This window comes from Phytohalomonas tamaricis (assembly GCF_003012345.1).
Lineage (GTDB): Bacteria > Pseudomonadota > Gammaproteobacteria > Pseudomonadales > Halomonadaceae > Phytohalomonas > Phytohalomonas tamaricis.
Genome location: NZ_PVRV01000019.1, coordinates 1 through 56,249 on the forward strand (window position 1 = coordinate 1; position 56,249 = coordinate 56,249).

The 56,249-nt window shown below is 58.4% G+C and carries 57 protein-coding genes and 1 tRNA gene (1 of these 58 running past the window's edge); 34 read left to right on the forward strand and 24 right to left on the reverse strand.

Going from position 1 to position 56,249, the window contains the following annotated elements; translation table 11 throughout:
* Positions 1 to 201 precede the first annotated feature (201 nt).
* Positions 202 to 408, forward strand: coding sequence for a hypothetical protein (locus C3Z11_RS01965; RefSeq protein WP_106475855.1), 207 nt, complete (start codon positions 202 to 204; stop codon positions 406 to 408).
* 181 nt (positions 409 to 589) lie between these two features.
* On the opposite strand, the gene C3Z11_RS01970 is transcribed toward C3Z11_RS01965, so the two are convergent.
* Positions 590 to 676: transfer RNA gene (locus tag C3Z11_RS01970), tRNA-Leu, on the reverse strand.
* Between the two features lie 111 nt (positions 677 to 787).
* Between C3Z11_RS01970 and queA the strand changes: the two genes are divergently transcribed.
* The 5 genes from queA to secF all read left to right on the forward strand — a co-directional run bounded on the left by queA (position 788) and on the right by secF (position 6,287).
* Positions 788 to 1,819 carry a tRNA preQ1(34) S-adenosylmethionine ribosyltransferase-isomerase QueA gene (gene queA / locus C3Z11_RS01975; RefSeq protein ID WP_106475856.1) on the forward strand — a complete coding sequence of 344 codons (1,032 nt, stop codon included), beginning with the start codon at positions 788 to 790 and terminating at the stop codon, positions 1,817 to 1,819.
* Positions 1,820 to 1,898: 79 nt separating this feature from the next.
* Positions 1,899 to 3,017 carry a tRNA guanosine(34) transglycosylase Tgt gene (gene tgt, locus C3Z11_RS01980; protein WP_262927250.1) on the forward strand — a complete coding sequence of 373 codons (1,119 nt, stop codon included), beginning with the start codon at positions 1,899 to 1,901 and terminating at the stop codon, positions 3,015 to 3,017.
* A gap of 98 nt (positions 3,018 to 3,115) precedes the next feature.
* The gene (yajC, locus tag C3Z11_RS01985) at positions 3,116 to 3,454 is read left to right on the forward strand and encodes a preprotein translocase subunit YajC (RefSeq protein ID WP_106475858.1); all 339 of its coding nucleotides are present in this window, start codon (positions 3,116 to 3,118) and stop codon (positions 3,452 to 3,454) included.
* A 69-nt stretch (positions 3,455 to 3,523) separates the two neighbouring features.
* Entirely contained in the window at positions 3,524 to 5,374 is a 1,851-nt protein-coding gene (gene secD, locus C3Z11_RS01990) for a protein translocase subunit SecD (protein WP_106475859.1), read from the forward strand.
* 7 nt (positions 5,375 to 5,381) lie between these two features.
* The gene (gene secF / locus C3Z11_RS01995) at positions 5,382 to 6,287 is read left to right on the forward strand and encodes a protein translocase subunit SecF (RefSeq protein WP_106475860.1); all 906 of its coding nucleotides are present in this window, start codon (positions 5,382 to 5,384) and stop codon (positions 6,285 to 6,287) included.
* A gap of 93 nt (positions 6,288 to 6,380) precedes the next feature.
* On the opposite strand, the gene C3Z11_RS02000 is transcribed toward secF, so the two are convergent.
* Positions 6,381 to 7,169 carry an inositol monophosphatase family protein gene (locus C3Z11_RS02000; protein ID WP_106475861.1) on the reverse strand — a complete coding sequence of 263 codons (789 nt, stop codon included), beginning with the start codon at positions 7,167 to 7,169 and terminating at the stop codon, positions 6,381 to 6,383.
* A gap of 299 nt (positions 7,170 to 7,468) precedes the next feature.
* Between C3Z11_RS02000 and C3Z11_RS02005 the strand changes: the two genes are divergently transcribed.
* From C3Z11_RS02005 to C3Z11_RS02075, 15 genes are all read left to right on the forward strand, one after another.
* Positions 7,469 to 8,263 carry an RNA methyltransferase gene (locus tag C3Z11_RS02005; protein WP_106476909.1) on the forward strand — a complete coding sequence of 265 codons (795 nt, stop codon included), beginning with the start codon at positions 7,469 to 7,471 and terminating at the stop codon, positions 8,261 to 8,263.
* Positions 8,264 to 8,482: 219 nt separating this feature from the next.
* Positions 8,483 to 9,457: a serine O-acetyltransferase gene (gene cysE, locus C3Z11_RS02010; protein ID WP_106475862.1), complete on the forward strand. Its 975-nt coding sequence runs from the start codon at positions 8,483 to 8,485 to the stop codon at positions 9,455 to 9,457.
* Positions 9,458 to 9,526: 69 nt separating this feature from the next.
* Positions 9,527 to 9,994, forward strand: a complete 468-nt coding sequence (iscR, locus tag C3Z11_RS02015; protein WP_106476910.1) for a Fe-S cluster assembly transcriptional regulator IscR — start codon at positions 9,527 to 9,529, stop codon at positions 9,992 to 9,994.
* A gap of 30 nt (positions 9,995 to 10,024) precedes the next feature.
* Positions 10,025 to 11,170: a cysteine desulfurase family protein gene (locus tag C3Z11_RS02020; protein ID WP_106475863.1), complete on the forward strand. Its 1,146-nt coding sequence runs from the start codon at positions 10,025 to 10,027 to the stop codon at positions 11,168 to 11,170.
* Positions 11,171 to 11,207: 37 nt separating this feature from the next.
* Positions 11,208 to 11,534, forward strand: coding sequence for a HesB/IscA family protein (locus C3Z11_RS02025; RefSeq protein WP_106475864.1), 327 nt, complete (start codon positions 11,208 to 11,210; stop codon positions 11,532 to 11,534).
* A 173-nt stretch (positions 11,535 to 11,707) separates the two neighbouring features.
* Positions 11,708 to 12,136 (forward strand): nucleoside-diphosphate kinase, encoded by a 429-nt coding sequence (gene ndk, locus C3Z11_RS02030; RefSeq protein ID WP_106475865.1) that lies wholly within the window; start codon positions 11,708 to 11,710, stop codon positions 12,134 to 12,136.
* 76 nt (positions 12,137 to 12,212) lie between these two features.
* The gene (rlmN, locus tag C3Z11_RS02035) at positions 12,213 to 13,340 is read left to right on the forward strand and encodes a 23S rRNA (adenine(2503)-C(2))-methyltransferase RlmN (RefSeq protein WP_106476911.1); all 1,128 of its coding nucleotides are present in this window, start codon (positions 12,213 to 12,215) and stop codon (positions 13,338 to 13,340) included.
* Positions 13,341 to 13,553: 213 nt separating this feature from the next.
* Positions 13,554 to 14,309: a type IV pilus biogenesis/stability protein PilW gene (gene pilW / locus C3Z11_RS02040; protein WP_106475866.1), complete on the forward strand. Its 756-nt coding sequence runs from the start codon at positions 13,554 to 13,556 to the stop codon at positions 14,307 to 14,309.
* A gap of 15 nt (positions 14,310 to 14,324) precedes the next feature.
* Entirely contained in the window at positions 14,325 to 15,320 is a 996-nt protein-coding gene (locus tag C3Z11_RS02045) for a RodZ domain-containing protein (RefSeq protein WP_106475867.1), read from the forward strand.
* A 9-nt stretch (positions 15,321 to 15,329) separates the two neighbouring features.
* Positions 15,330 to 16,445 (forward strand): flavodoxin-dependent (E)-4-hydroxy-3-methylbut-2-enyl-diphosphate synthase, encoded by a 1,116-nt coding sequence (gene ispG / locus C3Z11_RS02050; RefSeq protein WP_106475868.1) that lies wholly within the window; start codon positions 15,330 to 15,332, stop codon positions 16,443 to 16,445.
* A 116-nt stretch (positions 16,446 to 16,561) separates the two neighbouring features.
* Complete coding sequence (gene hisS, locus C3Z11_RS02055; protein ID WP_106476912.1) at positions 16,562 to 17,821, forward strand: histidine--tRNA ligase; 1,260 nt, start codon at positions 16,562 to 16,564, stop codon at positions 17,819 to 17,821.
* A gap of 45 nt (positions 17,822 to 17,866) precedes the next feature.
* A complete protein-coding gene (locus C3Z11_RS02060; protein ID WP_106475869.1) occupies positions 17,867 to 18,526 on the forward strand; it encodes a YfgM family protein in 660 nt (219 codons plus the stop codon).
* A complete protein-coding gene (bamB, locus tag C3Z11_RS02065) occupies positions 18,523 to 19,677 on the forward strand; it encodes an outer membrane protein assembly factor BamB (protein ID WP_106475870.1) in 1,155 nt (384 codons plus the stop codon). The genes C3Z11_RS02060 and bamB overlap by 4 nt, the downstream gene beginning before the upstream one ends.
* 154 nt (positions 19,678 to 19,831) lie before the next feature.
* Positions 19,832 to 21,238, forward strand: a complete 1,407-nt coding sequence (der, locus tag C3Z11_RS02070; protein ID WP_106475871.1) for a ribosome biogenesis GTPase Der — start codon at positions 19,832 to 19,834, stop codon at positions 21,236 to 21,238.
* A 315-nt stretch (positions 21,239 to 21,553) separates the two neighbouring features.
* Positions 21,554 to 22,321 (forward strand): outer membrane protein OmpK, encoded by a 768-nt coding sequence (locus tag C3Z11_RS02075; protein WP_106475872.1) that lies wholly within the window; start codon positions 21,554 to 21,556, stop codon positions 22,319 to 22,321.
* A 63-nt stretch (positions 22,322 to 22,384) separates the two neighbouring features.
* Here C3Z11_RS02075 and C3Z11_RS02080 read toward each other — a convergent pair whose 3' ends face one another.
* Positions 22,385 to 23,239: an ATP-binding protein gene (locus tag C3Z11_RS02080; RefSeq protein ID WP_106475873.1), complete on the reverse strand. Its 855-nt coding sequence runs from the start codon at positions 23,237 to 23,239 to the stop codon at positions 22,385 to 22,387.
* 108 nt (positions 23,240 to 23,347) lie between these two features.
* On the opposite strand from C3Z11_RS02080, the gene C3Z11_RS02085 reads away from it, so the two are divergent.
* Entirely contained in the window at positions 23,348 to 24,163 is an 816-nt protein-coding gene (locus C3Z11_RS02085) for a M48 family metallopeptidase (RefSeq protein WP_106475874.1), read from the forward strand.
* Between the two features lie 10 nt (positions 24,164 to 24,173).
* On the opposite strand, the gene aroE is transcribed toward C3Z11_RS02085, so the two are convergent.
* Positions 24,174 to 25,007: a shikimate dehydrogenase gene (aroE, locus tag C3Z11_RS02090; RefSeq protein WP_106475875.1), complete on the reverse strand. Its 834-nt coding sequence runs from the start codon at positions 25,005 to 25,007 to the stop codon at positions 24,174 to 24,176.
* A gap of 111 nt (positions 25,008 to 25,118) precedes the next feature.
* Here aroE and C3Z11_RS02095 point away from each other — a divergent pair, with 111 nt between their 5' ends.
* Positions 25,119 to 25,613, forward strand: coding sequence for a DinB family protein (locus tag C3Z11_RS02095; protein WP_106475876.1), 495 nt, complete (start codon positions 25,119 to 25,121; stop codon positions 25,611 to 25,613).
* 81 nt (positions 25,614 to 25,694) lie between these two features.
* Here the strand turns inward: C3Z11_RS02095 and hemF are convergent, their stop codons facing one another.
* The 4 genes from hemF to C3Z11_RS02115 all read right to left on the reverse strand — a co-directional run bounded on the left by hemF (position 25,695) and on the right by C3Z11_RS02115 (position 29,648).
* Positions 25,695 to 26,618 carry an oxygen-dependent coproporphyrinogen oxidase gene (hemF, locus tag C3Z11_RS02100; RefSeq protein WP_106475877.1) on the reverse strand — a complete coding sequence of 308 codons (924 nt, stop codon included), beginning with the start codon at positions 26,616 to 26,618 and terminating at the stop codon, positions 25,695 to 25,697.
* 123 nt (positions 26,619 to 26,741) lie between these two features.
* Positions 26,742 to 27,293, reverse strand: coding sequence for a Sua5/YciO/YrdC/YwlC family protein (locus C3Z11_RS02105; RefSeq protein ID WP_106475878.1), 552 nt, complete (start codon positions 27,291 to 27,293; stop codon positions 26,742 to 26,744).
* A gap of 80 nt (positions 27,294 to 27,373) precedes the next feature.
* Entirely contained in the window at positions 27,374 to 28,564 is a 1,191-nt protein-coding gene (dprA, locus tag C3Z11_RS02110; protein WP_262927181.1) for a DNA-processing protein DprA, read from the reverse strand.
* A gap of 25 nt (positions 28,565 to 28,589) precedes the next feature.
* Positions 28,590 to 29,648, reverse strand: coding sequence for a LysM peptidoglycan-binding domain-containing protein (locus tag C3Z11_RS02115; protein ID WP_158700896.1), 1,059 nt, complete (start codon positions 29,646 to 29,648; stop codon positions 28,590 to 28,592).
* A 373-nt stretch (positions 29,649 to 30,021) separates the two neighbouring features.
* Between C3Z11_RS02115 and def the strand changes: the two genes are divergently transcribed.
* The 7 genes from def to C3Z11_RS02150 all read left to right on the forward strand — a co-directional run bounded on the left by def (position 30,022) and on the right by C3Z11_RS02150 (position 36,167).
* Positions 30,022 to 30,528, forward strand: a complete 507-nt coding sequence (gene def, locus C3Z11_RS02120; RefSeq protein ID WP_106475880.1) for a peptide deformylase — start codon at positions 30,022 to 30,024, stop codon at positions 30,526 to 30,528.
* Positions 30,529 to 30,622: 94 nt separating this feature from the next.
* Positions 30,623 to 31,585, forward strand: coding sequence for a methionyl-tRNA formyltransferase (gene fmt, locus C3Z11_RS02125; RefSeq protein WP_106475881.1), 963 nt, complete (start codon positions 30,623 to 30,625; stop codon positions 31,583 to 31,585).
* On the forward strand, positions 31,582 to 32,877 hold the full coding sequence (rsmB, locus tag C3Z11_RS02130; RefSeq protein WP_106475882.1) for a 16S rRNA (cytosine(967)-C(5))-methyltransferase RsmB: 1,296 nt from the start codon (positions 31,582 to 31,584) through the stop codon (positions 32,875 to 32,877). Before fmt ends, rsmB begins: the two co-directional genes overlap by 4 nt.
* A gap of 101 nt (positions 32,878 to 32,978) precedes the next feature.
* A complete protein-coding gene (gene pncA, locus C3Z11_RS02135; RefSeq protein WP_262927182.1) occupies positions 32,979 to 33,686 on the forward strand; it encodes a bifunctional nicotinamidase/pyrazinamidase in 708 nt (235 codons plus the stop codon).
* A gap of 46 nt (positions 33,687 to 33,732) precedes the next feature.
* Positions 33,733 to 33,939: a dodecin gene (locus tag C3Z11_RS02140; RefSeq protein ID WP_106475883.1), complete on the forward strand. Its 207-nt coding sequence runs from the start codon at positions 33,733 to 33,735 to the stop codon at positions 33,937 to 33,939.
* Between the two features lie 115 nt (positions 33,940 to 34,054).
* Entirely contained in the window at positions 34,055 to 35,428 is a 1,374-nt protein-coding gene (gene trkA / locus C3Z11_RS02145) for a Trk system potassium transporter TrkA (RefSeq protein WP_106475884.1), read from the forward strand.
* 226 nt (positions 35,429 to 35,654) lie between these two features.
* Positions 35,655 to 36,167: a ferritin-like domain-containing protein gene (locus tag C3Z11_RS02150; RefSeq protein ID WP_106475885.1), complete on the forward strand. Its 513-nt coding sequence runs from the start codon at positions 35,655 to 35,657 to the stop codon at positions 36,165 to 36,167.
* A 71-nt stretch (positions 36,168 to 36,238) separates the two neighbouring features.
* Here C3Z11_RS02150 and C3Z11_RS02155 read toward each other — a convergent pair whose 3' ends face one another.
* The 14 genes from C3Z11_RS02155 to C3Z11_RS02220 form a co-directional block, all read right to left on the reverse strand.
* The gene (locus C3Z11_RS02155) at positions 36,239 to 36,529 is read right to left on the reverse strand and encodes a putative quinol monooxygenase (protein ID WP_106475886.1); all 291 of its coding nucleotides are present in this window, start codon (positions 36,527 to 36,529) and stop codon (positions 36,239 to 36,241) included.
* Positions 36,530 to 36,751: 222 nt separating this feature from the next.
* Positions 36,752 to 37,465, reverse strand: coding sequence for a tRNA-uridine aminocarboxypropyltransferase (locus C3Z11_RS02160; RefSeq protein ID WP_106475887.1), 714 nt, complete (start codon positions 37,463 to 37,465; stop codon positions 36,752 to 36,754).
* A gap of 14 nt (positions 37,466 to 37,479) precedes the next feature.
* Positions 37,480 to 38,418, reverse strand: a complete 939-nt coding sequence (locus C3Z11_RS02165; protein WP_106475888.1) for a bile acid:sodium symporter family protein — start codon at positions 38,416 to 38,418, stop codon at positions 37,480 to 37,482.
* A gap of 703 nt (positions 38,419 to 39,121) precedes the next feature.
* Positions 39,122 to 39,787, reverse strand: a complete 666-nt coding sequence (locus tag C3Z11_RS02170) for an isochorismatase family protein (protein WP_106475889.1) — start codon at positions 39,785 to 39,787, stop codon at positions 39,122 to 39,124.
* A gap of 58 nt (positions 39,788 to 39,845) precedes the next feature.
* The gene (locus tag C3Z11_RS02175; protein ID WP_106475890.1) at positions 39,846 to 40,877 is read right to left on the reverse strand and encodes a M29 family metallopeptidase; all 1,032 of its coding nucleotides are present in this window, start codon (positions 40,875 to 40,877) and stop codon (positions 39,846 to 39,848) included.
* Positions 40,878 to 40,953: 76 nt separating this feature from the next.
* On the reverse strand, positions 40,954 to 41,709 hold the full coding sequence (locus C3Z11_RS02180) for a maleate cis-trans isomerase family protein (RefSeq protein ID WP_106475891.1): 756 nt from the start codon (positions 41,707 to 41,709) through the stop codon (positions 40,954 to 40,956).
* A 12-nt stretch (positions 41,710 to 41,721) separates the two neighbouring features.
* Complete coding sequence (locus C3Z11_RS02185) at positions 41,722 to 42,540, reverse strand: alpha/beta fold hydrolase (RefSeq protein ID WP_106475892.1); 819 nt, start codon at positions 42,538 to 42,540, stop codon at positions 41,722 to 41,724.
* Positions 42,537 to 43,217, reverse strand: a complete 681-nt coding sequence (locus C3Z11_RS02190; protein WP_106475893.1) for a hypothetical protein — start codon at positions 43,215 to 43,217, stop codon at positions 42,537 to 42,539. The genes C3Z11_RS02185 and C3Z11_RS02190 overlap by 4 nt, the downstream gene beginning before the upstream one ends.
* Positions 43,214 to 45,634 carry a xanthine dehydrogenase family protein molybdopterin-binding subunit gene (locus tag C3Z11_RS02195; RefSeq protein ID WP_106475894.1) on the reverse strand — a complete coding sequence of 807 codons (2,421 nt, stop codon included), beginning with the start codon at positions 45,632 to 45,634 and terminating at the stop codon, positions 43,214 to 43,216. The genes C3Z11_RS02190 and C3Z11_RS02195 overlap by 4 nt, the downstream gene beginning before the upstream one ends.
* Complete coding sequence (locus C3Z11_RS02200) at positions 45,631 to 46,140, reverse strand: (2Fe-2S)-binding protein (protein WP_106475895.1); 510 nt, start codon at positions 46,138 to 46,140, stop codon at positions 45,631 to 45,633. The genes C3Z11_RS02195 and C3Z11_RS02200 overlap by 4 nt, the downstream gene beginning before the upstream one ends.
* Positions 46,141 to 46,151: 11 nt before the next feature.
* On the reverse strand, positions 46,152 to 46,793 hold the full coding sequence (locus C3Z11_RS02205) for a CoxG family protein (protein ID WP_106475896.1): 642 nt from the start codon (positions 46,791 to 46,793) through the stop codon (positions 46,152 to 46,154).
* Positions 46,790 to 47,698, reverse strand: coding sequence for an FAD binding domain-containing protein (locus tag C3Z11_RS02210; RefSeq protein ID WP_106475897.1), 909 nt, complete (start codon positions 47,696 to 47,698; stop codon positions 46,790 to 46,792). The genes C3Z11_RS02205 and C3Z11_RS02210 overlap by 4 nt, the downstream gene beginning before the upstream one ends.
* A complete protein-coding gene (locus C3Z11_RS02215; protein ID WP_106475898.1) occupies positions 47,695 to 48,792 on the reverse strand; it encodes a PEP/pyruvate-binding domain-containing protein in 1,098 nt (365 codons plus the stop codon). Before C3Z11_RS02215 ends, C3Z11_RS02210 begins: the two co-directional genes overlap by 4 nt.
* The gene (locus C3Z11_RS02220; protein WP_106475899.1) at positions 48,789 to 50,663 is read right to left on the reverse strand and encodes a PEP-utilizing enzyme; all 1,875 of its coding nucleotides are present in this window, start codon (positions 50,661 to 50,663) and stop codon (positions 48,789 to 48,791) included. The genes C3Z11_RS02215 and C3Z11_RS02220 overlap by 4 nt, the downstream gene beginning before the upstream one ends.
* Positions 50,664 to 51,073: 410 nt before the next feature.
* On the opposite strand from C3Z11_RS02220, the gene C3Z11_RS02225 reads away from it, so the two are divergent.
* Together C3Z11_RS02225 and C3Z11_RS02230 are read left to right on the forward strand one after the other, a co-directional pair.
* Entirely contained in the window at positions 51,074 to 52,507 is a 1,434-nt protein-coding gene (locus tag C3Z11_RS02225; RefSeq protein WP_262927183.1) for an ammonium transporter, read from the forward strand.
* A gap of 138 nt (positions 52,508 to 52,645) precedes the next feature.
* Positions 52,646 to 53,428, forward strand: coding sequence for a GntR family transcriptional regulator (locus C3Z11_RS02230; protein WP_106475900.1), 783 nt, complete (start codon positions 52,646 to 52,648; stop codon positions 53,426 to 53,428).
* A gap of 71 nt (positions 53,429 to 53,499) precedes the next feature.
* On the opposite strand, the gene C3Z11_RS02235 is transcribed toward C3Z11_RS02230, so the two are convergent.
* Positions 53,500 to 54,219 carry an SIR2 family NAD-dependent protein deacylase gene (locus C3Z11_RS02235; RefSeq protein WP_262927184.1) on the reverse strand — a complete coding sequence of 240 codons (720 nt, stop codon included), beginning with the start codon at positions 54,217 to 54,219 and terminating at the stop codon, positions 53,500 to 53,502.
* Positions 54,220 to 54,409: 190 nt separating this feature from the next.
* Positions 54,410 to 55,306, reverse strand: coding sequence for a hypothetical protein (locus C3Z11_RS02240; protein ID WP_106475901.1), 897 nt, complete (start codon positions 55,304 to 55,306; stop codon positions 54,410 to 54,412).
* An 88-nt stretch (positions 55,307 to 55,394) separates the two neighbouring features.
* Here C3Z11_RS02240 and C3Z11_RS02245 point away from each other — a divergent pair, with 88 nt between their 5' ends.
* A complete protein-coding gene (locus tag C3Z11_RS02245) occupies positions 55,395 to 56,234 on the forward strand; it encodes a pseudouridine synthase (protein WP_106475902.1) in 840 nt (279 codons plus the stop codon).
* On the forward strand, positions 56,231 to 56,249 hold the beginning of the coding sequence (gene tcdA / locus C3Z11_RS02250; protein ID WP_106475903.1) for a tRNA cyclic N6-threonylcarbamoyladenosine(37) synthase TcdA. 929 nt of this gene lie beyond the right edge of the window; 19 of the gene's 948 nt are visible here — the first part of the coding sequence; the start codon lies at positions 56,231 to 56,233; its stop codon lies off the right edge, out of view. Before C3Z11_RS02245 ends, tcdA begins: the two co-directional genes overlap by 4 nt.

Genomic DNA, 56,249 nt, shown 5'->3' on the forward strand with positions numbered 1-56,249 from the left:
GGGGGGGGGGGGGGGGGGGGGGGGGGGGGGGGGGGGGGGGGGGGGGGGGGGGGGCGGGAGGCGGGAAGCATATAAAAACAGTACCAACGTATAAATGAGTACGATCGAGGTTCGCAGGATATGAACGGTTACCATCATTTACAGGTTAATTTCGGCAGTCGATGCTAACTTGAAGAGATCATGATCTAAAGGAGTAATCTCATGTCTAACATTGGAAAGAATATTAACAAGGGCCCGGACGAGACGAAGCTCAAGCAAAAAGAAGCTAAAGATTCCGGCGGTAACCACACTCACGAGACGACAGGTAACGGGCCAACACCCGATAAAGGCAATGGTTACAGTCACGACAAGGAAATGAAAGAGGCACCGCAGCAGGCAAAAGACCACGTAAGTCCTGAGAAGAAGTAAAGCTTTACCGCTTGCATCTTATCAACCCGCACTTTATCAACCCATTCTGGCTTGCAGAGTGGGTTTTATTTTGGCGCCAGATGAAATAAATAACCCGTATAACGCTTTAGCGTTACAGGATTTGCCAAGAAGAGATAAAAACAGAAAAACCAGGAAGGATGCGCCAACTGCTTGATTCAAATGGTACCGGTGGTCGGACTCGAACCGACACGCTATCGCTAGCGGCGGATTTTGAATCCGCTGCGTCTACCAATTCCGCCACACCGGCCTTGAGCGCACGGCGTATTATACGGTTCCATCGACGAGCGTCAATGACTTCTTTTATCGGCTTCGCTATTATATCGGGCTTTTGACACTGTCCATCCAGGCCCGAGTCCCGATGCAGCGCGCCGATTTCCATTTTGATCTACCCGACGAGCTAATTGCCCGCTACCCCAGCGAGCAACGCAGCGATTGCCGTCTGCTCTGCCTTGATGGCAACAGCGGCACCATTGAGCATGCCCGTTTTCCCAGCTTGCTTGAGCGCCTTTCGCCAGGAGATGTGATTGTTTTCAATGACACCCGTGTCATTCCGGCACGATTGTTCGGTCATAAACGCTCCGGCGGGAGAGTGGAGATGCTGCTCGAACGGCCGCTCGACGCCCACCGAGGTCTAGCACACCTTCGCTCCAGCAAATCACCCAAGCCTGGCACTGAGCTCGACTTCGAAGGCGGAATAACCGCCGTGGTTGAAGGTCGCCGCGATGCACTGTTTGAGCTGCGTTTTCTCGGCGAGACACCGTTGATTGAGCTGCTTGAGCAGTATGGTCATATGCCCCTGCCGCCCTATATCGAACGTGAAGATGAACTCGACGATCGTGAACGCTATCAGACCGTCTATGCTCGTCGTGACGGTGCTGTCGCTGCACCCACCGCCGGGCTGCACTTTGACGAGACCATGATGACTGCCCTCGCCCAGCGCGGTATCGAAAGCGCCTTCGTAACGCTTCATGTCGGCGCAGGCACTTTTCAGCCTGTACGCGTTGACAACATCCTCGAACATCACATGCACAGCGAGTGGGTTGAGGTCACATCAGAAGCCTGCGCACAGATCAAGGCCGCCAAGGCGCGCGGTAATCGCGTAGTGGCCGTTGGCACCACCAGCGTACGTTGTTTGGAAACAGCCTCTAAAGATGGCGAGATCACCCCGTACACGGGTGACACTGACATTTTTATTTATCCCGGCTATGAATGGCGCTGTGTCGATGCCCTGGTTACCAATTTCCATTTACCTGAATCGACGTTGCTGATGCTGGTGTCATCCTTTGCTGGTTATGACCATGTCATGCACGCCTACCATGAAGCGGTAGCCGAGCGTTACAGCTTCTTCAGCTATGGCGATGCGATGTATTTGACCCGCCAGCAACGCTAAACACGCTTGCATCGCAACTACAACACCTAACGTCATATCATAATGATATCAGAGATATTCCATGCGAGATGAATGCTTCATGCGCTTTGAGCGCCTCGGTCAGGATGGCCGTGCCCGCCGTGGCCGCCTGACATTTCCCCGCGGCACGGTCGAGACTCCTGCCTTCATGCCAGTGGGCACCTACGGTACGGTCAAAGGCATGACGCCCAAGGATGTCGAGGCGATTGGTGCCGAAATTATTCTTGGCAACACCTTTCACCTCTGGCTGCGTCCGGGCACGGACGTAATCGAAGCCCATGGTGACCTGCATGACTTTTCCCAGTGGCATAAGCCGATCCTGACCGATTCCGGCGGCTTCCAGGTCTTTTCACTGGGTGAAATGCGCAAGATCACCGAAGCCGGGGTTCACTTCCGCTCGCCGGTCGATGGTGCCAAAGTATTCATGGGACCCGAAGAGTCGATGGCTGTACAGCGCTCGCTCGGCTCCGATATTGTCATGATCTTTGACGAGTGCACGCCCTACCCAGCCACGCTGGACGAAGCACAGAAATCGATGGAGCTGTCGCTGCGCTGGGCCAAACGCTCACGCGTCGCCCACGGCGAATCTCCATCAGCGTTATTCGGTATTATTCAGGGCGGCATGTATCGTGAATTGCGCGAGCGCTCTTTGGCCGGACTGCTCGATATCGGCTTCGATGGCTTGGCGATCGGCGGGCTGTCGGTAGGCGAGCCAAAAGAAGAGATGATGAAGGTGCTCGATTATCTACCTACCTTGATGCCCGATGAAAAACCACGCTATCTGATGGGTGTTGGCAAGCCGGAAGATCTAGTCGAGGGCGTGCGTCGCGGTGTGGACATGTTTGACTGCGTAATGCCTACCCGCAACGCGCGCAACGGCCATCTGTTCACCTTCGACGGTGTGGTCAAGATCCGCAATGCTGCGCATCGCCATGACACGCGCCCGCTTGAAGACGACTGTGACTGCTATACCTGCCAGCATTTTTCGCGCGGCTATCTGCACCATCTGGATCGCTGCGGTGAGATGCTCGGTGCACAGCTCAACACGATCCATAATTTACGTCATTATCAACGTCTGATGGCCGGTTTGCGGAGTGCTATCGAAGCGGGTACATTGGCGAACTTCGTAACGCAGTTTTACGCTCGGCGAGGCATGGAAGTGCCGACGTTGGCAGGCTAATGACTGATGACATGCATGCTTATGTCATGCATGCAGCATCAGACACGGCATATTCATACCAACCTAAGACTCATAACAAATCCTGAAGAGGAACGTTCATGCTCGAATTCTTGATTCCAGCCGCCCAGGCTCAAGCTGAGACAGGTGCCGCTGGCGGCGCTGGCGCTATCGGCCAGATCGTGATGTTGGTCGGCTTCGTACTGATTTTTTATTTTCTGCTGTGGCGCCCGCAGGCCAAGCGTGCCAAGCAGCATAAAAAGCTGATGTCCGAACTTTCCAAGGGCGACGAGGTCGTTATTGGCGGAGGTCTGGTGGGCCGAATCAGCAAGGTCGGCGATGAGTTCCTCTCGCTTGAGATTTCCGAGGGTACTGAGGTCAACGTTCAGAAGAGCGCCGTTGCTGCTGTTCTGCCCAAGGGCACCCTCAAGTCCATCTGATCTCTCCGGATCGCCGACTCAACGTCGGCGGTCGCATTTTGATCCGTCAGCAACCAGGACAGGGCCCCGATGCTCAACCGTTATCCGCTGTGGAAGTATCTGCTGATACTTCTCGTGCTCGTTGTGGGCGTTATCTACGCCCTGCCAAATCTTTATCCGGAAGATTCGGCTATTCAAATCAGCGGCGATCGCGGCACCAGAATCGAACAGTCTGCTCTAGACCGTGCCGCACAAGCACTCGAAGCTGCCGATATCGCCATCAAGCGCACCGAACTCGAAGAGAACGGCAGCGGCTTGATCAGGCTGCAGGACGCCAACGATCAGCTTCATGCTCGTGATGTCATTGCTTCTACGCTGGGGCAGGACTACGTCGTAGCCCTCAACCTCGCCGAAGCGACGCCCTCATGGCTCGCCTCGATTGGCGCCGCGCCGATGAAGCTCGGTCTCGACCTTCGCGGCGGCGTGCATTTCCTTCTGGAAGTCGACATGGATGCAGCCGTCAAGCAGCGCCTGGAAAGTAACGCCAGCGCCATGCGTCAGACACTGCGTGATGAGCGTATCCGTTACCGTAACAACGAGGTGAAAGATCATTCGATCCGCTTCGCCTTCGCCAGTGAAGAGGATCTGAACCAGGCCCGCTCGCTGCTGCAGACGCAATACAACGTCTTCACCTTTACTACCGAAGACGAAGGGCGCGGCGCCGTACTGGTCATGACCATTACCGATCAGGCCATACAGGAACTGCAGGACTATGCGGTCAATCAGAACCTGACCACGATCCGCAACCGTGTCAATGAGCTCGGCGTTTCCGAGCCGCTGGTTCAGCGTCAGGGGCCTAGCCGTATCATTGTTGAACTACCGGGTATACAGGATACCGCTGCAGCCAAGCGCATCGTCGGTGCAACCGCGAATCTTGAGTTCCGCCTTGAAGCTGCTCCCGACACACCGGAATCGGAAATTGAAACACTCCCCTTCCGCAACGATCCTGATCGCAAGGCAGCGCTGCTCAAGGATATCATCATCACGGGTGACCGCGTTTCAAGCGCCAGCCGCTCGTTTGATCAGAACGGTCGTCCGCAGGTCAACATCAACCTCGACGGTGCCGGCGGCTCACAGATGAACAGCGCCACGCGATCCAATATCGGTCGCAACATGGCGGTCATCTTCATCGAGCACAAGTCGCGCACCCGCACGGTGATGGAAGATGGCAAGCAGGTCGAAGAGCGCGTGCCTTATACTGAACGTGGCATTATCAGCTTAGCGACTATCCAGAGTGCGCTAGGCAGCCAGTTCCGTATTACCGGGCTCGACTCGCCAACCGAGTCGCAAGAGCTTGCCTTGTTGCTACGCTCCGGCTCGCTCGCCGCGCCGATCTACTTCGCTCAGGAGCGTACTATCGGGCCTAGCCTGGGCCAGCAGAATATCGATCGCGGCATCATGTCAGTGATCGTTGGCCTGGTGATGCTGGTGATATTCATGCTGGTGCGCTACAAGGCGTTCGGCCTGATTGCCAACGCCGCCCTGACAGTCAATCTGGTCTTGCTGATCGCTGCGATGTCGCTACTGGGCGCAACCCTTACCCTGCCCGGCATTGCCGGTATCGTCCTCACCTTGGGGATGGCGGTCGACGGCAACGTATTGATCTTCGAGCGCATCCGTGAAGAACTGCGTGCCAAGAAAACCGTACAGCAGGCCATTCATACCGGTTATGAGCGCGCCCTCACGTCAATCATTGATGCCAACGTCACGACACTTCTAGTGGCGATCATTCTGTTCTCGATCGGTACCGGCCCTGTCAAAGGCTTTGCAGTGACATTATCGCTGGGCATCGTGACATCGGTCTTCACGTCCGTGATGGTCAGCCGCGCAATCACGAACCTTTCCGTCGGCGGTAAAACGCTGAAGAAACTGTGGATCTGAGGCTACGATGACAACCATAGACTTCATGGGTAAACGCCGTATTGCGTTCATCGTATCGATCGTACTGGCGGCGATCGCGATCGGTTCCCTGGCTATCCAGCATCTTAATCTGGGACTTGATTTTACCGGGGGCACGCAAGTCGAGGTGCACTACGACACAGCGCCAAATCTTGATGAAGTACGCGATGCGCTCGGTGCGGCAGGTTATGACAACTACTCGGTGCAGACCTTCGGTTCCGACCGTGAGATTCTGGTTCGGCTGCAACAGACCTACAGCGAAAGCGTCGGTTCCGATGTCGTTAGCGCACTGGCCATTCAGGGCGAATCACCCAATCTGATCCGGGCTGAATATGTCGGTGCCCAAGTGGGCGATCAGCTGCGCGACCAGAGTGGACTCGGCATGCTGCTGGCGCTGGCTGTCGTCGCGATCTACGTGGCATTTCGCTTTCAGTACAAGTTTGCTCTTGGCGCGCTGATCTCGCTGGGTCATGACGTGCTGATCCTGCTCGGCATTTTCTCGCTGTTCAAGATTGAGTTCGACTTGACCGTATTGGCGGCAGTACTGGCCGTGATCGGCTACTCATTGAACGATACGATCATTGTCTATGACCGTATCCGCGAGAATATCCGCCGCTCACGCACCAATGACCTGCCGGCGATCTTCAACGACGCCATCAACCAGACGCTGGCAAGGACGCTATCGACTTCGGGCACCACGCTGCTGGTCCTGTTCGCGCTGTTCTTCCTCGGCGGCGATATGATTCACAATTTTGCGCTGGCCCTGATCATCGGTGTAGTCCTTGGTACCTTCTCATCGGTCTATGTCGCCGCAGCACTACTGCTGGTGATCAAGCTGCAGCGCGAGGATCTGATCCCAGCGAAGAAGGAAAACGTGGAGGACGGTATGCCCTGATCGTGCTGTCAAAGGGCATGCCATTGCTGCATAAAAAAGCCTCGGGCAAATAAATGCCCGGGGCTTTTTTGTGGCTAGCGCCTGATAAATAACTTACAGGTGCGGCTTGAGCACCTGTACGAGATTTTTATAAAGGCGTGGTCCTGCCGCCATCAGCACGCCTTCGGGCTCAACCTGGGGCGAACCATCGGCACCGCCGATCAAGGCGCCAGCTTCCTTAAGCATCAAGGTAGCCACGTCCAGATCATGCTCATCGATGCCCAGCACGAAAGCCGAATCAACACGGCCACACGCCAGTTCAGCCAGATCAAGCAATGGGCAGCCAGACGTACGCAGCACATCGACTTGAGAGCCAAGCTGTTGGGTAATGGTGAGATAAGCAGGCAGATGACGACTGCGCATCCAGGATTCAGGCAGGCCGAGCGCAACACGCGATCCACTTAAGCCGTTACGCGCCGGTACACGGATACGCTTGCCGTTGAGCTGAGCACCACGACCACGACTGATCAGATACTCTTCATCGGTGAACGGGCTGATGATCACGGCATTTTCGGCGCGTCCCTTGTAGAAACTAGTCAAGGAAATCGCCCAACCTGGCGTATTGGCAGCAAGGTTGGCATAGCCATGAAAGAGTTCGATCTTCCACTGATAATCACGGTCAGCGCCTTCACGATACGGCGTGTAACGGCCGGAAATACCATGCTGGGGATAACCACGCGCAAACTGGCGGACGATAGACGCCTCAGCCTGACGTGCCGTTTCTTCCAGCAGCGTATCGAGAACGCGGTCTTCACGCGCATCGTCGATGCGGTCACGGACACGGATGAATTGCTCGGAGGCGCCACGCAATGCGCGCAACGCAAACTGGACCATCGGATGCATGATCGGGCCTTGAATACTGGATGATGTTAAAGAACGGGTAACGAGCCTGTAGCCAACTGCCTGCCCTAGTACGGGGCTGGCAAGCGTCATGATAATGACAAGTGGATAAAGTAGGGCTGGCGGAGGTCTCGGTGAACGGCGGCGATGCTAACAGACCCGGAGCCGAGGAGCCAGCGCTACGATACATCTTCCTGGGTAGAGCCTCTGCTATGCTCTCTGCCCTCATGCTAGACTAAGCACTCTAGTTTTCCAGCTTACCCCGTTCACGTTCCTCTACTCAGGCAAACAGTTTGGCGCTCATGCTCGACCGAATCCGTATTGTATTGATTGGCACCAGCCACCCCGGCAATGTTGGTGCTGCTGCCCGTGCCATGAAAACCATGGGTCTTGGCGATCTCGCCCTCGTCTCACCGCGATGCGAGCCCAACGCTCAAGAGGCTATCTCGCGTGCGTCCGGGGCCGACGACATTCTTGACGCGATGCATCGCTTCGAAGATCTAGAAACAGCTCTGGCCGATTGTACATGGGTGGTTGGCTGCAGTGCTCGCTCACGCACCCTGCCCTGGCCCATGCAAAAGCCGCGTGAATTTTCCGCTAACCTTCCCGCACAGCTCAGCCATGACAACGCACGCGTTGCGATTGTCTTCGGCCGTGAAGACGCCGGGCTAAACAACGCCGAGTTGCAGCGTTGCCATGCCCATGTACACATACCCACCAATGAAGCGTATAGCTCATTGAATCTGGCTGCTGCCGTCCAGGTAATGGCGTATGAGTGCCGTCAGGCGTGGCTTGAGTATGGTGATAACGCTGCCTCGGCAACGTCACAACATGCCGAGCCGTTCGGTGTCGAGTGGGATAACCCGCTAGCGACGCATGATGACCTTGAGCGCTTTTTCGCCCATCTTGAACGCACGTTGATTGCGATTGACTTTCATGACCCCAACAACCCCAGACAGTTGATGGCCCGAATGCGTCGGCTATTTTTGCGGGCACACGTCGACCACATGGAAATAAACATGCTGCGCGGCATCCTTAGTGCCGTCGACAAGAGCGCCACTATAGCACCCTCGAAACCTGCACAAGACCGTGAATAATCCATAGACCAGAATGACTAGCCAGGGCGGTGATCCAGCATAGTGGGTCAAATAACTAGTGGCTCATGGCAAACTAGCGAACAGGCAAATATGACAGGCACTTGTCAGTGTATGCTGGTTGATATGCCTTGTAGTGAATAAGAAAGCTGTCAGCGACAGCCCGAGTACCTAGTATGCAAATGAAGGATCACCGTGACGCGCCCAATGAGGAGTGACAGCATGTTTGCTCGCCTGCGAGAGGACATCAATAGCGTATTCGCCCGCGACCCGGCGGCACGGAATTTCTTTGAAGTGCTGACCAACTATCCCGGGCTACATGCCCTGCTCGCCCATCGCATCAATCATTGGTTGTGGTGTCATGACATCAAGTGGCTGGCCCGCACGGGCTCCACGCTGTCGCGTTGGTTGACAGGGATTGAGATACACCCCGGTGCGACCATTGGCAGGCGATTTTTCATCGATCACGGCATGGGCGTTGTGATCGGTGAGACCGCCGAGGTAGGCAACGATGTGACCCTCTATCACGGCGTGACTCTGGGTGGCACAAGCTGGAAGGAAGGCAAGCGCCACCCTACGCTGGAAGATGGCGTGATTGTCGGTGCTGGCGCCAAGATCCTTGGCCCCTTCACTGTCGGCGCCGGTGCCAAGGTCGGCTCCAACGCCGTGGTGACCAAGGCAGTGCCACCAGGCGCAACCGTCGTCGGAATTCCAGGCAAGGTGATCACACGAGAACCCAAGAAGGACCGCGATCGCAGGCGGGCCAGCATTGATCCCGAGCGCCGCCGCGCGATGGAAGACAAGTTCGGCTTTGATGCTTATGGCATGAGTGAAGAAATGCCCGATCCGATGGCACGTTCGATGCAGGCAATGCTCGATCACGTTCACGCTGTCGATGAACGACTCGATCAGATGTGCAAGGTGCTGTGCCGGCTCGATGCCAGCTATCGTACCGGCGACTTCCCGACATTGGATCGTAACGACTTCACCGCTGTGCTCGACGATCTCGAATATCCCTGCTCCGGCCCTGAGGCATCTTTTCAAGCGTCCGCTCAGCCCGAAGAGGAGAAACCAGCCGTTTCTAGCCAGAAAGCCAAGCATGATGAAGACGTTGCGGTTTCCAAACACCCTGTCGGACCGCAGCCAGAGGACTGTTCCGACTCTCGCTCCCAGGAGGACATTTCGTCGCAGCGCTAATGGTTGACCAAAATAGTCAGATTTGCGCATAATGCCATACATCATTTATGGTTTTTTGAGACTCATTTCATGCGCCTGACTACCAAGGGTCGTTACGCCGTTACTGCAATGCTTGATCTGGCCCTGAACGCCGAACGAGGCCCGATTAGTCTTGCCGACATCTCCAAGCGCCAAGAGATTTCGTTATCTTACCTGGAACAGCTGTTTGCGAAACTGCGCAGAAGCGGCTTGGTAAAAAGTGTCCGCGGCCCGGGAGGCGGCTATTTGCTTGGTCAGGCACCTGAGGCCATTTCAGTGGCCAAGGTTATCGATGCCGTCAGCGAATCGATCGATGCGACCCGCTGTCAGGGCGTAGGTGATTGTCAGCACGGCGATATCTGCCTGACACACCATCTATGGTGTGATCTGTCCAGCGCAATCCACAGCTTTCTTGATGACATCACCCTTGGAGAGCTGCTCAATCGCCGCGAGGTTCAGGGTATTGCCGAGCGTCAGCGTGTCAACGTCAGCAGCAATCAAATACCCGTATCGCAATAATCTTTATCCACGTCCAACCGGGACACGAGCATGAGTCAACAGTCCGTCTATCTCGATTATGCGGCTACGACACCGGTCGACCCGCGTGTCGCTGAATTGATGGCACGTCATCTGACGCTGGAGGGCACTTTTGCCAATCCGGCGTCGCGCAGTCATATGTCGGGCTGGCTTGCAGAACAGGCGGTCGAGATGGGCCGCCGCCAGGTTGCTGATCTGATTGGCGCCGACCCGCGTGAAATCGTCTGGACTTCAGGCGCGACCGAGGCTGACAACTTGGCCTTGACTGGTTATTTGCGCGCTAACCGCGAGCGCGGCCGCCATCTTGTCACCTCGACCATCGAGCACAAAGCCATTGTCGATACAGCCAAGGCACTCGAGGCCGAAGGGTTCGATGTGACATGGCTTACTCCCGATCCGGATGGTCGTATTTCAGGAGAAACGCTGCAGGCAGCGCTACGCAGCGATACCGTACTGGTATCACTCATGGCGGTAAACAATGAGCTTGGCACCATTAACGATATTGCCACGCTCGGGGCGATTGCCCAGCAGCACGGAGCAGCGTTTCATGTCGATGCCGCTCAAGCAGCTGGCAAGATAGCGCTCGATGTTTCAACACTGCCTGTCGATATGATGTCATTTTCCGCCCACAAGCTTTACGGCCCGAAAGGCATCGGCGCCCTGTTCGTGCGCCGTGGCACACGTGTCGAGGCATTGATACACGGTGGCGGTCATGAACGCGGTATGCGCTCGGGCACGCTGCCCACCCATCAGATTGTTGGTATGGGGCAGGCTTTTGCCTTGGCGCTGGATGAGCGTGAACAGGATACAGGGCATATTACGGCGTTACGTGAGCGTTTCTTGGCTGGCCTTGATGGCCTGCCCGGCGTTCACATCAATGGCGCTGCTGCCAAAAGTGTCCCTAATATCGTCAACCTGGGATTCGACGGCATTGACGGCGAATCCTTGCTGATGGCACTGCGCAAGCTTGCGGTCTCGACCGGTTCGGCCTGTAATTCAGCAAGCGTTGATCCTTCGTACGTACTACTTGATATTGGTGTACCGCGTGAACGCGCCTTGGCCTCGATACGCTTCAGCTTTGGCCGCTTCACCACCGAAGACGACATTGATACTGCTGTCAGCGAGCTGCGTCAGGCGCTGACGGCCCTAAGATACTGATCGATTTTGCACATTCTTTTACCGGGAGGAGGATGACATGGCCCGGATTGCCATTACCGAAGCCGCTGCCAATCAGATTCGTAACGTCCTTCACGAGCGAGGCAATGGCCTTGGCTTACGCGTTGCGGTCAAACCGAGCGGCTGTTCCGGCTACAGCTACGTGCTCGATTTTGCTGACCAGTTAAACGACACTGACGAGGTTTTCGAAGATTACGGGGTCAAGGTCATTGTCGATCCCGAGGCACTCGCCATACTCAACGGCACAGAAGTCGATTACGTTTCAGAGGGACTGAACCGTTTTTTCCGTTTCAACAATCCAAACGTCAAAGATGAGTGCGGCTGTGGCGAGAGCTTCAGCGTCTGACCAATCGTGAGAAGAGCAGTAGGCTTCCCTTTCTATCCTTACTGCTCTATCGGTATAATGCCGCACCTCAGCTGTTTCGATTCACGAAACGATAGAATTTTGTTTGGCGCGCCGCGCATGCGGCGCGCTTTTCATCTATCCATAACTCATCAATCCATTTAGGGAGAGACACCATGGCGGTAGAACGCACATTGTCCATCATCAAGCCGGACGCCGTAGCCAAGAATGTTATCGGTGAAATTTACACTCGCTTCGAGAAAGCCAGCCTGAACATCATCGCGGCCAAGATGGTAAATCTTTCCCGCGAACAGGCGGAAGGTTTCTATGCCGAGCACAAGGAACGTCCGTTTTTCAATGATCTGGTCGCCTTCATGACCTCAGGTCCGGTCATGATTCAGGTACTCGAAGGTGAAAACGCCATCACCAAGAACCGTGAACTGATGGGCGCCACCGATCCGAAGAAAGCTGAAGCCGGCACTATCCGCGCTGACTTCGCTGAATCAGTCGATGCCAATGCCGCTCACGGCTCCGATTCACCCGAATCGGCCAAGCGTGAAGTGAGCTATTTCTTCTCGAACGAAGAAATCTGCGCACGCAGCTGATTCAGGCGGCTCGATGGGCGGCGGGTTTCCCGCCGCCTTAATTGCAACCTGTTCAACACGACCGACATTGCCCGCCATGACAGCTGAAACCAGTACTTCCCGCACCAACCTGCTAGGTCTCTCCCGCGAACAGATGGAAGCATTCTTCGTCTCGCTGGGTGAAAAGAAGTTTCGCGCCACCCAAGTGATGAAGTGGATTCATCACGAAGGCTGCGATGACTTTGAAGCCATGACCAATCTTTCCAAGGGACTGCGCGAAAAGCTCCAACGTCTCGCCGAGATCCGCGGGCCGAGTGTGGCCTATGAAGGCGAATCAGCCGACGGTACGCGTAAGTGGGTGCTTGAGGTCGGTGATGGCAGTCTGGTCGAGACCGTTCTCATCCCATCAGATAACGGCAATCGCCGTACATTATGCGTCTCTTCTCAGGTGGGCTGTTCGCTGGACTGCAGCTTCTGTTCAACCGGCAAGCAGGGCTTTCAACGCAACCTGACCGCGGCCGAGATTATTGGACAAGTCTGGGTTGCCAGCAAAAGCGCCAATGGTTCCCGCGACTCGAGCCAGCGTGCCGTGACCAATGTGGTAATGATGGGCATGGGTGAACCGCTGCTAAATTACGACAATGTCGTGCCAGCGATGAAACTGATGCTCGACGATAATGGCTATGGCCTTTCAAAACGTCGCGTGACGCTTTCAACCTCCGGCGTCGTTCCCATGATCGACAGACTCGGTGATGATATCGACGTTTCTTTGGCAATTTCTTTGCATGCGGCTAACGATGCTCTGCGTAACACGCTGGTCCCGCTTAATCGCAAATACAATATCCGCATGCTGCTTGACGCTTGTCACCGTTATCTCGACAAGTGCGCTGATGCACGTATGGTAACGATCGAGTATACCCTGATTCATGATGTCAACGACCAGCACGAACACGCTGAACAGCTGGCCGAGGTACTGCGCGATTTGCCCTGCAAGATCAATTTGATTCCGTTCAACCCATTCCCCAATGCCGGCTACGAGAAGCCTTCTCGCAACCAGGTCATGCGCTTCCAGAAGTGGTTATTTGAACTTGGCTATGTCGCGCCTGTACGCATGACACGCGGCGATGACATTGATGCTGCCTGTGGCCAGCTTGTGGGTCGAGTCAAGGATCGTACCAAGCGTAGCCAACGCTACATTCAGGCCGTTTCAATCGATGCCGACTAAGCCGCTGCTCGGTTAAAGAAGAATTGAGCGAAGATCGAACGGAACGTGGCATCATCTTCTCTCGCGCAGGATATGCTTATATGAGTGCGCCTAAATCTTGAAGACGCATGATCATGCCTACTTGACTTCGCAGGGGCGTAGCGATTTGATGGACAGCGTTTTACGCTTGCCGAGCGTGAGCCGTCCCAAGCCATTCATGCCAAAGAGGAGCGCATGATCTTTCGTCATCACCATACGTCGATACTATGCAGTGCCTTGGTCAGTGTCTGTCTGCTGACCGGTTGCACGACGCAAGTGACGAACGATAAGTCATCCTCAACTTCCGGCGAAGCGGCCAGCGCCTATACCCAACTTGGCCTGGCCTATCTGCGCCGCGACGATCTTGAACGCGCTCACCAGGCGCTTGATCACGCCCTTGAGCTATCAGATACCGATAGTGAAGCACTGCATGGCCTAGCACTACTTTATCAACGTCAGGGAGAAGATGCGCTCGCCGAGCGTTATTACCAGCGTGCGCTTGCCAGCGCTCCGGACTTTACCCAGGCGCGTAACAACTATGCCGCGTTTCTTTATGCCCATGACCGCTTCGAAGCAGCCTGCACTCAATTGGAGAAGGCGACTGACGATTTGAGTTATCCTAGGCGTGCCCAGTTGTACGCCAATCTGGGCCAGTGTCAGATCAAGGCAGGCAAACTATCTGATGCATTAATGAACCTTTCCCGTGCCCAGGCTATCGCCCCTAACTATGCGCGCACCTATTACCTCATGGCCGACCTGCTGCATCAGCTCGGCCAGCAGGACAACGCCTGGGCAAAATTACAAGATTATTTTCGACTCGCAGGCCAGGACGGCAATAGCATGACGTTGGCACATGACATCGCGCTTTCCCGCGGTGACATCCGTACCGCCGAGCTTTTCAAACGGCAATTGAACGCCACCTCGGCAGCCGCCCCGGATATAACAGATTAATAAGGACGCTTGCCCATGAGCGAATATCAAGAGCACTCATCGACACCGCAAACCGATCGCAGCCCTGGTGAAATGCTGCGCGCCGAGCGGGAGTATCAAGGATTGTCTACCGATGAGGTCGCCGAACAACTCAATCTGCGTCCATCGCTTGTTACCGACCTTGAAGCCAGCCGATTCGATCAGATACCGGTCCCCGCCTATCAGCGTGGCTATCTGCGCTCGTATGCTCGCCTGCTCGGCATGGATGAACGCATGGTCGTTCATGCTTATGATCGCGTCCATGGCCGTGATGATATTGATGAACGCCGCATCACACCGATCCAAACCGTCAGGCCGCCTAGCCGTCTGGGCAAGATAATTTTCCGCCTTGTGACGGTGTTGATCATTCTCGGCCTGATCGGCCTTACCTTGCTGTGGTGGCAAAGCCGGCAGGGAACGCCAAGCTTCAGCGAGGGAAATAACGAACCAAGCGTGACCCAGCAGGACGGCCCCAGCACTAGTAGCCTGCCCCCGCTGCCGGAAAGCTCCGTTGAAACGAGAGGCCCGACAGTTGCCGAATCTCCGGCGACGCCTGCCGCCACCAGCCTGAACCAGAGTGCTGACGTCGATGTTGCTGTCGCCTCGCAAGTTTCAGAGCAAGCTGGCACCACCGGCGATACGCCATCAAACGAAGGTAAACTGCAGGTACCTGCTGTCGAAGGCCAAAATGGTTCAGCAGGCCGGGCCGTTGCTGAAAGTCAGGCCGAACAGAGTACGCAGAACAACGATCCCAACGTGTTGCAGTTCACTTTCAATCAGGAATCCTGGACAGAAGTCCGCGATGCCTCAGGGCAGCGCGTATTCAGCGGGCTGCAAAAGGCCGGCACCCAGGCCGAAGTTCACGGGCGCCCTCCGTTTCGCATGACGGTGGGCAACGCCAGCGGCGTCGTATTGCACTATCGCGGTGAGACCGTCGATCTGCAGAAAAACGCGCGCAGCAGTAATGTCGCCAAATTCACACTAGGAGAATGACGCCACGCCATGCATAGCCAATCTCCGATAAATCGCCGCAAATCACGGCAAATCCATGTTGGCTCGGTTGCGATTGGTGGGGATGCCCCCATCAGCGTACAGAGCATGACCAATACCAACACACTCGATGTCGAGGCTACAGTGGCCCAGATCGAGCGTATCGCCGCTGCCGGTGGCGATATTGTGCGCGTATCGGTACCCGACATGGACTGCGCGGAAGCGTTCGGCAAGATCAAGAAACGCGTGTCCGTACCGCTCGTCGCCGATATCCATTTCGACTATCGCATCGCCCTGCGGGTTGCCGAACTCGGCGTCGATTGCCTGCGTATCAACCCGGGTAATATTGGTCGCGAAGATCGCGTTCAAGCGGTGGTCTCGTCCGCTCGCGATCACGGCATACCGATACGCATCGGCGTCAATGCCGGTTCGCTCGAGAAGGATCTGCAGAAGAAATACGGTGAGCCGACGCCCGCCGCGCTGGTTGAATCAGCGATGCGCCACATCGATCATCTTGATCGCCTCGACTTTCAGGAATTCAAGGTCTCGCTCAAGGCCAGCGATGTATTCATGGCGGTTGAGGCCTACCGACAGATTGCCGGCCAGATTGAGCAGCCGCTCCATCTAGGCATCACCGAAGCCGGTGGGCTACGTTCAGGCACGGTAAAATCATCTGTTGGCCTCGGCATGCTGTTGATGGACGGTATTGGCGATACCTTGCGTATTTCGCTGGCGGCTGACCCCGTCGAAGAAATCAAGGTCGGTTACGACATCCTCAAGAGCCTGCGTCTGCGTAGCCGTGGCATCAACTTCATTGCCTGCCCGAGCTGCTCACGCCAGAACTTTGATGTCATTAGCACCATGAATGCGTTGGAAGAGCGTCTTGAAGACATCATGACGCCGATTGACGTCGCGGTCATCGGCTGCGTGGTCAACGGTCCGGGCGAAGCCAAGGAAGTCGATGTCGGCCTGACCGGTGGTAGCCCCAACAATCTGGTGTACATCGATGGCAAGCCTGCCCAGAAGCTGCGCAACGATAATCTGGTCGATGATCTCGAAACGCTGATTCGTGAAAGGGTCGCGCAGAAACAAGCGCAGGAAAAGAACCTCATTACCCGGGAAGGGTAAGTTCTCTTCTAATCACCAGCCGCGCAAGGCGTGAAAGAACAAGGACGGTCCCATGAGGGGCCGATCTCAAGCGTCGTCAGGAGTCGACAGTGAGTAAGATACAGGCCATACGTGGCATGAACGATCTGCTGCCGGACCAGTCCCCGGTCTGGCAGTATTTCGAGCGTCAGGTACGGGCATTGATGGGCCGCTACGGATATCTCGAAATTCGCACCCCTATCCTTGAACAGACAGCGCTGTTCAAGCGCTCGATCGGTGAAGTGACCGATATTGTCGAGAAAGAGATGTACACCTTCGAGGACCGTAATGGCGACAGTCTGACGCTTCGTCCCGAAGGGACAGCTGCCGTTGTCCGTGCCGCAATGGAAAACGGTCTGCTGCACAATCAGACCCAGCGATTATGGTACACCGGGCCGATGTTCCGCCATGAGCGTCCGCAGAAAGGCCGCTATCGTCAATTTCATCAAGTCGGCGTCGAAACCTTTGGCATGGATGGCCCTGACATTGATGTCGAGACTATTCTGCTCTCCGCTCGCCTGTGGCAACAGCTCGGGTTGATGGAGCATGTCACTCTCGAGCTCAATTCGCTGGGCTCCAACGAGGCGCGGGCGGCCTACCGCGAAAAGCTCGTGGCCTACTTCGAGCAGTATGCCGACACGCTCGACGAGGATGCCAAGCGCCGTCTGCATAGCAATCCACTGCGTATTCTAGACAGCAAGAACCCCGACATGGCAGATGTTATTGCCGCCGCGCCGCAGCTACTCGATCATCTTGACAATGAATCGCGTGAGCACTTTGACAAACTCAAGGCGCTGCTTGATGCTGCGGGTATCGATTACGTCGTCAATCCGCGTCTGGTGCGCGGCCTCGACTATTACAATCGCACCGTATTTGAGTGGACCACCACCGCGCTGGGTAGCCAAGGCACGGTCTGTGCCGGCGGCCGCTACGATGGCCTGGTCGAGCAGCTAGGAGGCAAACCCACCACGGCTGTCGGCTTTGCAATGGGCGTCGAACGCCTTGTATTGCTGCTTGAAACGCTCGAGCTCGTCCCGGCCGATGTCAATCACACGCTTGACGCTTATATCATGGCCTTTGGCGATGCCGCCGAGCGCGAAGCCCTGCTCCTTGGTGAACAACTACGCAGCGCATTACCCCAACTGCGCCTGCAAGTTCACTGTGGCGGTGGCAGCTTCAAAAGCCAGGTTAAAAAAGCCGACAAAAGCGGTGCCACGCTGGCACTGATTCTGGGTGAGGACGAACTTACCCGCGGCAGCGTAGGTCTTAAATACCTGCGTGAAACACGTGATCAGGAGGAACTCGACCGCAGCGCACTTATCGAGCACCTCACATCACACTTGAGCCGGATTGCATAGCAGCTTACGCTCACGCGATCTAGTTAGAACCACAGGAGACCGCTCGTGGCGGAAGAGCTGAGAACGGAAGAAGAGCAACTCGACGCGATCAAGCGCTGGTGGAAAGGCAACGGAACATCGTTGCTTGCCGGTATCGCGATCGCGGCAGCCGGGGTGTTCGGCTGGAAAGCTTGGCAAAATCATCAGGATACCCAGCGTGAAGCCGCCTCGGTCCGCTACGAGCAGTTGATTCAGCTGGTCGGCCAGCAAGACATGAGCGATCAGAATCGCAAGCAGGCCTCCACCTTGATCGAGGAGATCGACAGCGAACATGGCAATACGCTGTACGCCGATCTCGCTCATCTGGTCCAGGCACGTCTGGCCGTAGAGGCCGGTGAACAGGCCCAGGCCAGTCAAGCACTGCAACAGCTAATCAACAACAGCAAGCGTCCTTATGTACAGGGCCTGGCAAGGCTGAATCTAGCCCGGGTCCAGCTCGAACAGGGCAACGGCGAACAGGCACTGGATACCCTTAAGCAACAGTTGCCTGAAACGCTCGCCGCTCAAGCGGCTAATGTTCGTGGTGACGCACTCGTCGTCCTTGGTCGACGTGATGAAGCGCGCCAGGCTTATCAACAGGCCCTTACGCTATCAGAACAAAGCGATCAGCCGATCTACGGCGTTCAGCTCAAGCTCGATGATCTGGCGCCTCAGGAGGCTTCATGAAGTTACGTATTTTTACTGCGGCAGCGGTGCTTGCCCTGCTTGCCGGCTGTTCCGGTAATGTCCAACCTGAAACGCCCCCCAAGGAACTCAAGGACTTCCAGGCCGTTACTGCACTTAAGGGTGTCTGGTCGGAAGATATCGGTAGCCTGAGCCGTGCTCGCTATCCGATCCAGCCGACGATCAGTGGCGATACGATCTACGCCGCCAGTGCCGAAGGCATCATCAAGGCGATCGATATCGACAACGGTAAAGTACGCTGGGAGAAGGAGCTCGATCAGTCCGTTTCTGGCCCTTTGACCAGTGATTCCGGTCGGCTTTATTTTGGCACACGCAATGGCGAGGTCGTCGCACTCGATCAACAAAACGGCGATGTTGCCTGGCAATCACGCGTTTCGAGCGAAGTCATCGCTGCTCCGCAGCTCAACAGTGGCCTTGTTGTGGTTCAAAGCGTCGATGGTGCACTGACCGCGCTTGACCGCTTCAGCGGTGAACAGCAGTGGATCTATGCTTCATCCCAGCCTGCGCTGACGCTCAGAGGCACCGGTACGCCGCGTACTATTGAACCTGTCTCGTTCGCCGGCTTTGCCAATGGTCGTCTGGCCGCTTTCGACAACCGCAACGGTCAGCAGCTGTGGGATATCCGCGTTGCCATTCCCAAGGGACGCACCGAGGTTGAACAGCTCGTCGACCTCGACGGCCAACCGGTACTGACCCAGGATGGCCGACTATTTGTAACCAGCTACAACGGTCGAATCATGGCGCTCGATGCCCGTACCGGCCAGCCGATCTGGCAGCGGGAAGAATCAAGCTATCTGACGCCAACGCTCGTGGGCGACTTCCTGTTCACCGTCAACGCCAAGAGCCATGTCCTGGCACTCGATGCCAATACGGGGCGTGTACTTTGGGAGCAGGACGCGCTGGAAGGCCGCAGTCTGACGTCGCCTACCTTCGTTGACGGCCGGCTTGCCTTTGGTGATTTTCAAGGTTATATCCACCTGCTCGATGCCAAGTCCGGCAAGCTTGCCGGTCGTGCCAATGTCGGCGGCAATGGCGTGAGCGTTCAGCTGCTCAGCAATGGCCAACGTCTGTTTGTGCTTTCCAATGAGGGCGAGCTGGTGGCCTATGACCTTAATGATATCGACCGTAGCTGAGATTAGGGCCTAGCAAGATGAAGTAAAGCGGCGCCCTGCGCCGCTTTACTCGTTTAAAGAATCCACGTCGTTTTTACGTTAAACTGAGCACAATTCGCCTTTTGAGCGCCCGCTCATCCGGCATCAGTATTCGCGTTCCTTGTTTTGAGACTCTATGAATCCTGTCATCGCTCTTGTGGGCCGGCCTAATGTCGGCAAATCCACGCTGTTCAATCGCCTGACCCGCTCGCGCGATGCCATTGTCGCCGATTTTCCCGGGCTTACTCGCGACCGCCAGTATGGCAACGGCCAAACCGGCGGTAAGCCATTTACTGTCATCGATACCGGCGGCATCAGCGGCGATGAGCAGGGTATCGATGCCGCTATGGCCGAGCAGTCGCTGCTGGCTATTGATGAAGCCGATATTGTGCTGTTCATGGTCGATGGCCGCGCCGGGTTGATGCCAGCCGATGAAGCAATTGCCAATCATCTGCGCGTCAATCAGAAGAAAACCTGGCTGGTCGTCAACAAGACTGACGGCATTCAGGAGGACATCGCAATGGGCGACTTCTGGTCACTCGGCATCGGTGAACCCTATCCTATCGCCGCCTCACACGGACGCAACGTCACCCAGTTGATCGATCTCGTGCTTGAGCCGTTTCCGGAGGTTGGAGACGGTGAATTGCATCCTGAGCTCGACGAGCGTGGCATTCGCATCGGCGTGATCGGTCGGCCTAATGTCGGCAAGTCGACGCTGGTCAATCGCCTGTTGGGCGAAGAGCGCGTCGTGGTGTTCGATGAAGCCGGTACCACACGTGACGCCATTGAAATCCCGTTCGAGCGCCGCGGTCAGTCCTACGTATTGATCGATACCGCCGGCGTGCGGCGACGCAAGAATGTCAGCCTCGTCGCCGAGAAGTTCTCGATCATCAAGACGCTTGATGCCATCAAGGAATGTAATGTTGCCATCATGGTGCTCGATGCCCGTACGGGCCTGGTCGAACAGGATCTTCATCTGCTCGACTATGTACTGACCACAGGTCGTGCGCTGGTGCTCGCCGTCAACAAGTGGGACGGGCTGGAAAGCGAGGCCAAGGAAAAGATCCGTGCCGAGATCAAGCGTCGCCTCGGATTTGCCGATTATGCCGACCTGCACTTCATCTCGGCGTTGCATGGCACAGCGGTGGGTGATTTATATCCATCGATCGACAAGGCATTCAAGAGTGCAACCTCGCACTGGTCAACCAACCGTCTAACCACAATATTGCAGGACGCGGTTACCGAACATCAGCCGCCGATGGTACATGGCCGGCGCATCAAGCTGCGCATGGCGCACCAGGGTGGCAGCAATCCACCGATCATTGTCGTGCACGGCAATCAGACCAACTCACTGCCCGAAGCGTACAAGCGCTACCTGATCAATACCTTTCGCAAGGTGCTCAAGGTGCGCGGCACGCCCATTCGTTTCGAGTTCCGCTCCGGCAGCAATCCCTACGATAACAACCCGGATGCCACTGACCGTGAGCGCGCCAAGGCGCGGCAGCTGGCAAAGACGCGAGAAGCAAGAAAGAATCGCCGCTGAATCGATGACATATCGGCCAGCAAAAAGAGACGCGAAAGCGTCTCTTTTTTATGCCTGGTCTTAAAACTTGCGCACCAAGTCGGCACTTGCACTGTAGCTAGGTACGACTTGCGCACCACAACGGCCCCTGCCCGACCGTTCACATATGCTAAACAGCCGTACTCTGCGTCATGCAGCACTTCTGCCTTCCCATATACATCAAGATGTATACAATCCTTCTTCTTTTTGGCACGCCAATTGCTCTGGATTTGACGACATTGTCATCGGGCGTGGCAACGATTCGATAACCATAAGAACCTTGATTCAGGGATTATCATGAAAAAGTGTATTACCTGCAGTTTACTGGCTGGCGGACTCTTGGCCGGTAATGCCATGGCGGCCGATCTGATCAATTGGCAGGGCAACAGTTTGACCTATCTCTACGGCAAGGATTTTGCCGTCGACCCAAGCATTCAAAATACGATCACGTTCGAACATGCCAGCGATTGGAGCATTGGCGATCTGTTTCTTTTTGTCGACAAGACGTTCTATAACGGCAAGGATTCTTCAACGAGCGGCGACAACACTTATTACGGTGAATTTTCACCACGCCTGAGCTTCAACAAGATTTTCGGTCAGGACTTATCCGTGGGGCCAGTCAGCGATGTACTGCTGGCGATGACGCGCGAATTCGGTGAGGGGGATGTCGATACGTTTCTGATCGGCCCAGGCTTCGATTTGCAGATCCCCGGCTTCAACTATGCCCAGTTGAACTTCTACTACCGCAATCCGCAGGGCAGCCGTGACGGCGAGGGTGTACAGGTCACCCCGACCTGGTCGTTCACTGTCCCGGCAGGACGCTCGAATATTCTCGTTGATGGTTTCATCGACTGGATTGTCGATAACGATAACGGCTACCACTCCAACCTGCACTTCAACCCACAGATCAAGTATGACCTTGGCAAGGCCGTGAACTGGGAAGGGCAGAAGCTCTACATCGGGGTTGAATATAGCTACTGGAAGGACAAATACGGCATCGAGAACAGCACTGGTTTCGATTCCAACGATAACGTCACCAGCTTCCTGCTCAAATACAATCTCTGAGACCTGCGTTATTCATAATGCAAAGACCCGGCCTGCTGGCCGGGTCTACTTTTCTCGCGCTCTTTACTCAGATAGCTGAGTGCCCACCCAGTAGGCGGCAAACTGCCAGGCGGCACGTCCGCTTCGCACGCCACGTTGAAGCGCGTAGCGCAGCGCCTCAGCGCTAGCCTCTTCGTTCCATGCTCCGCCGAGAGACTCAACCCAGTGGGCACAGGCTTCGAGATAGATCGTCTGGTTGAAGGGGTGGAAAGCAAGCCATAGCCCAAAGCGATCCGACAGCGAAATCTTCTCCTCCACCGCATCGCCATGATGCAGTTCACCGTCAACGATTTGGGTTTCGTTATTGTCGCTGGTCGATTCCGGTAACAAGTGACGACGATTGGACGTCGCATATAGCAGTACGTTTTCGGGCGGCCCGGTCAGCGTTCCGTCAAGCACACTCTTGAGTGCCTTGTAGGCATCGTCGTTGCCTTCAAACGATAGATCATCACAGTAGACAATGAAGCGGTGCTCAACGTCACGCAGCTCGGCGACCAACGCCGGCAGCCCGATCAGATCGTAGCGGTCTACCTGAATCAAGCGCAGCCCTTCGCCTGAGAGATCATTGATCAGCGCACGAATCAGTGAGGACTTACCGGTGCCGCGCGCCCCCCATAAAAGCGCATGGTTGGCGGGACGCCCGGCCAGAAAAGCACGGGTATTGTCTACCAATGCTCGCTTTTGGCGCTCGATGCCTACCAGCTCATCGACATGGACGCTATCACGTGGCGTGACCGGTACCAGCCGGCCGCCGAGCGCGTGGCGCTGCCATAACGCAGCAACGTCACGCGACCAGTCGATGGCATGATGTTCCGGGGGCAAGAGGGGCTCGAGGCGATCCAGCAGATGAAGCAGACGCACATTTAAGTCGTCGTTCATGCATAACTCCAAAGATAAGCGTTACGATTGACGCAAGGAAACGTGCCGTTATCTTGAAGAGACTAACCGGTCACGTCTAGACGCCTCTCACCGGAGAATACACCGAGCATGAATCGACTCGTGTCCTTAACGCTTGCTTCCACACTGTGCGCCACCCTCGCCGCCTGTGCGACGTCACCCACCGGGCGGTCGCAGCTGACGCTATTCTCTCAGGACGAAGTCAATCAGATGGGAGAAGAGTCCTTTACCAAGTACCAGCAGGACCTACCGGTGGTACAGGGGCAGACCGCTGAATATGTCTCCTGCGTAGCTAATGCCATAACCGCTCAGGTGCCCGCCGATGCCGGTATCAGTCAATGGGAGGTCAAGGTTTTCAAGGATGATGAAGCCAACGCCTTCGCCCTGCCCGGTGGTCATATCGGCGTCAACACGGGGCTTTTGGACGTGGCCAAGAACCAGGATCAACTCGCTGCGGTCCTTGGGCATGAAGTCTCCCACGTGCTGGCCCACCATGCCAATGAACGGGTCTCAACCCAGTCGATCACCCAGACGGGGCTATCGGTATTGCAGTCAGCCGCTGGGCTGAGCAGTGCCGGTGGCGAGCAGCTGATGGGGCTGCTGGGCGCCGGTGCCCAGTATGGAGTGATTCTACCTTTCTCACGCCGTCAGGAGTCAGAGGCTGATATTCTGGGGCTCGATCTAATGGCTCAGGCCGGGTTCGACCCCCAGGCAAGCATTGCATTGTGGCAGAACATGTCCGCCAACTCAGCGGGTGAACCGCCGGTATGGGCCTCGACCCACCCCAGCAATGGTCAACGCACCGAGGCTCTGCAGAGCAATATGTCTCAGGCCGAACAGTACTATCAGCAAGCGCAACAGGCGGAGCGTAAACCTAACTGTGACAGGTTGCGTCCCTCCAGCTAACCTGGCTTAATCACTTTTTTTCAAGCAGGCTGTGGCGCAGCGCCTCGCGTACCGATGCAGTATCGGGGCGAATATTGCGCCACAGGAAAAACGATTCAGCAGCTTGCTCAACGAGCATGCCCAAACCATCAGCCGTAGCAGCAGCTCGGGGCTCGGCCCACCGCATGAATACGGTGGGCTCGGCGCCATACATCATGTCATAAGCAAAACCGTGGGCGCTGAACAGGGTGTCCGGCAGCGGCGGCAGTTCACCGGCTAAACTGGCACTCGTGCCGTTGATCACCAGATCGAAGCCCCCCGCCTGTACATCAGAAGCCTCGAAGCCACCGCCGCTAACCTTACCTAGATCCTCGAAGTTTGCCGCAAGCTCCCGCGCTTTGCTCGCGGTTCGGTTGGCGACGAAGATGGCCTCCGGCCCCATGGCCAGCAAGGGTTCAAGAACACCTCGAACGGCGCCACCGGCGCCCAGAACAAGAATGCGTGCGCCGACAAGCGGGGCATTGAGAGACGTCAAATCGCGTACCAGGCCGACCCCATCGGTCGTATCTGCATATACTTTCCCGTTCTTGCCGCATGTCAGCGTATTGACCGCCTGCGCACGTTGTGCGCGCGCACTCAATACATCGGCAAGCTGTAACGCGTCCAACTTAAACGGCACGGTAACATTGGCGCCTAACCCACCCTCGGCGACAAAATCATCCCATACCCCCTGGAAATCATCCAAGGGTGCCAGCCGCGCTTCATAGCGCAATACCTCGCCGGTTTGCTCAGCAAAAAGCGTGTGGATGAAAGGCGAGCGGGAGTGCTTGATGGGGTTCCCGAAGACGCAATAAAGATCGCTCATGAAGCCTCCTTAAAAAAATTCTACAGCTTAGCCGCTGGGATGGCAGAATCACTTAACGCTTTCGCTGTATGCGTCACTTAACAATAAACGAGGCCTCCCAGAGGACACTGCATGTTAGCCGATCATCTGCGTACACTAATCGACTATCACGGCTGGGCAACCGAGCGCATGCTGGAAGCCTGCTCCGTCATCACCGAAGGTGACTACCGCCGTGATCTGGGCCTGTTTTTTCATGGTATTCACGGCACTCTGAATCATCTCCTCACAGCGGAGCGACTCTGGCATGCTCGTCTCAAGGGTACCCAGCCGCCAACAAACACGCTTGAGACCAAAATCGAAGCTGATCGAGATGTACTTGCCCGCGCCCTGCGCGAACAGTGCCGATATTGGAAAGCCGCAACGGTATCACTCAACGATGCTGATACACAGCGCACCATCGCCTTTACCAACGACTGTGGGCAACTTTTACAACTCAGCGTTGCCGAGCTGATCTTTCATGTCGTCAATCATGGAACGCACCATCGTGGGCAACTCAGTGCCGCGTTGAATGGTCTTGGCGAACCGATGCCAGAACTTGATTTCTACTACTATCGACTGGCCCCATAACCCGGTATATCCAATGATCGAGGCCTGGCATTTGCCAGGCCTCGATATACTCATCTGCTGCATAACCCTGCCAGACATCAATTATTCGTCGGCTTCTCCCAACCAGTCACGGGCATGCAGATAATCTGTATAAAGCTCGGCCTCGGGCGTGCCGGGCTCCGGCTGCCATTGGTAGGCCCAGTGCGCCACCGGCGGCATCGACATCAGGATCGACTCGGTGCGCCCGCCGCTTTGCAGCCCGAACAGAGTGCCTCGGTCATAGACAAGGTTGAACTCGACATAGCGTCCACGCCGATAACATTGGAAGTCACGTTCATTTTCACCATAGGGCGTATCCTTGCGCTTCTGGGCGATCGGCAAATAGGCATCAAGAAAACAGTTGGCTACCGCCCGTTGGAAGGCAAAGCACGTATCGAAACCGCCTTCATTGAGATCATCGAAAAAAAGCCCGCCCACGCCGCGTGTTTCATCACGGTGCTTTAAGTAGAAATACTCGTCGCACCACGCCTTGTAACGTGGATAAACCTCGTCACCGAAGGGCACACAGGCGTCACGCGCGACGCGGTGCCAATGAAGTACATCATCATGGTAGGGATAATAGGGCGTCAGATCGATGCCGCCGCCGAACCACCACACCGGCGCCTCGCCTTCCTTTTCAGCGATGAAGAACCGCACATTGCCATGGGTGGTGGGGACATGAGGATTGTGGGGATGCAACACCCAGGACACCCCTACCGCGTGAAAACTGCGTCCGGCAAGCTCGGGGCGCACTGCAGTGGCCGAAGCGGGTAAACCTTCACCGAAGACATGAGAGAAATTGACGCCGCCTTTCTCGAACAAGGCACCGTCTACAATAACGCGCGAACGGCCACCCCCGCCCTGCTCTCGGCTCCAGGCATCTTCAATGAACGTTTTGGCGCCATCTTCCTTGGCAAGCGCATCACACATTCGATCCTGAAAATCCAGCAGGAAGCCTTTGACATCTTCGAGATTGGCCGTGGACAAGGGAAAGCCTCCTTTGTGAACAAGATAAGTGCGGCGAGGCTATTGTTTCGTCATTGATGCTAAAAAGACAGTACAAGCGCTGTGTAAAATTGCCGCAACTATTGTGGGGTTATTAACCCTGAACTATGCGCGCAAGGCATGACCACTCACAAGATCAAAAATGTCACTGGGTCGCGTGCGGCCCCCCAGTGAGCCCTCAACGACCGTAACGCTATCACCGAATACTGACCGTACTTCATCGCTGCACAGGCAGGGCATCTGCCCGGCCTTGTTGGCGGAGGTCGACACAATGGGCCCTCCGAAACGATGACACAGCGCTTGGACTAGCGGGTGAGCACTGACACGCAGTGCGACTGCAGCATGCTCACCGCGTACGAGAGGGTGTGCCCGACCATTATCAGGTACCAGCCAGGTCACCGGCCCCGGCCAGCTTGCTTCCAACCTGGTGTAAAGCGACGCCTCGAGGCCGTCAAGCCAGGGAGCAAATTGCGTGATATCGGCGGCAACCAGAATCACTCCCTTGGCAGGGTCACGCTGCTTGAGGGCCATGATTCGCTCAAGCGCCTGAGTGCTGTCCGGATCACAGCCAAGTCCCCAGACAGCTTCAGTCGGGTAGGCAATCACTTCGCTGCGCCGAAGCGCGGCCAAAATATCGTTACTGATTTCAGGTGTCATGATGTGACCGCTAACGGGTAAATAAAAACGCCATGATAACGTTTTTCCTTGTCACACCTCATCCCCATCGATATGGCTTGCTATCTTATCTCTCCCGACACGCGCACCCAGCCTCCCGGCGCCTGCATGACCTTTCCCTCAAGCTCCAGCATTAACAACTGGGTAGAACACTGAGTAACATCGATACCCGAAAGCTCGACCAGTGTATCCAACGGCGTAGGCTGGCCGCCAAGCAGCCTCAACAGTGGATCATCATCCGCATAGTCCGCATAGATAGGCTCAGCCGTTTTAGCCTGCGCATCTGTGATGGACGCAAACAGGCTGGTTGCTTCCCCCAATGACTCGTCCGGACTCGCCATGTCATAGGCAGCCATGGCCTCATCATTCAGTGGTGGCAGCTCGACGAGAATATCGTCAATTTTAGTGACTAGTCGTGCACCTTCCTGAATCAACCAGAGGCACCCGGTTGCCTGAGGGTTATGAATCGAGCCGGGAAGAGCAAACACATCGCGATTTTGTTCCATTGCTAGCCGCGCACTGACCAGCGAGCCGCTCTTCAGTGCCGCCTCGACTACCAGCACGCCACGTGAAAGACCTGTAATCAACCGGTTGCGGCGAGGGAAATGGCGCGGGTGAGCGCTAGTGCCGGGCGGATGTTCACTCAGAATCAAGCCACCGGACTCAAGCAAGCGTCGTCGAAGGTCCCTGTGCTGACGCGGATAGAGTACATCGGCACCGCAGCCGAGCACGGCCACTGTACGCCCTCCCGCATCGAGTGCGCTCGCATGAGCCTGGCCATCGATGCCCAGCGCCATGCCACTGATCACGCTATAACCAGATGCCACCAGCGCGCGAGAAAACATAGCGGCATTATCGAGTCCTTCACGCGTTGGGCGTCGTGTCCCCACCATGGCAAGCGCTGGCACCTCAAGGCAATCAAGCGCTCCCCACCCCCATAGCACGGCGGGAGGATCCGGCAGTTCATCCAGCAAGCGAGGCCAATGAGGATGCCCAGGATAAAGCAGATGATGGTTAGCATTGGCCTCGCACCACGCCAGCCCGGCAGCAATGCTCTTGTGCAACACACTTTTTTCCGGCGCCTTAAGATAGCCGCGCAACACACGCTGCGGTTCCGCCGGCAGTGCGGCTAGCCAGCCTTCCGGCCAGGGCAGCCGTTGGCGACGTAATTCAAACAGGCGACGCGTGCCAAGGCGCGGCAGTAACGATAAGGCCAACCAGTCGCGGGCAGTCATGACGGCCGTTGAGGTCATGGCAAAAAAGCCTCTCGGGTTATTTTCATAGCGTCGGCGCTCCGACCTGATCACCGATGCCAAGAGGCGTATCAGCCCGCATCACCAAGGCGTAGCTGATCCGGTCAAAACTGCGGAACACCATCAGCGTTCCCGCTTCCTCATCAGGCAGTGTCAGCGTCTCTTGGGTGAGCGGATCACTGACGGTTCCACCTTGACGCTGCACGCCCAGCACATCACCCGGGGCGAGACCATCGCGCTGACCCAGCCCGATCACGACGATCGAGCGCGCGCCGATCACGCGAGTGTCATCCGGGGTAGCAATGATACGTCCGTGTACATGCGACTCCACCGGATGTGGCATGAACATCAATTCGAAGTGCGCCTCATCGTAAGGCAGGATTAATGCACCGCTCCCGACCTCACGCGATACCCGCGTCAGCCGCAGCGTTGCCAGCGGCGTACCTGTTTGCTCCAGCGTTGCTTCGCCAAGCGCAATCAGCGCCTGTCCAAGTAACTCGCCACTGGCGCTGCGATAGTACCCGCCCGGCATGTACACACCGAAATGGCGACTGCCTGCAGGCAACGTACCGGCAACAAAAATGCGATCTCCAGCGGCATTGACCAGGCGCTGATCATCTCCGCTGACAACATACGCTGCCCCTTCGATAGCCTGCGGGTCGATGACGCGATGTGCGGCAAGAAAGACCTTGAGCGTATCAAGCTCGATTGCCTCAATGGCATTGCGCTCCGGTAACCGACGCATCTGCGGAGAAAGCTTGATGACGCGTGCCTCGCCACGTACCAGTTGAAGGTATGGCGCGTTGCCGTTGTTCATGAGGATCAGATGATCGCCAGGATAAATCAGATCCGGATCGGCAATGGTTGAATTGGTACGCCATAGCGCCGGCCACTGCCAGGGATGATCGAGAAAACGTGCCGCGATATTCCAAAGCGTATCGCCCTCCATCACGGTATAGCGTGTCGGTGCATCGCTTCTGATCGTCACATCCTGTTGAGCAAATGCCCTTGGCAGCGACAACAACAAGAACACCATCACTCCAGCCATCACCGTACTGATACGCTTGTAACCTGTTGAAATCATATTGGCCTGCATGAAGACGTAATACGTCCGGTATTGGGACGGTTAGGAATATCTGTCAGCTAGCGCAGCGCCATACCATGGCTTACCGCGTGCTCACGAGAGTGAACATGGCACCTGCAATGCCCTGTATCCTGCCGGAGACATCATTTCGCCCATACCATTGTTGATACGGCGTTTTCTTGACGCCCTTGGCGCACTACAATAGAGCCATTGCCCATCGCGTCGTGACGTCGTCGCAGCCGCGTTGTTTATGCGTCAGCGCTGAGACTATGTTCACGATCTCCGGCACATCAGATAAAGGCGCATTGCATCATTACTATTTACGGCAATTCGCCACGTATCCTTACCCAACGTCTTTTACGGTTTTTCTGCCATGGCTATTCTCGAGATTCTCGAATACCCCGATGAACGCCTTCGCACTCGCGCGAAGCCGGTCGAGCATGTTGGTGATGACGTGCGTCGTCTGATCGACGACATGTTCGAAACCATGTATGACGCGCCCGGAATAGGGCTTGCCGCCACTCAGGTCGACCACCATATTCGTCTGTTTGTCATGGATGTCAGCGAGGACAAGTCGCAGCCGCTGGTATTGATCAACCCCGAATATGAACCGCTCGACGACGAACGCGAACCCATGCAGGAAGGTTGCCTGTCGATTCCGGAATACTACGCCGAAGTGCCACGTGCGCTGCGCGTCAAGGCCCGCGCCTTGGATCGCAATGGCGAGCCGTTCGAACTCGAGGCCGATGGACTGATGGCGCATTGCATTCAGCACGAATACGACCATCTTGAAGGTAAGCTGTTCATTGATTACCTGTCTCCGCTCAAGCGCGACCGAGTGAAGAAAAAGATGCAAAAGCGTCAAAAGACGACATCCTGAACATCACCATCGTTATCAGGCCCTGCCTGACCCCAGGAGGCCGATCATTTCGGCCTCGCATCGCTTCCCCGTTATGACGTTACGGAAACCATCAATGTCCCGCCCCCTGCGCGTTGCGTTCGCCGGAACGCCCGATTTTGCCGCCGAGAGTCTTAAGGCTCTGCTCGCCAGCCAGCACGAGGTGGTCTGCGTTTACACCCAACCCGACCGGCCCGCTGGCCGAGGCCGCAAGCTCGTCGCCTCACCGGTCAAGATGCTTGCCACCGAGCACGGCCTGCCCGTGCATCAGCCGGAACGCCTGAAGAGCCCGGAAGCGTATCAGCCCCTCAGCGAGGCCGACATCGATGTGCTGGTAGTGGTCGCCTATGGTCTGATTCTGCCACGCGCGGTACTCGACATCCCTCGCCTTGGCGCACTCAATGTTCATGCCTCGCTACTGCCACGCTGGCGCGGCGCAGCACCGATCCAGCGCGCCATTGAAGCCGGTGATACCACAAGCGGGGTTACCATCATGCAGATGGATGAAGGGCTCGATACCGGCGCTATGCTGCTGGTGCGCGAAACGCCGATTACCGCAGAGACGACCGGCGGCACATTGCATGATGATTTAGCCGCAATCGGTGGAGAAGCGCTCATCGAAGCACTCGATCGCCTCTCCGCAGATGATTTGCCGTCCACCCCACAGCCTGAGCAAGGCGTCACCTACGCCGCCAAGCTTTCCAAGGCGGAAGGCGAACTCGATTTCACCCGTCCCGCCAGTGAGTTGGCCGCGCGAATACGCGCCTTTAATCCGTGGCCCGTGGCCTGGACACGTCTTGACGGTGAACCTCTGCGGCTTTGGTTCGCCACAGCCGAAGAAGGTGATTGTGGTGAGGCACCGGGCACGCTACTCGCCCCATCACACGATGCGCTGCGCATCGCCTGTACCGAAAGTGTCTTACGTGTCACCCAGGCACAGTTGCCCGGTGGCAAACCACTGGCAGTGCGCGACCTACTGAACAGCAAGGGCGAGCGGTTTGCCCCCGGCAAGCACCTTGGTGCCGAGGAGTTATCATGAGCGATGTTCGTGCCAGCGCCGCGCGCGCATTGGTCCCCTTGCTTGATCGTCGCAGCTCGCTATCCCGAATCGATGATGCCGACGTGAGCCCGCGCGACAAGGGCTTCATGAAAGCGCTGTGCTATGGCGTCTGTCGCACGCTGCCCCGCCTGGAGGCATTAGCTACAGAGTTACTGCGCCAGCCCTTCAAGGCACGTGACCGTGACGTTCATGCCCTGCTATTGGTCGGGCTGTATCAGCTCTACCATATGCGTGTCCCCGCCCACGCTGCCGTTGGCGAAACTGCGGGCGCCGCACGCACGCTCGGCAAGCCCTGGGCAACCCGCGTGCTGAATGGTTGCCTGCGCCGTGCCGAACGTGAGCGCGTCGAGCTGCAGGCCAAGGTGGATCGCGCCCCGGCGGCGGCATTGATGCATCCCGACTGGCTGCTGAAAACGCTGCGCAGCGCCTGGCCAGAACAATGGCGTGACATCATCACCGCCAATAACCAACAGCCGCCAATGACGCTGCGTGTCAACACGCGCCATCTTTCTCGCGATGCCTATCTCGAACGGCTTAACGAGGCAAACCTCTCAGCCATGCCCAGTCGTCATGCTGCCGACGGCATAACCCTGGATACACCGGTTGATGTTGACACCCTGCCTGGCTTTCGTGACGGCTGGGTCAGCGTGCAGGATGAAGCTGCCCAGCTTGCTGCGCCGCTGTTGCTTGACGGTATCTCATCAGACGCGCGTATTCTTGATGCCTGCTGTGCGCCAGGGGGCAAGACAGCGCATTTACTCGAACGTGCGCCACAGCTTGATCTGGTCGCACTCGACAGTGACGCTACGCGCTTAAAGCGTGTCGAAGAGACCCTGTCGCGCCTAAGCCTACGTGCCGACATGATCCATGCCGATGCCAGATCGCTGGATTGGTGGGATGGCAAGGGCTTTGAGGCCTTGCTGCTTGATGCGCCCTGTTCGGGCACCGGTGTCATTCGCCGTCATCCCGATATCAAACATCTGCGCACACCTGAAGATATTGCCTCACTGGCCGCGCTTCAGTCCGAGCTGCTCGATTCACTATGGACGACGCTTGCCTGTGGCGGTCGCCTGCTTTATGTCACCTGCTCGGTCATGCCGGAAGAGAACGCGACACAGATCGACGCCTTCTTGAAACGCACCCCCGATGCGCGTGCATTGCCGATCAGTGCCGAATGGGGGCAGGCCGCGGGATCAGGCCGTCAATTACTGCCGGGAGAAGGCAACAGCGACGGCTTTTTCTATGCGCTCATCGAGAAGATTAAACTGTAGATTTGTGCAGCGATTATGCGCTTTATGCCGTTGCCCCTTGCGACAACGGCATGTCGCTTCGATACTGATTATTCCATGCAGGCCAAACGAGAGCGCATCGCGTGTCTGAACCCATTAACATTGCAACCGAAGCATCAACCGTTACGGAGCACACACCCGCCGAGGCCCCTACCGGGCAGGTCGTGCGTAATAGCGCCTTGATCATTGTTGATGTTCAGCCGGACTTCATGCCCGGTGGCGCGTTGGCCTGTGCTGAAGGTGGGGCTATTTTGCCTGAGTTGGCCCAGCTGCTCGCTGCCGATCGTTTTGCTCATGTTGTTGCCACTCAGGATTGGCATCCCCCTGGGCATATCTCGTTTGCTAGCACGCATCACAAGGTGCCGTTCGAGGCACTCGAACTGTATGGTCACCATCAAACCTTGTGGCCCGATCACTGCATTCAGAACAGCGAGGGTGCCGCCCTTCATCCTTCACTCGACTGGCGGCGCGTTGATGCCATCATCCGTAAGGGAACCGATGCACGTATCGATTCCTATAGCGCCTTTCGCAACAATATCGGCCCCGATGGTCAGCGCCCATCGACGGGTCTGGCCGGCTGGCTGCATGAACGCGGCGTTGAATCCGTCTATATTTGTGGACTGGCACGCGATGTCTGCGTGTTGTGGACTGCAGAGGATGCCGCTGCCGCCGGCTTTCGTACGCATGTTCTGTGGTCGCTGACGCGTCCGGTCACGTTCGATACGGACGAAGCCACGCGAAGCACCCTGGAACGGCTCGGTATCGCCATTGTCGATACTGCATCACTGTAGACATGACGGCACGTCATGGAATGAACCTACGTACAAGGAGCGACACATGAATGATCATGTTTATAAATCAATCGAACTGACAGGCTCATCAGAAATCGGCATCGAAGATGCTGTCCAGAATGCGCTGACCAAGGCCAGTGAATCGGTCAAGAACATGCACTGGTTCCAGGTCACTGAAACCCGTGGGCATATCGTCGACGACAAAGTTGCCCATTGGCAGGTCAGCATCAAGGTCGGCTTCACGATCGAGTAAAGTTCTGCATCGGTTTTCTCACTACACAGCGGCGATTCATTCGCCGCTGTTGTTCCGTTTTGCACCTCTGCTCACCTGGTTTATCCTGTCTGCCTCCTTACGCGGATAGCGGCTCATGAAAATTATTATTTTAGGCGCCGGCCAGGTAGGCGGTACGCTCGCTGAGCATCTGGCGCACGAAGACAATGACATCACCGTGGTCGATACCGATCTAGTTCGACTACGTGACCTGCATAACCGCCTCGATATTCGCACCATTCAGGGTCAGGGATCACACCCGTTGGTATTGCGTCAGGCAGGCGGTGAAGACGCTGACATGCTGATCGCAGTCACCAATTCCGATGAAGTGAATATGGTCGCCTGTCAGGTCGCCCACACCTTCTTTCATACCCCTACAAAAATCGCTCGGGTACGTTCCGCGGCGTATCTGACGCGCAAAGGACTCTTTAGTCACGACGCCATTCCGGTCGATGTACTGATCAGCCCCGAACAGGTCGTCACTAATCACATTCGTCGTCTGATCGAATACCCTGGCGCCCTTCAGGTGCTCGACTTCGCCGGCGGGCTGGCTCAGTTGGTTGCGGTCAAAGCCTACTATGGCGGCCCGCTGGTCGGTCAGGAGTTGGGGTTCCTGCGGCGTCACATGCCTAATGTCGACACCCGCGTAGCCGCTATCTATCGTCGCAACCGACCGATCATCCCACGGGGTGAAACCGTGATCGAAGCCGATGACGAGGTGTTCTTTATTGCCGCTCGCAAGGACATTCGCACGGTAATGGCTGAGCTGCGCAAGATTGATCGCCGCCTGCGCCGCATCATCATCGCCGGCGGTGGCCATATCGGTGAACGGCTAGCCGAAACGCTGGAGCACTCTCATCAGGTCAAGATCATCGAACACGACCTGCAGCGCTGCACCCAGTTGTCAGAAAAGCTCGACCGCACCGTCGTACTGCATGGTAGTGCAACCAACAAGCGGCTACTGCTCGAAGAGAACATCGAGGAGTGCGATATTTTCTGCGCGTTGACCAACGATGACGAAGTCAACATCATGTCATCAATGCTGGCCAAGCGCCTCGGCGCCAAGAAGGTCATGACGCTGATCAACAACGCCGCTTACGTCGATCTTGTTCAGGGCGGTGAAATCGATATTGCCATTTCACCGCAGCAGGCCACGATTGGCGGGCTGCTGACCCATGTTCGTCGTGGTGACATCGTCAATGTGCATTCGCTCAGACGCGGTGCGGCAGAAGCGATCGAAGCCATCGCCCACGGCGATGCTCGTTCGTCTAAAGTGATTGGACGGACTATCGAGGAGATCGAGCTGCCGGAAGGTGCCACGATAGGCGCTGTTGTACGCGGCAAGGAAGTCCTTATTGCCCATCATGACCTGAAAGTTGAAACTGATGACCACGTCATTTTGTTTGTAATAGACAAACGTCGCATCCGCGAAGTCGAGCGACTCTTCCAGGTCGGCCTCTCCTTCTTCTGAACACTAAGCCTCACCTCGTATTGACGTGAAAAATGTTCATGTCTTTGGGCTTAAACATAGCGGATATGCCTTGATGCATTTCCTTTAAGCACCTACGTTGAAACAAGAACGTTGATCCTGCACACAGGATCACGAGCTTGGAAGCGATAATTCTGTCCATGTTCGTTATGAACAAATGCATCTAGGACAGTCTTTGAACGTCAGCGGTATGAAAAGGAGGTCAACAATGGCATCGAAGGCACATGAACATCTACTGGATTGGCTGCGTGATGCACATGGTATGGAGCAGCAGGCAGAACAGATGCTCAAGGCTCAAGCGGGTCGTCTTGAGAATTATCCTGAGCTGAAGGCACGGATCGAGCAGCACATTGAAGAAACGCAGCATCAGGCTGATCTGGTTGAAGGCTGTATCTCTAAACTTGGTGGCAGCCCATCAGGTGTGAAAGATACGGGTGGCAAAATGATGGCCATGATGCAGGGCATGGGTGGCATGTTCACTACCGACGAAGTGCTTAAAGGTGGGATTGCTAGCTATGCGTTTGAGCATTTCGAGATGGCGTCCTATCGCTCCCTGATTGGCGCAGCGGAATATGCTGGAGAGCCGGAAATCAAGCAGACCTGTGAAGCTATCCTCAAGCAGGAAGAAGCTATGGCGAAATGGCTGGAAGATAATCTGCCTGAAACGACCATGAAGTATCTGCAGCGTGATGAAACCGAAGGCGCAACCGCTAAACGTTAAGCTTCGTTGTAATCGCCTTTCAAGGTAAGATCATCCGCTTGCACGTTTACCGTGCAAGCGGATTTTTTGCTTTACAGAAGCTGTTCCAGCTTTACTACATCCATGCGATCAATCGCCTCATCAAGCGCATCAACCAGCGTACGGAAATGATCCTGCTGCTCATGGGCATCCAGCGACTCGACATCACGCCAGCGCTCGACCATATAAAAGCAGTGCTCATCATTACGGTCACGGTGCAACTCATAGCGTTCGCACCCATCATCGCCGCGTGATGGTTCGACGACCTGCTTTAATGCCTTCTCAACCGCATCCTGCTGGCCCGGTTTGGCGACGATAGTCGCCACAATGTTAATCGCGCTCATGGCATTCTCCTTGATGAAAATCCGATAAATCCTTTTTGGACGCGGAACGCGTCCGCACCCTTCGCCTCTTCCACTGTAGTTGGCCTGCCGTATCGACGAAACCTTTCGATCAGGCTCCCTCGAAGCTGAGCTCAGGCAGTGGCTGTCGGAAACCGCGCGTCAGCACGGCGAACAGGCTGGTCAACTGACATCCATACGTAGGCTCATTTCATTATCCCTAGCTCAAGACTCGCGCTTGAGTTGACGCAGGCGCTGCATCGCTGGGCTCTCTTCTTCAAGTTTGCGGTGCACACGGCTGGCCGCATAGCTGTCATTGAATGCCATGAAATAGTCGTCGAGCACGTTTGCTGCCTGCGTTTCACGCGCCAGGCGCAGCAGCTCGACGGCTACTTCGGCCGTACACAGATGACTGGGCGAAGCCGGCTTGCGCAGGGTATAGCGTGTCAGCCGATCGGTATGCAGCGGCAGGATAGGCAACGTGGCCAAATAAGGGCTCTGACGGAACATCCTGCGCGCCTGACGCCAGGTGCCGTCAAGAATCACGAACACGGGAATACGCGCCGAGCACGAGGCATCTTCGAAGTTCACTACACGCTCGGCGTAATCGGGCTGATCGTCGGGAAAGATCAGAAACGGCTGAAATCGCTCGTCCTTGAGATGTTCGAGTAGTCGCGGGTCAGGCTCGGTACGCGCCCAGCTGAACACCTCGGTATACGGTAGGCAGTCGCCAATGAGCCGACCGGTATTGGTCGGCTTGTGATGCTCAAGTGAGTGGGTGATCAGCCAGAAACGAGCGCGGCTTTTGGCCTGCACCTGATAGGGACAGATACAGTTCAACGCCGGCAGGCGGCAGCCCTCGCAGCGAATGACAAAGCTGCCACGCGATTTGAACGGACGGCGCGGTGGGATCTCAGCAGGACGAAGCGATTGCGTCATGATAATAGCATTACTCAGTGTTGGCCTTCGGTGGTAGCTGCCGCAGGCAGTGCGCGGCGCTTCCAGTAACCGGCAAGCAGCGAGCCGGAGATATTGTGCCAGACCGAGAACAGCGCACCCGGTAGTGCCGCCCCTGCAGTAAAGAACTGACTGGCAAGCGATGCCGCCAATCCTGAATTCTGCATGCCGACTTCGATAGCAATGGTGCGGCTGTCACGAGGGTCCATGCCGAGCACTCGCGCCAGGCTATAGCCGCCAATGAGGCCTACGCCATTATGAGCAATAACCGCCAGCGCCACGATCGGGCCAAGGCTCGCCAGACGCCCTGCATTCAGCGCAACGACAATGGCAATAATTACCACGATCGCGACCATCGCAATTGAAGCCAGCGCCGGCTCGATGCGTGCAAGCGTACGACTGGCAAACTGATGCACGAGCGTTCCGAGCACAATCGGTGCAATGACCAGTTGGGCAATGCTCATCAGCATTCCAGCCACCGGCACTTCAATCGAGGTGCCCATGTAGGCCCAGACCAGAAATGGCGTCATGACTACGGAAAGCAGCGTGGATACCATCGTCATGCTCACCGACAGTGCTACATTGCCCCCCGCCAGCCAGGTGATAACGTTCGACGCTGTGCCGCCCGAGGTCGCCCCGACCAGCACCATACCGATGGTCAGCTCCGGCGATAGATCAAGTAGATGAGAAATGATCAGCGCGGCCAACGGCATCAATGCGTACTGCAGAACAACGCCGATGCCGATCGCCTTCGGTGCGCGCAGCACAGTGGCGAAATCACTCAAGGAGAGCGTTAATCCCATCACAAACATGATCAAGGCCAGCAAGGGTTGAATCAGGCTCTTGAGTTCGACAAAGGGGGCTGGCAGAAAAGCGGCCAGCAAGGCGAACAGGATCGCCCATACAGGAAAAAGACGATTGAATGATTCGAACATTTCATGCGTCCAGGTTGTGAGTCGGCGTTATTGCTTATAATGAGAAATGACTTTTTTAACATCGCCTGAAACCGGCGATAGCAGCTGCGTGCCGATCATATCATTTTAGCGATACCATGCATTGGCCATTAGGCTAGCGCTGAATAAAACGCCGAGCAGAGTGAGGCGCAAGGAGCACAGAAGGTGCGACATAATAGGGGTTAAGCGAGCCTGTGAGCACCACGCAACGCCGTGATTCGCTCGCGCAGGCATTTATACAATGTTTCTTAGCCCGGACAACAACCGGAATACCTCTGCGCCGCTGAATAGTTGCGCAGCGCTGTCATGCAGCGAGCAAGCTATTCACCGAGTGCAAATGCCGACGCTGCTACTTTACTCACGATAGGATTCAGCAATAAAGAACCGTGACGGTACCCTCAAGTACCACCTTGAACCTCAGTCTTCAGCCGACAGCACATCAAGATAGTGCCATAAAGGCAGCCAGTTGCGAGGAGAGCCGTCCGAAGCGCTGAACTCCTCGGTCGGCTTTTGGCTACCGGCGCGGCACCTGCCCTCTCAGATAGCCCGGCAAAGAAATCGTTCTTGCGGATTAATGCATCGAGGTAGCCACGTCAGATATCGTCAAGCGCATACCCCGGTGTGCCAGGATGAGATGCAGCGCGAATGCCACCTGTGCGGGCGAGCGGCCATCGGGGAAAGTAGCTCACGCCGCGCCCTCCCCGCTGCCCCCGGCTGACGCGGATGGGGCGGCAAGCGAGCGCAGCCACGCAAGAAGCTCATCGGCATCCGTTACATCAGCATATTTCTGGTGCATGTCATAAAGGTTGGCCTCGTGCGGCGGCGTGGCCCGATCGGCGCAGCAGTCGCGCGCTACCAGAACGTTGAAGCCGGATTGCACCGCATCGACCACGGTGGCGCGCACGCAGCCCGACGTGGTGGCGCCGGTCACGATCAAGGTATCGACCTTGGCCCCGCTCAGCATTGCTGCCAGCGAGGTGCCGAAAAACGCCGAGGCGCCCTTCTTGGTAACGACCGCATCGCCCGGCTGAATGCCGGTTGCCGCGTCGATTTCGACCAGACGAGACCCTTCCAGCAGAGCCGCCATCCCACTCGCCTTTTTCAGCCATGGCAGCATATCCACCTCGCCAGGATGGTAGGCGATAGTGGTATAGATCACCGGGAAGCCCGCCGAACGGGCAGCGTCGGTCAAACGCCGAGTCGCCGCGATCTGCATGCGCATGTCGGCCGCGGTGAGATATTGGGTATCGGTGAACCCGTAGCTGAAATCGACCACGACGATAGCGGGACGACGGCCACGTGGCACCGCGCGGCCGAACCCCGCCTGATCATAGACAACTTGTTGTGACATTGTTGTTTTCCTATAAAAAGGCAGCCCCTGTTGGGGCTGCGGATCAACCACGTTTCATTCACGCACGTTCCATCTGGATCTCTTTCACCACGATGTCGCCGTCGATCACGATCGGCTCGTCATCGAGAAATAGCGAGCAGTTGCGCATCGGAATATCGAGGTGGCAGGCCGTGTCGTTCGGGCCGCCGAGTTCGTTGTTCGGCCCGGTCGAGAACATCACGTTGCCATAGTAACTGCGCGGCTCCATACCCATGCCTCCGGGGAACGCACCGGGTGTCATGCCGTGCCACTTGGCCTGCGGATTCATGCCCCAGCCGACATGGCTCATGCCCATGCCGCGCGGGTCGTTGAAGGCCGCCATGTAGGATTTCACCAGCTCGGCATCGAGGCCACCGCGGATATCGGTAATCCAGCCCTTTTCGATGGTGTAGGTGATCGGATCGCGCACGTACATGTTCTGCGGCAGCAGGATATCGCCCGGTGCCACGACGATCTGGCCGTCCACGCCATCATCGTCGCCGCCGGTGAAGACGAAGCCCGAGGGCCAGTGGTCCCAGCGCCCGGGGGTATCAGTACAGGCGTATTCGGCAACGGTGGGATAGGTATTGAGCTTATAGGTCACGTCCGTGCCGTGCGGCGACGTGATCCGCATGGTCTTGGCGTTCGACAGCAGCTCGGCGGCGATCTCGACCTTCTCGCGCAGCTCGGGATACGGCAGCATGCGGGCCAGCAGTTCGGGCGGTTCCACCGCGGTCAGAATCCGCGTGCCCGCCTCCTGAATCGCGAACTGCTCCGGCGAGAACAGCAGGAAGATGCAGTCGATCAGCATGTCGCACTGCTTCAGCGCCTCGACCGCCTCGGGCAGCGCCGCCAGCCCAGTGACACCGACGTTCCATCCGCCCGTAGGCAGCGGCGCGGGCAGACGCATGTGGTACATATTGGCGCCCAGGCGTTGGCCCGCCGCCATGAAGGCATCGGCGTAATCGAGGCGCTCGTTGCCCTGTGTCAGCACTACGAGCTTCTCGCCTTCGTGTACGCCGGACATTTTCAATTGATGCAGGCAGATCTCGGTAAAGCTTGCTTGATCCATCAGTTGTTCCTCATTGTTCTTGGTCAAGTACCGCCGGTTTTCCGTAAGCCTTGTTGCCAATCGGCATGATGTGATCTCAGTAGGCGCCGGAGAGCAGCGCGCCGGCGCCGGGCACCACGGGGTCGAGATTAAGCGCCTTGAGCATCGCGTAGGTGGTGGCGATGGCGGCGGTGACCACCGGCTTGCCGGTCAGCGCCTCGACCTTGGGCACCGCGGCCAGCGACGGCATCTGCACGCAGGCGGAGAGCACGATGGCGTCGACGCCGCTGTAGTCGAGCCCGGCGACGATCTCCGGCAGGTTGGCCGGGTCGTGGCGCGCCACGTCGAGATTGTTGGGAATCTCCAGGGCACGGTAGTCGACCACCTCGACGCCTTCCTGACGGATGTAGTCCACCACCAGCTCAGTGAGCGGCTTCATGTAGGGCGCCACCACCACCACGCGCCGGGCCTTCATCACGCCGAGGGCATCGACCAGGGCGCCGGCGCTGGTCACCACCGGCGTGTCGTGGCCATTCTCTTCCGTGCGCGAGCGCAGACGCTGCTGCGACTCGCGGTGATAGCCCGGTCCCATCGACATGATCGCCACCAGGCAGGCGTAGCCCATCACATCCACGGCGGCGTCGGAGAGCTCCAGCGCGCAGCGGTCGGACTCGGCGTCCATCGCCGCCAGCTCATCCTTGCTCACCGTCTTCATGCGCATGCGACTGGAGTGGAAGGTAAAACGTTCCTCGGGGCGGATCAGCTGCCGTGCGGTGAGCATGGCGGGAATCTCGGTCTCCATGGTGATGTTGGAGCTGGGCACGATCTGGCCGATGCGGTAGTTGCGAGTCATGGCGCGCTCTCCTTAGAGCTTGGGTCCCAGGAAGTCCTCGAAGGCGGCGAAGAAGCCCTCGAAGTCGTCCCAGGGGATCATGTGGCCCGCGTTGGCGGCGGTGGTGATGCGAATCGACGGCAGCAGGCCGCGGATCTCTTCCTGGTCCTCGGCCTGGATCACCCCGCCTCGGCCGGCGCACATCAGCAGCGTGGGCACGCTCAGCCGGGGGAGGTCCTGATGGACATCCACGCTGTGGAACTCCTCAAAGGCCTGGACGATGGCCGGCTCGAAGCAGGTGTGCAGCCATTCGGCGCGCAGGCGCAGCTGCGCCTCGCTCCAGGTCGGGCAATAGTCGCGCATGGTGTCGATATCCGCGCCGCGCGTGCAGGCGCGGATCGAATCGACGTACCAGGGCAGCTTGCTGGGGTACGCGCGCCGCCCCGGGCCGGAGACCGGCGGGTCGATCAGCACCAGCTTTTCCACGTTCTTGGTGCCACGGCTCATGGCGCGCAGGGCGAAGCGCGCCCCCATCGAGTGGCCGGCGAGGATCACGTTCTCGAGCCCCAGCGCATCGATGAAGGCGATCACGTCGTCGGCGCAGGTGTCGGTGTCGTAGGCGAGCTCCGGCCCCGTCGAGGAGAGCCCACGGCCGCGCACGTCGAGCACGTAGGTGTCAAAGTGCTGGCCCAGGCGCTCGGCGACGAAGCCCCAGGTGATCGCCGGGCTGGTGATGCCGGGAATCAGCACCAGCGGCTGGCCGGTGGAAGCCGCATCGCCGCCGTAGCGTAGATAGTGCTGGCGGATGCCGCCCGCGTGAACGTTGGCGCCGTAGAGGTATGTCGTGGTCATCGTTGTCCTTGTTTGGTCTCTTGTGTGGCTTGGGTGAGAAACGCGAGGCTGGCGGCCTGCTCGCGCCGCGTGGCGAAGTCGAAGCGCGTGTCGAAGGCGGCGTCGAGGGCGCGGGTGGCCGCCTCGAACAGCGGCAGCGCCCGGTGCAGCGCCAGCGGCGGGCGGATGCGCTCCATGCTCCAGCACAGCTTCTCCTTCGCCCCCTCGATGGTGTAGATACCGCGCTGCACCCACTCCACCGCCAGCCAGTCGAATACCTCAAGAAAGGAGAGTGCATCGGCGGCCTGAAGGATGTCCGCCTCCCAACCGCCGCCGATCTCGTGGCGTAGAATCAGCCGCCGCACCTGGCGGCACAGCGTCGCCTCCGCGCCCTGCCCGCGCATCCACTCTTCGACGATGTCGGCGGAGCGGGTCGAGTGGGCAAAGAGGTAATCAGGATCGTCGAAGCCGTTGGTCGGCGTGCCGGTGGGCCCGCCCGGGAAGAAGCGCTCGGCGTCGTGGCTCAGCGCCGCGAACCTGAGTGCCTCGCTGGCCTGCCCCGCGCACAGCGCGACCACCCAGCTGCGGGTATTGAGTAGGTGTTCGAGCTGGTAGAAGCCATCGAGCCACTCCATCGCATCCTGCTCCAAGGCGGTGAAGTTCGAGTCAAAGTAGCGGCCGGGCGTGCAGAAATTCATGCGGCGGCTCCTTGTGTGCTTTCACGGGCGGCTTGCAGAGCACGCCACACGCTCTCAGGGGTGATCGGCAACGCTGAGAACTCGACGCCGTAATCGGCCAGCGCATCGCAGAGGGCATTGGCAATGGCCGCGCCGGGCGGAATGGTGCCCACCTCGCCCACGCCGCGCACGCCAAAGGTGGTTACCGGCGAGGGCACCTCGGTGTGCAGAAGCTCGATCGGCGGCACGTCGGCGGCGCGGGGCACGGCGTAGTCGAGCATCGAGCCGCTGAGTAGCTGGCCGGTGACAGCGTCGTAGCGCAACTCCTCGCCCAGCGCCGCGCCCAGCCCCTGCACCAGGGCGCCGCGCACCTGGCCTTCGACGATCATCGGATTCACTGCCACGCCGCAGTCGTGAACCATCACGAAGCGCTCGACGCTGAACTCGCCCGTTTCCGGGTCCACCGCCACCACCGCCGCCGCGGTGCCGAAGGAGAAGGCAGCGCTGGGCGGCTCGAAGTGGGCGGTGGTTTCCAGCCCCGGCGTCTCGTCGTGGGGAATGCCCTGGCCGAGAATCGCGCGGCTGAAGACATCGGAAAGCGGTACGCGCTTGTCGGCATCATCGCGGTGGCGCACCTCGTAGCCCTCGATCACCGCCTCCTCGGGAGCGATGCCCAGCGCCCAAGCGCCGAGGCGCAGCGTCTTGTCGCGGAAGGGCAGCGCCGCCTCGCGCAGAGCGCCGGCGGCGGCGATCAGAGTGCGCGAGGCGAAGGCACCGGTGTTGAGCGGCGAGCTGGCGGTATCGCCGCTATGCACCCGCACGGCGTCGAAGTCCACCCCCAGCACCTCGGCGCAGATCTGCGCGAAGGCGGTCTCACTGCTCTGGCCGATGGAAGAGACGCCGGTATAGAGGTCGATGGTGCCGGAGCGGTTGGCGCGCAGCGTCACGCTCTCGTGGGCACCGAACTTCGAGCCGCGATTGGCGAGAAAGCGCGCACTGGCGTAGCCGGTGCGCTCGACGAAAGAGGAGAGCCCGATGCCGAGGATACGCCCGTCGGGGCGCGGCACGCGGGGGCTGGCACGATGCGCGGCGTAGTCCACCGCCTCGGCGGCCATGCGCAGCGTACGGAGATAGTCGCCACTGTCGTAGACGGCACCGCTGGGCACCGTCCACGGCAGATCCTCCGGGCGCAGCATGTTCAGCTCGCGCAGCGCCAGAGGATCCTTGCCGAGCTTGCGCGCCAGGCGGTCCACCAGCACCTCCAGGGCAAAATTGACCTCCGGCTGGCCGTAGCCGCGATAGGCGCCTACCGGGGTCTTGTTGGTCATCGCCACGCGGCGCTCCACGGCGGCGTCCGCCACCCGGTAGGGGCCGGTGAAGATGACGCTGGAGAGCTGCGACGAGCCGAACGGCGAGTTCCAGCCCCCGATGTCGGTGGTGTAGGTGTTGGTCATCGCCACGAAGCGGCCCTCGGCATCCGCCGCCAGGCAGTAGTCGTGGATCGACTCGCGGCCGTGGGTGCTGGCGCGGAAGTGCTCCATGCGATCCTCGATCCACTTGACCGGGCGACGCAGCGCCATGGCGTGCAGGCTCGCCAGCACATCCTCGGGATAGACGCCGAGCTTCATGCCGAAGCCGCCACCGACATCCGAGGCCGAGACGCGGATGCACTCCTCGCCGATACGCAGCGACTCGGCGAGCTGCTTGCGCACCAGATGCGGCACTTGGGTAGAGGTATGGATCGAGAGCTCCCGCGCGCCGGGACGCCACACCGCCACCACGCCGCGCGTCTCCATCGGCAGCGGTGTGACCCGGCCGATGCGCATCCGGCTGCGGAGCACTACGTCGGCCGCCTCGATGCGTGCCTCCGGCTCGCCGGCGCGGTCACCGTTCGAGGCCAGCAGGTTCGAGGCCAGCGACTGCGGATGCAGCAGCGGCGCGCCCTCTTCCAGCGCCGCGATGGCGTCGCTGACGTGGGGCAGCGGCTCGTATTCGATCTCGATCAGTTCGATAGCATCCTCGGCCAGGGCGCGGCTTACTGCCACCACGCTCACCACCGGCTGGCCCTCGTAGGTCGCCTTATCCTGGGCCAGCGCGTAATAGGGTAGCTGCGGCGCACCGGGTACCGGACGCAGCACGGTAAGCGGCGCGCTCTGCTCACGCACCTGCTCGCCGGTGAGAACATGCTTGACGCCCTCCAATTCCAGTGCCCGGGAGACATCGATGGAGAGAATGCGGGCGTGAGGAAAAGGACAGCGTCCCACCGCCATTTCGAGCTGATGGGCGAACTGCACGTCGTCAGTGAAGCGACCATCGCCGCGCAGCAGCCGCTCATCCTCGGTGCGCGGCACGCTGGTGCCGATCAGGCGGTGCTTGAGGCTCTCCTCCTGCCGGGTTGTCTCCTTCGGTGCGGCCGGAGCTTCCACGAACTCGTTCATGCCTCGACCTCCACCACCTGCCCTTCGTTTTGTTGCAGCTGCAGATACTCTTCCACCGCGCGCACGATGCCCTCGTAGCCGGTACAGCGGCACAGCACGCCGCTGATCTCGTCACGGATCTGCTCGCGGCTCATCGGCTCGCCGCGCGCCGCGAGGCTGGTGGCCAGCATCAGGAAGCCTGGTGTGCAGAAGCCGCACTGCAAGCCGTGGTGGCGCTTGAACGCCTGCTGCAAGGCGTTGAGGTCGCCGTTCTCCTCGGCCAGCGACTCCACGGTGCGCACCTCGGCGCCGTCGAGCTGGGCGGCGAGCATCAGACACGACTTGACCGCCTGGCCGTCGACCATGACGGTGCACATGCCGCATACGCCCTGCTCGCAGCCGACATGGGTGCCGGTGCGCCCCAGCCGCTGGCGCAGGAAGTCCGCCGCGTGCATCCGGCTCGGCGCCCAGGCCCGCACGCTCTCGCCGTTAAGCGTGAGGGTGATCTCGTTCTCGTTAAGTGTCATCACATGTCTCCTCAGCTCACCTGCCACAGCACCAGCAGGCTCACCACCAACGCCGCTGCACTAAACACCGCCGAGAGCCTCGGCCAGAACTCGCCGGACACCGCCGCCGGCGTGGCGCTCGCGGCCCCCACAGCCGTCGATGTCTTGGCCGCCGGACGACGGTTGGCGACAGCAGCGGCAGCGGGCGCGGTGGGCGCGTCGCTTTCCTCGCCGGAGAGCGCCCGCTCGAGATTGCGGGTGAACTCCATCGTTACCTTCTCGGCCTGCCGGGTGATCACTTTCTGGCCCACGCTGCCCAGGGCCCCGCCCAGCGCCACCTCGCCGCTGACGGTGACGTGGGTATGGCCTGCTTCCTCGCGCAGCTCCACGCTGTTGGCAGCGCGGAAGTTGCCGATGGCGCCCTTCACCGCCTTGCCGGTGGAGGTGAAGCCGATGCGCTCAAAAGCCACGCGCTCGATGATGTGCACCCGCGCCTCGAAGGTGGCGGACATCGGCCCCAGCTTCTGGGTGACGGTGACCGCCACGTTGTCGTCGTCGAGCTGTTCGGCCCGCTTGACGCCGGGAATGCACTGCGCCACCTGCTCGAACTGCTCGAAGAACGCCCAGACCTTGCCGATGGGCTCGGCGACCTGGAACTGCTGTTCGAATTTCATCTGTTTTCCCTTGTTCTGGTGAGGAGCTCGGTAGCAGACGCCCGCGCGCGCAGCTGCTGCAGCGCCCGCCGCACGTGGACGGGAACGAGGTGCGTCCGGTACTCCGCCGTGGCGCGCATGTCGCTGGGCGGGTCGATGTCCTCCACGGTCAGGGCGGCGGCCTCGCGGATATCGTCATCCGTAAGCCGGGTGCCGGAAAGGCGCGCGCTCGCCGCCTCGGCCGGCACCGGCATGTCGCTGACGCCGCCCAGGCCGATGCGCAGATCGTGCCAGCAACCGTCGCTATCGCATTCGCCGGTGACCGCCACCGAAAGCACGCAGAAGTCACCGTGACGACGGGTCAGCTCGCTGAAGGCGAAGTGGCTGGGATGACGCGGAAAGCGGATTTCGGTCACCATCTCGTCGAATTCCAGGGCGGCGGCGTAGGAGCCGTCGTAGAACTCGCCCATGGCAATTTCCCGGCTCCCCCTGCCGCTCTCCACCCGCACCCGGGCACCGAGCACCAGGCAGCCCAGCGGCATCTCGGCGGTGGGGTCGCCCTGCACCAGGCTGCCGCCGAGGGTGCCGCGATTGCGCACCTGGCGGTCGCCGATATGGCGCACCATCTCGGCGAGTAGCGGCAGGCGGCTCGCCACCACCTCGGAACGTTCCAGACTGACATAGCGAGTCAGCGCGCCGATCCTGGTTTCTTCGAGATCGCCTTCACCTTCGGCCTCGATGCCATCGAGCCCCGGCACCTGGTTGACGTCGATCAACGCGCCCAGTCGCCATAGCCGCATGTTGAGCATCGGCATCAGGCTCTGGCCCCCGGCGAGCAGGCGCGCCTCGCCGGCGTATTCATCGAGCAGCGTCACCGCCTCGGCCACCGAGCCGGCACGGTGATAGAGAAAATCCGCCGCTTTCACCGTGACTCTCCCTGGGCCGCTTTCGCCGCGACCTTCACCCCGGCGAAGCGGGCCAGTACGCGGTTGACCGGCGACTGTTCCGCATCCACCAGACTCTTGGTCTCGCGGCGACTCCACACCGTCTCGGGGCGCACCTGAAGCACTCGCACCTCGCCACGCTCACTGACCGCCCACTCGATATCCTGGGGCGCGCCGCGCTGGCGCTCGATCTGCTTGGCGAGCTTCGCCAGTTCGAGTACCTGCTCGTCGCTGAGGCAAGGTGTCTGGCAGCGCTCGCCCTCCATCGGCATCAGAGCCACCTCTCCCGCCGCGGCGTCGAAGCAGTACGTTTCGGTCTGCGCTACCGTCTTGCGGTCGAGGATCTCCAGGGTCACTTTGTCGACGGTGAACTGGGCGGGGGTGATGTCGCCCTTGACGACACCCTCGCCGAGCCCCCAGCAGGCTTCCATCACGATCTTTGAACGGTCGCCGTTGAGCGGGTTGAGGGTGAACATCACCCCGGCGGCGCGGGCCTGGACCATCTGCTGGATGCCGACGCACATGCCGAAGTCCCCCGCCGCCACGGCGTTCGCGCCATCCACCCGGTAGGAGAGCACGGCGTCGCCGAACATCCCGGCCCAACAGGCACGGATATGGCGGATTACCGCATCGACACCGCAGATCCACAGATAAGTTTCGTACTGGCCAGCGAAGCTGGCGCCTTCCAGGTCTTCCGATTCACCGCTGGAGCGCACTGCCACTGGCGTCTCGCTGACGCCGGTGCGCTTCTCAAGCGCTGCGTAGCTCTCGCGGATCTGCGCTTCGAGTTCGGTCGACAGCGGGGCCGTCTTGATGCCCTCGACCAATTTGACGGTCTCGCCCTTGATCTCGTTGAGCACCATGTGTGGCGCCCGGGCACGAATGCGTGCCGCCTCCTCGGCCAGCCCGGTGGCGGCCATGAAGTGGCGATAGGCTGCGGTGGTGACGCCAAAGCCCGGCGGCACCGCCAGGCCGGCGGCGGTGGAATGCGCCAGGCTGGCGAACTTGCCGCCGAGCAGAGCGTTGCCGGGAGCCGAGGCGTCATCGAGCCACAGAATGTAGGGAGCCTGAGTCATTGTTGTGTCTCCTTGTCGAGTACGCGTACGATGCCTTCGTTGCCATCGACCTCGATCAGGTCGCCGGTGGTGATGCTAGTGGTGGCGAAGCCGGTGCCGACCACGGCGGGCAGGCCGTACTCACGCGAGATGATCGCAGTGTGAGCCATCATGCCGCCGACATCGGAAACCGCCGCGGCCACGCGCTGGAACACCGGCGCCCAACTCGGCGCGGTGATGCGGCAGACCAGAATCTCGTCGTCCTCAATGTCGTAGAGCTGGGCGAAGTCGGTAATCACCCGGGCGCGTCCGGTCACTTTGCCCGGCGAGGCGGCTACGCCGCGCAACTCGCCGTCCGCCGTAGCATCGACCCCCAGCCACTCATCGATAGTCTCTGGCGTGATGCCCCACAGCATGATGGTCAGCGGCTCGGTAATGCTCTCCGGCGGCACGCCCAGGGCGGGCGGCGGTGACCAGCGGCACAGGGTATCGCGAATCTGCTTGCGGCGGGCAATCAGAGGCCGCCAGTAGACTTCGCCGCGCGGCGGCGTGCCCACCGCCCAGCCGATCAGCACGTCGTAGAGGGCGTCGTAGATCTCGTGGCGATGGAGATAGAAGACATCCTCGCGGTCGTCGAAGAAGTTGTGTGCAACGAATACATCGCCCAGCTCACGGACCTTCTCCCAGAACAGCGAGTGGTGCCAGTGCTCGACGTAGAAGTTATGGTCCTCGACGAAGGGATAGACCTTGCGCGCCAGCTCGACCAGGCCGTCGAAGGCTTCGCGATCGGCGTCGGTGGGCAACAGCTCGCGATATTCGGCGGTGACGCGGGTGCGCTTTTCGAGGATTTCGTCCAGCGGGCGGCGGATATCCTCGCCGCTCTTCAGCGCCTTGATGTAGCCGCGCAGCGCCGAGAACGGCAGGCGCGGGTCGTTCATCCACACCGGATCCTCGTGGGTATAGCCCACGCCGGTGGAGAACCAGAACCAAGGGTCGCGGGCTTCTTCATAGGCGGCCAGCCACTTGTCGCCGTTGGGCGCGGCCTTGATGGCGTCGAGCATCGCCTCGGGAACCTCATTGATGAGCACTACCTCGTCGAGGCCCAGCTCCACAGCCAGCTCAGCCAGGCCGCGCACCTCGTCGTCGGGACGGAACAGCAGAATGTCGATGCCGGAGACCATGTGGGTGATGGTCTGGTCGCTGATGCCGGGGAAGGCCTCCTGGCAGAATTCACGGAAGGTAAGATAGGCGCCGTAGCCGAGATTGAGCATCTCGAAGTGGTAGGAGCCCATCTCCAGCATGTTCTGGATCAGGGTGTTGTAGGCGGTGAGCAGGTCGTGGGAGGAGTAGAGGCCACGATGGCTGAAGACTTGTTCCTCCGGCACCAGCTCCGGCAGCGGCTTGAACTCGATCGCCTTGAGGCGCTCGATGCAGTCCCGCGCCTTGGTCACCCACTCCTCATAGATGGTGTCCCAGTTCTCGTAGTAGTGGCCGGCGCGAGCGTTGAAGTGCTCGGCGCGCTTGGCGACTTCATCCGGGTCGGTGACGGCGTTGGGGCTGATGTAGAGATAACCGTTGATGATGCGGTGGTCGATGCCGCGCGCCAGTGGAATCGGCCAGACCTTGTTCGACATTTGGCTGGCTGCTACCCACCAGTTTTCGGTCATGATGGTGTCGAAGGGATAGAGCGGCGCCGGGCTGTGCATACCGTCGAAGAACCATAGCTTCTCGTCTTCCATCTCAAGGCGCTCTGGACTTAACAGCGCGTAGTAGGGATAGAGCTCCTCCCAGCCTTCGGCGCCTTCGGGCGTGGCGACATCGAACGGGCTCGTGAAGCGGGCCTTCGAAGGAGACTGCAGCGGAGGAACCTGCTCGAGTGCGGTCTGTTGCATGGTCTTTCCTCTTTATCGTTGTGCTTATAGGTATCTGGGTATCGCTTATCGTTATGCTTATTGTTCCGATGCCTTCACGCCGGCATCGGCAGGCACTACTGCGCTGTGCACAGCATGTGGCCTCTCCTTACACCAATCTCAACCAGGCGTTTCGTAGAGGTCACTCGCCATCTACCGCCACCATAGATGGTATACCATTTTTTTCGTTGCGCAACCCGGGGGAGACGCATAGTCTACATACGATGGTATACCATCGTTTCGATTACCCGCTCAACCGCTGGCTGCCCTACCGGCAGTGCGGCACAGGAAGTGCGGGAGCGAAAGATCGCACGGCGTGAACAACAACAACCAGATGATCGCGCTCAGGCCCCGCCGGGGCTGGCGCACGGTGTGCTCTACTAGGAGGAGCCATGATGGAAATATTCCAAGAACAAATATCGACCGACTATATCCTGCTGACGTTCATCTATATGGTCGGAGCGCTCAGCGTGCTGCTGGTGGTGCTGGGACTAGGCTTCATCGACATGGGACTGGTGCGGGCGCGCAACGTGCTCGATACCTGGGTACAGAAGCTGACGGCGGCGATGGTCGGTGGTTTCGGCACTATGCTATTTGGCTATGGGCTGTGGGAATGGCAGTTTAACCAGGCCTTCGATGTGCCGAACGCGCTCTACAGTGCGCTCCAGGCATGGTGGATCGGCGGCCCGGCGGCCAGCACGCCGGCGATGCTGCTCGATCCGGCCGTAGTCCCCGAGGCGGATGTTCTGCAGGTCTTTCTGGTCTTCTTCGTGACATTCACGATGGCGACCATGGCACTGATCCACAGCAGCGCGATCGAGCGCATCAAAGCCAAGGCGCTCTATATCATGGCATTCATCATCGGCGCGCTACTCTCACCGTTAGTCGGCTACCTGTGCTGGGGGCCGCTATCACCGTTGACCAACAGTGGCGTCCATGACTTCGAAGGTGTCTTTCCGCTCTACATTTTCTCCGGCACCTGGTCACTGGTACTCGCCTGGCGCTTGGGGCCACGGCGCGGCGCCTTCGGCCAGGATCCCGCCGGGCTCAGCCCCATCCCCAGCAATTACGGCTTCGTCGCCGCCGGCGTGATGTTCATCATGTTCGCGCTGCCGTTCATCGCTGTCGGCTCAACCTTCATCATTCCCGATAAGGGCGTCTACGGTATCTCCTTCACCCAGACCGGGCTCGGCCTGATCCTGATCAACATGTTCGCCGCTCTGCTCAGCGGCGGTCTCGTCGGGGCAATCATCGGCTACATGCATCGCGAGCCACGCTGGGTCTTCCTCGGTCCGATCGCCGGCGCGGTGATGAGCGGCACCCTGTTCGACATCGGCACGCCGCTGCAGGCGATGGCATTCGGCACGCTCGGTCCGCTGGTCGCGCTCACTACCGCCAAGCTGGTCTATCGCCTCGGCATCGATGAGCAGAAGGTCGTGCCGCTGGCGCTCGGCCCCGGTGTCGTCGGTGCGCTGCTGGTCGGCTTTTTGCACTGGGGCACACCGACCGGTGGCTATCCCGGTCTTAGCGGCGAGTACGCGCTGGGCCACGCCCAGATCACACCGTGGTGGCAGCTGGCTGGCATCGCTGCCACCATGGCGGTGGCGGGCATTCCGGCGCTCATCCTCTGCCTCATTCTCGAAAAGCTGGGTCAGCTGCGGGTATCGCCTGAAACGGAGATGATTGGCCTCGATGCCGCACACTGGGGCGTGGCGAACTGCGGTGACGATCTCGCTGACGACAGTGTTCGAGAAATAGCGAGTACTATAGCGATGACCACAGGCACGGCTGGGCGTGACGGTACACAGGCGGGTGTAGTAAGCTAATAAAAAGGCATTGCCTCAACCCGACCTAACATGACGGCCCCTGGTGACATCACTGTCATCAGGGGCCGTCGTATCATGCTCAGTTATTATGAGAATGCTACGCTTATACTTTAGAAACATTAAGCCAGCTCAACACTGATGCCATACAGTAAATTGAAGAAGCTGATCAGCGAATTCGACCAGGGACTGAGTAGCCGTTCCATCTCCTCACGTCGAAGTGAAGGCGTTGCGCACGTGATTCGCAGAGCCATTCTCGCCGGGGACATTCTGCCTGGGGAGCCAATACGAGAGCGAAATCTCGCCGCTGAGTTGCAGATTAGTCGTACGCCCGTTCGTGAGGCTCTGTTTATTCTTCAGGGTGAAGGGTTGGTGACGCTAAGTCATAACCGCGGCGCTTATGTCACGCCCTTTACTACCGGCGATATCGAGCAGATTTACTCACTCCGTCGCTTACTGGAGTCGCACGCGGCTCGCTGTGCAGCCCAGCATCACAACCAAGCCCAGCTCGACGCAATCGCCGAGACGCTGGCCGTTCATCGCCAGCTCGATAGTCGCGCCACCCCCATGGAGCAGGCCCAGGCCGATCTTGCTTTCCACGAAGCGATCGCCGCTGCCGCTGGCAGCCAGATGCTGCTAACCATTGCCCATCAGGTACTGGCCGTCACCTTCACGCTGCGCTCGCGCTACACCTATAGCACCACCTATGCGAAGCAGGTCTATCGTCGTCACCGCGCCATTTTCAAGGCGATAGAGGCCGGCAATGCCGAGGCGGCCGGCACGCTGATGGCCGAGCATGTGACCCAGTCCAGCGAACTGGCACTTCAGCGCTTAGCTAAAGCAGTTCCCCCTATGAATGAGACTGCCCAGCCACAGAAAACGTCACCATTCGACGATAAAATTGTCGAGCAGTCCAACACCTAATGCAGGCGTGGGCTTGATCAGACGCAACTGGCACTGGCAAGGAAAGCAAATTGCGATAACAGAAGGCTACTTCAGCGTATCAATTCATCGGGTACGGTCAGTCTCTTCGTTTCCCGCCAGTGGCTGACAAGACGCGACACCCCCTCGGTGGCACTTGTAGCGAGAGGAATAACGCCCTTGGCAGCAAGCTGCTCAGCGTTAGGATCGACAAGAATGCACGGCGCATCCAGTGGCGCTTCATTGATCAGTGCCGCGGCAGGCATCACCGCCAGAGATGTGCCAACTACCAGCACCATGTCAGCCGAAGCGATGATATCGCATGCCGTGGCGTAAAGGGGCACATCCTCACCGAACCAGACAACATGAGGACGCAGTTGGCTCCCTTGGTCGCATAAATCGCCTATAGCAATATCATTGCCCTCAAGGCGATACACCAGGCGGGGATTGATGCTGGAGCGCGCTTTCATTATCTCGCCATGTAGATGAATTACATCGCTCGACCCAGCACGCTCATGCAGATCATCGATATTCTGAGTCAGGATACTGACACGAAAGCCGCTGTTTTCAAGATCAACGAGCGCCTCGTGAGCGGCGTTGGGGCTAGTTTCCCTCACCTGTTTGCGGCGTTCATTATAAAAGCGCAGCACTACCTCGGGATGACGCTCCCATCCGCTAGGCGTCGCGACCTCTTCAATATGATACTCTTCCCATAGCCCGTTACCGTCTCGAAACGTACGGATGCCACTCTCGGCACTAATCCCCGCGCCGGAAAGCACTACCAAATGCGGCATATTTTTTATCCTGCTCAATTGAAAGACGCCGTTTCGACTCGAAACCGATATTCAGAACCATCGCAACGACCGCTGAATGCATACGCTTGCCTGAAGCAAGATCCATCAGCACCCGATCATGTCGGTAAATTGACAAAATCTTATCAAAAGAAGCTGATGACGACACATTCTCTTTAATGAATGTTTGGCGTCACGCTCCCCCCAACTGAAACACAATAATCGCGATCGTCATCACTAGCGCACATACCAAACGCTGATAGAACAGCTTGCCGCGTTGCAGCGTATCGGTGAGCCCAAGCCCCAGACGGGTCGCCACGACCGCGACAGCAATTGAGAGCACCCCACGCGCTGACTGCAGGATATTGGCATGAACTGCCCCCAGCTGTGCAAAGGTCACAAACAGCAGCATCATCGAGCCAAACCAGGTGACCGCCAGCGGCCAGGTCGCCAGCACCTTTTTCCAGGCGCTCTTTTTTAGACTGGCCCCGACCGGCAGAACAATCAAACCATTGGTAAAATAGACAATACAGACGGCCAGCAGGACACCATGCATTCCAGGAACACCGAGATTTCGTGTCAGGCCAACGACCCCCAGGTCCGCACCAGAATAGCCAAGAACAGCCAGTACTAGCCATCCCAGCGCTTTGGGACGCAGCATGCCGCCGGCCAGACTCATGGCCACAGCACCGCCACCACAGGCTGCTACTGCCAGCCACTGCAACGTACTTAATACCTCACTGGCAAAAAATGTCGTAATCAATGCCAGTGATACCACCTTGAGGCCGAGCAATGGCGAAACGCGTGAGGCGACATCACGCCGCAATGCTGCAAACAAGGCGGCCTGCCCGAGCAGATAGAAGCCGGTTGCGGCGCTGAGCGGCCCGATGAAATCCATCAACGGTGCAGCGTCGGGTGTCCACAGCAGGATCAATCCGACAAAGGAGGCCAAGCCCATCAAGATGTGGCTGAATACCAGCATGGCCCGTGATGAAAGGCCATGTTTAAGCCTGACATGCGCGGCCATGTAGTAGTACATGGCCTGGCATAGCGCGCCAAGCAATCCGGTAATTACCGCAATAGTTGCCATTCAAGTATCCCAGTAGAACATTTCAAGTAATAAGGTGTCATAGTAGCGCCCTGCCGAACCTCCACTCATCTCTTCTGTCAGATTCGCCATGTTCGCTCCTTTGCCTATCGTCTATCGCGACGACGCGCTTATCGTCGTGCATAAGCCTAGCGGTGCCCTGGTTCACCGCAGTGCGCTTGACCGCAATGCACCGCAAATTGTCTTGCAGCAGCTACGTGACCAGATCGGCCAGCGAGTCTATCCTGTTCATCGTCTTGACCGGCCGACGTCAGGGCTCTTGCTTTTCGGGCTTAATTCCAGTATCACAGCCGCGCTCGCCGAGGAATTCAGCCAGCATCGCGTCCATAAGCGCTATCTTGCTGTGGTACGCGGAATCGGCCCGCAGGAGGCCCAGCTTGACTGGCCGCTTCGTGAAGAGGACGGTAAACGTCCCAAGCATGAGATGCCTGCCATGGCGGCGGTCACCCATGTGAAGAGACTCGACAGTGTGGAACTGACTGTTCACGTCGATCGCTATCCGACGAGCCGCTATTCGCTGATGGAAGCGGTGCCGCTGACAGGCAGACGCCATCAGATTCGGCGCCACTTGAGTCACTGTGGTCATCCGATCATCGGCGATGCCAAGCATGGCAAAGGCGTGCATAACCGCTTCTTCCGTGACCGGCTCGATGCCGGTCGACTCCTGCTCGCTGCCGTAGGCCTGACGATCTGGCATCCGGTCATCGGGCGCACCTTGTGCTTGAGCGCGCCGGTCGAAGCCAACTTCGCCGTGTTACTTAACCGCTTCGGCTGGGCGCAACATAATCCAGTCGCTCACGTCGCCTGGCAGGATACAGCGCCAGCATTGACAGCATCACTTAAGACGCATGACGGTCTTCTTGAGCCTTCCGCTCTCACCAGGAACGCTACTCGCGAGAACATCGAATGAGCCACGATTTCACCA

Bases quoted from the DNA above. Each gene is read 5' to 3' on its own strand.
- C3Z11_RS02215 (WP_106475898.1), bottom strand. From the start codon at position 48,792: ATGACTCAGGCTCCCTACATTCTGTGGCTCGATGACGCCTCGGCTCCC.
- ndk (WP_106475865.1), top strand. From the start codon at position 11,708: ATGGCGGTAGAACGCACATTGTCCATCATCAAGCCGGACGCCGTAGCC.
- hisS (WP_106476912.1), top strand. From the start codon at position 16,562: ATGAACGATCTGCTGCCGGACCAGTCCCCGGTCTGGCAGTATTTCGAG.
- secD (WP_106475859.1), top strand. From the start codon at position 3,524: ATGCTCAACCGTTATCCGCTGTGGAAGTATCTGCTGATACTTCTCGTG.
- iscR (WP_106476910.1), top strand. From the start codon at position 9,527: ATGCGCCTGACTACCAAGGGTCGTTACGCCGTTACTGCAATGCTTGAT.
- C3Z11_RS02150 (WP_106475885.1), top strand. From the start codon at position 35,655: ATGGCATCGAAGGCACATGAACATCTACTGGATTGGCTGCGTGATGCA.
- C3Z11_RS02225 (WP_262927183.1), top strand. From the start codon at position 51,074: ATGATGGAAATATTCCAAGAACAAATATCGACCGACTATATCCTGCTG.
- C3Z11_RS02020 (WP_106475863.1), top strand. From the start codon at position 10,025: ATGAGTCAACAGTCCGTCTATCTCGATTATGCGGCTACGACACCGGTC.
- pilW (WP_106475866.1), top strand. From the start codon at position 13,554: ATGATCTTTCGTCATCACCATACGTCGATACTATGCAGTGCCTTGGTC.
- C3Z11_RS02170 (WP_106475889.1), bottom strand. From the start codon at position 39,787: ATGTCACAACAAGTTGTCTATGATCAGGCGGGGTTCGGCCGCGCGGTG.
- C3Z11_RS02180 (WP_106475891.1), bottom strand. From the start codon at position 41,709: ATGACTCGCAACTACCGCATCGGCCAGATCGTGCCCAGCTCCAACATC.
- C3Z11_RS02160 (WP_106475887.1), bottom strand. From the start codon at position 37,465: ATGACGCAATCGCTTCGTCCTGCTGAGATCCCACCGCGCCGTCCGTTC.
- C3Z11_RS02190 (WP_106475893.1), bottom strand. From the start codon at position 43,217: ATGAATTTCTGCACGCCCGGCCGCTACTTTGACTCGAACTTCACCGCC.
- C3Z11_RS02155 (WP_106475886.1), bottom strand. From the start codon at position 36,529: ATGAGCGCGATTAACATTGTGGCGACTATCGTCGCCAAACCGGGCCAG.
- rsmB (WP_106475882.1), top strand. From the start codon at position 31,582: ATGAGCGATGTTCGTGCCAGCGCCGCGCGCGCATTGGTCCCCTTGCTT.
- cysE (WP_106475862.1), top strand. From the start codon at position 8,483: ATGTTTGCTCGCCTGCGAGAGGACATCAATAGCGTATTCGCCCGCGAC.
- trkA (WP_106475884.1), top strand. From the start codon at position 34,055: ATGAAAATTATTATTTTAGGCGCCGGCCAGGTAGGCGGTACGCTCGCT.
- dprA (WP_262927181.1), bottom strand. From the start codon at position 28,564: ATGACCTCAACGGCCGTCATGACTGCCCGCGACTGGTTGGCCTTATCG.
- C3Z11_RS01965 (WP_106475855.1), top strand. From the start codon at position 202: ATGTCTAACATTGGAAAGAATATTAACAAGGGCCCGGACGAGACGAAG.
- C3Z11_RS02175 (WP_106475890.1), bottom strand. From the start codon at position 40,877: ATGGATCAAGCAAGCTTTACCGAGATCTGCCTGCATCAATTGAAAATG.
- bamB (WP_106475870.1), top strand. From the start codon at position 18,523: ATGAAGTTACGTATTTTTACTGCGGCAGCGGTGCTTGCCCTGCTTGCC.
- C3Z11_RS02200 (WP_106475895.1), bottom strand. From the start codon at position 46,140: ATGACACTTAACGAGAACGAGATCACCCTCACGCTTAACGGCGAGAGC.
- C3Z11_RS02105 (WP_106475878.1), bottom strand. From the start codon at position 27,293: ATGACACCTGAAATCAGTAACGATATTTTGGCCGCGCTTCGGCGCAGC.
- C3Z11_RS02205 (WP_106475896.1), bottom strand. From the start codon at position 46,793: ATGAAATTCGAACAGCAGTTCCAGGTCGCCGAGCCCATCGGCAAGGTC.
- yajC (WP_106475858.1), top strand. From the start codon at position 3,116: ATGCTCGAATTCTTGATTCCAGCCGCCCAGGCTCAAGCTGAGACAGGT.
- C3Z11_RS02140 (WP_106475883.1), top strand. From the start codon at position 33,733: ATGAATGATCATGTTTATAAATCAATCGAACTGACAGGCTCATCAGAA.
- def (WP_106475880.1), top strand. From the start codon at position 30,022: ATGGCTATTCTCGAGATTCTCGAATACCCCGATGAACGCCTTCGCACT.
- fmt (WP_106475881.1), top strand. From the start codon at position 30,623: ATGTCCCGCCCCCTGCGCGTTGCGTTCGCCGGAACGCCCGATTTTGCC.
- queA (WP_106475856.1), top strand. From the start codon at position 788: ATGCAGCGCGCCGATTTCCATTTTGATCTACCCGACGAGCTAATTGCC.
- C3Z11_RS02005 (WP_106476909.1), top strand. From the start codon at position 7,469: ATGCTCGACCGAATCCGTATTGTATTGATTGGCACCAGCCACCCCGGC.
- C3Z11_RS02245 (WP_106475902.1), top strand. From the start codon at position 55,395: ATGTTCGCTCCTTTGCCTATCGTCTATCGCGACGACGCGCTTATCGTC.
- tgt (WP_262927250.1), top strand. From the start codon at position 1,899: ATGCGCTTTGAGCGCCTCGGTCAGGATGGCCGTGCCCGCCGTGGCCGC.
- aroE (WP_106475875.1), bottom strand. From the start codon at position 25,007: ATGAGCGATCTTTATTGCGTCTTCGGGAACCCCATCAAGCACTCCCGC.
- C3Z11_RS02095 (WP_106475876.1), top strand. From the start codon at position 25,119: ATGTTAGCCGATCATCTGCGTACACTAATCGACTATCACGGCTGGGCA.
- C3Z11_RS02235 (WP_262927184.1), bottom strand. From the start codon at position 54,219: ATGCCGCATTTGGTAGTGCTTTCCGGCGCGGGGATTAGTGCCGAGAGT.
- C3Z11_RS02185 (WP_106475892.1), bottom strand. From the start codon at position 42,540: ATGACCACGACATACCTCTACGGCGCCAACGTTCACGCGGGCGGCATC.
- C3Z11_RS02025 (WP_106475864.1), top strand. From the start codon at position 11,208: ATGGCCCGGATTGCCATTACCGAAGCCGCTGCCAATCAGATTCGTAAC.
- C3Z11_RS02000 (WP_106475861.1), bottom strand. From the start codon at position 7,169: ATGCATCCGATGGTCCAGTTTGCGTTGCGCGCATTGCGTGGCGCCTCC.
- secF (WP_106475860.1), top strand. From the start codon at position 5,382: ATGACAACCATAGACTTCATGGGTAAACGCCGTATTGCGTTCATCGTA.
- C3Z11_RS02085 (WP_106475874.1), top strand. From the start codon at position 23,348: ATGAATCGACTCGTGTCCTTAACGCTTGCTTCCACACTGTGCGCCACC.
- der (WP_106475871.1), top strand. From the start codon at position 19,832: ATGAATCCTGTCATCGCTCTTGTGGGCCGGCCTAATGTCGGCAAATCC.
- C3Z11_RS02075 (WP_106475872.1), top strand. From the start codon at position 21,554: ATGAAAAAGTGTATTACCTGCAGTTTACTGGCTGGCGGACTCTTGGCC.
- C3Z11_RS02230 (WP_106475900.1), top strand. From the start codon at position 52,646: ATGCCATACAGTAAATTGAAGAAGCTGATCAGCGAATTCGACCAGGGA.
- rlmN (WP_106476911.1), top strand. From the start codon at position 12,213: ATGACAGCTGAAACCAGTACTTCCCGCACCAACCTGCTAGGTCTCTCC.
- C3Z11_RS02045 (WP_106475867.1), top strand. From the start codon at position 14,325: ATGAGCGAATATCAAGAGCACTCATCGACACCGCAAACCGATCGCAGC.
- C3Z11_RS02195 (WP_106475894.1), bottom strand. From the start codon at position 45,634: ATGAACGAGTTCGTGGAAGCTCCGGCCGCACCGAAGGAGACAACCCGG.
- C3Z11_RS02240 (WP_106475901.1), bottom strand. From the start codon at position 55,306: ATGGCAACTATTGCGGTAATTACCGGATTGCTTGGCGCGCTATGCCAG.
- C3Z11_RS02220 (WP_106475899.1), bottom strand. From the start codon at position 50,663: ATGCAACAGACCGCACTCGAGCAGGTTCCTCCGCTGCAGTCTCCTTCG.
- C3Z11_RS02115 (WP_158700896.1), bottom strand. From the start codon at position 29,648: ATGATTTCAACAGGTTACAAGCGTATCAGTACGGTGATGGCTGGAGTG.
- C3Z11_RS02165 (WP_106475888.1), bottom strand. From the start codon at position 38,418: ATGTTCGAATCATTCAATCGTCTTTTTCCTGTATGGGCGATCCTGTTC.
- C3Z11_RS02080 (WP_106475873.1), bottom strand. From the start codon at position 23,239: ATGAACGACGACTTAAATGTGCGTCTGCTTCATCTGCTGGATCGCCTC.
- ispG (WP_106475868.1), top strand. From the start codon at position 15,330: ATGCATAGCCAATCTCCGATAAATCGCCGCAAATCACGGCAAATCCAT.